35 protein-coding genes and 1 pseudogene (1 of these 36 cut by a window edge) are annotated in these 57,671 nt (G+C 60.6%); 16 read left to right on the top strand and 20 right to left on the bottom strand.

What is annotated here, in order from left to right; translation table 11 throughout:
• Window positions 1-50 precede the first annotated feature (50 nt).
• Window positions 51-1,994 (bottom strand): OmpA family protein, encoded by a 1,944-nt coding sequence (locus Q5H93_RS10415; protein ID WP_305006613.1) that lies wholly within the window; start codon window positions 1,992-1,994, stop codon window positions 51-53.
• A gap of 304 nt (window positions 1,995-2,298) precedes the next feature.
• On the opposite strand from Q5H93_RS10415, the gene Q5H93_RS10410 reads away from it, so the two are divergent.
• Together Q5H93_RS10410 and Q5H93_RS10405 are read left to right on the top strand one after the other, a co-directional pair.
• The gene (locus tag Q5H93_RS10410) at window positions 2,299-5,991 is read left to right on the top strand and encodes an alpha-amylase domain-containing protein (RefSeq protein WP_305006466.1); all 3,693 of its coding nucleotides are present in this window, start codon (window positions 2,299-2,301) and stop codon (window positions 5,989-5,991) included.
• Between the two features lie 329 nt (window positions 5,992-6,320).
• Complete coding sequence (locus Q5H93_RS10405; protein WP_305006465.1) at window positions 6,321-8,507, top strand: hypothetical protein; 2,187 nt, start codon at window positions 6,321-6,323, stop codon at window positions 8,505-8,507.
• Window positions 8,508-8,576: 69 nt separating this feature from the next.
• Here the strand turns inward: Q5H93_RS10405 and Q5H93_RS10400 are convergent, their stop codons facing one another.
• The 8 genes from Q5H93_RS10400 to Q5H93_RS10365 form a co-directional block, all read right to left on the bottom strand.
• A complete protein-coding gene (locus Q5H93_RS10400) occupies window positions 8,577-9,269 on the bottom strand; it encodes a hypothetical protein (RefSeq protein WP_305006464.1) in 693 nt (230 codons plus the stop codon).
• 337 nt (window positions 9,270-9,606) lie between these two features.
• Complete coding sequence (locus tag Q5H93_RS10395; RefSeq protein WP_305006463.1) at window positions 9,607-10,227, bottom strand: hypothetical protein; 621 nt, start codon at window positions 10,225-10,227, stop codon at window positions 9,607-9,609.
• Window positions 10,224-11,357 (bottom strand): AAA family ATPase, encoded by a 1,134-nt coding sequence (locus Q5H93_RS10390; RefSeq protein WP_305006462.1) that lies wholly within the window; start codon window positions 11,355-11,357, stop codon window positions 10,224-10,226. The genes Q5H93_RS10395 and Q5H93_RS10390 overlap by 4 nt, the downstream gene beginning before the upstream one ends.
• 147 nt (window positions 11,358-11,504) lie before the next feature.
• On the bottom strand, window positions 11,505-14,483 hold the full coding sequence (locus Q5H93_RS10385; protein ID WP_305006461.1) for a DEAD/DEAH box helicase: 2,979 nt from the start codon (window positions 14,481-14,483) through the stop codon (window positions 11,505-11,507).
• 104 nt (window positions 14,484-14,587) lie between these two features.
• Window positions 14,588-15,817, bottom strand: a complete 1,230-nt coding sequence (locus Q5H93_RS10380; protein WP_305006460.1) for an FtsX-like permease family protein — start codon at window positions 15,815-15,817, stop codon at window positions 14,588-14,590.
• Between the two features lie 40 nt (window positions 15,818-15,857).
• Window positions 15,858-16,412, bottom strand: a complete 555-nt coding sequence (locus tag Q5H93_RS10375) for a hypothetical protein (RefSeq protein WP_305006459.1) — start codon at window positions 16,410-16,412, stop codon at window positions 15,858-15,860.
• A 55-nt stretch (window positions 16,413-16,467) separates the two neighbouring features.
• Window positions 16,468-17,277, bottom strand: a complete 810-nt coding sequence (locus Q5H93_RS10370) for a class I SAM-dependent methyltransferase (protein ID WP_305006458.1) — start codon at window positions 17,275-17,277, stop codon at window positions 16,468-16,470.
• 140 nt (window positions 17,278-17,417) lie between these two features.
• Window positions 17,418-17,840: a ribosome-binding factor A gene (locus Q5H93_RS10365; RefSeq protein WP_305006457.1), complete on the bottom strand. Its 423-nt coding sequence runs from the start codon at window positions 17,838-17,840 to the stop codon at window positions 17,418-17,420.
• Window positions 17,841-17,912: 72 nt separating this feature from the next.
• Here Q5H93_RS10365 and Q5H93_RS10360 point away from each other — a divergent pair, with 72 nt between their 5' ends.
• Window positions 17,913-18,365 carry a hypothetical protein gene (locus tag Q5H93_RS10360; RefSeq protein WP_305006456.1) on the top strand — a complete coding sequence of 151 codons (453 nt, stop codon included), beginning with the start codon at window positions 17,913-17,915 and terminating at the stop codon, window positions 18,363-18,365.
• A gap of 72 nt (window positions 18,366-18,437) precedes the next feature.
• Window positions 18,438-19,859, top strand: a complete 1,422-nt coding sequence (locus Q5H93_RS10355) for a hypothetical protein (RefSeq protein WP_305006455.1) — start codon at window positions 18,438-18,440, stop codon at window positions 19,857-19,859.
• 5 nt (window positions 19,860-19,864) lie between these two features.
• Here Q5H93_RS10355 and Q5H93_RS10350 read toward each other — a convergent pair whose 3' ends face one another.
• Window positions 19,865-20,458 carry a PH domain-containing protein gene (locus tag Q5H93_RS10350; protein ID WP_305006454.1) on the bottom strand — a complete coding sequence of 198 codons (594 nt, stop codon included), beginning with the start codon at window positions 20,456-20,458 and terminating at the stop codon, window positions 19,865-19,867.
• Window positions 20,459-20,678: 220 nt separating this feature from the next.
• Here Q5H93_RS10350 and Q5H93_RS10345 point away from each other — a divergent pair, with 220 nt between their 5' ends.
• Window positions 20,679-25,160, top strand: a complete 4,482-nt coding sequence (locus Q5H93_RS10345) for a DUF7948 domain-containing protein (protein ID WP_305006453.1) — start codon at window positions 20,679-20,681, stop codon at window positions 25,158-25,160.
• Between the two features lie 26 nt (window positions 25,161-25,186).
• On the opposite strand, the gene Q5H93_RS10340 is transcribed toward Q5H93_RS10345, so the two are convergent.
• The 4 genes and pseudogenes from Q5H93_RS10340 to Q5H93_RS10330 form a co-directional block, all read right to left on the bottom strand.
• Window positions 25,187-25,615 carry a lipocalin-like domain-containing protein gene (locus Q5H93_RS10340; RefSeq protein WP_305006452.1) on the bottom strand — a complete coding sequence of 143 codons (429 nt, stop codon included), beginning with the start codon at window positions 25,613-25,615 and terminating at the stop codon, window positions 25,187-25,189.
• 8 nt (window positions 25,616-25,623) lie between these two features.
• Window positions 25,624-30,927: a DUF6443 domain-containing protein gene (locus Q5H93_RS10335; RefSeq protein ID WP_305006451.1), complete on the bottom strand. Its 5,304-nt coding sequence runs from the start codon at window positions 30,925-30,927 to the stop codon at window positions 25,624-25,626.
• Between the two features lie 15 nt (window positions 30,928-30,942).
• Window positions 30,943-31,320 (bottom strand): annotated as a pseudogene (locus tag Q5H93_RS24190) (hypothetical protein); the annotation flags it as partial.
• Between the two features lie 407 nt (window positions 31,321-31,727).
• On the bottom strand, window positions 31,728-35,486 hold the full coding sequence (locus tag Q5H93_RS10330; protein ID WP_305006450.1) for an RHS repeat domain-containing protein: 3,759 nt from the start codon (window positions 35,484-35,486) through the stop codon (window positions 31,728-31,730).
• Window positions 35,487-35,884: 398 nt separating this feature from the next.
• Here Q5H93_RS10330 and rimP point away from each other — a divergent pair, with 398 nt between their 5' ends.
• From rimP to infB, 3 genes are all read left to right on the top strand, one after another.
• A complete protein-coding gene (rimP, locus tag Q5H93_RS10325; protein ID WP_305006449.1) occupies window positions 35,885-36,358 on the top strand; it encodes a ribosome maturation factor RimP in 474 nt (157 codons plus the stop codon).
• A gap of 141 nt (window positions 36,359-36,499) precedes the next feature.
• Window positions 36,500-37,867, top strand: coding sequence for a transcription termination factor NusA (gene nusA, locus Q5H93_RS10320; RefSeq protein ID WP_305006448.1), 1,368 nt, complete (start codon window positions 36,500-36,502; stop codon window positions 37,865-37,867).
• Window positions 37,868-37,992: 125 nt separating this feature from the next.
• On the top strand, window positions 37,993-41,106 hold the full coding sequence (gene infB, locus Q5H93_RS10315; protein ID WP_305006447.1) for a translation initiation factor IF-2: 3,114 nt from the start codon (window positions 37,993-37,995) through the stop codon (window positions 41,104-41,106).
• A 276-nt stretch (window positions 41,107-41,382) separates the two neighbouring features.
• Here the strand turns inward: infB and Q5H93_RS10310 are convergent, their stop codons facing one another.
• Window positions 41,383-41,817, bottom strand: a complete 435-nt coding sequence (locus tag Q5H93_RS10310; RefSeq protein WP_305006446.1) for a hypothetical protein — start codon at window positions 41,815-41,817, stop codon at window positions 41,383-41,385.
• A 248-nt stretch (window positions 41,818-42,065) separates the two neighbouring features.
• Entirely contained in the window at window positions 42,066-42,497 is a 432-nt protein-coding gene (gene mscL / locus Q5H93_RS10305) for a large conductance mechanosensitive channel protein MscL (protein WP_305006445.1), read from the bottom strand.
• Between the two features lie 236 nt (window positions 42,498-42,733).
• Between mscL and Q5H93_RS10300 the strand changes: the two genes are divergently transcribed.
• From Q5H93_RS10300 to Q5H93_RS10285, 4 genes are all read left to right on the top strand, one after another.
• Window positions 42,734-43,525 carry an enoyl-CoA hydratase/isomerase family protein gene (locus Q5H93_RS10300; RefSeq protein ID WP_305006444.1) on the top strand — a complete coding sequence of 264 codons (792 nt, stop codon included), beginning with the start codon at window positions 42,734-42,736 and terminating at the stop codon, window positions 43,523-43,525.
• Window positions 43,526-43,645: 120 nt separating this feature from the next.
• Window positions 43,646-45,136, top strand: coding sequence for a lipopolysaccharide biosynthesis protein (locus tag Q5H93_RS10295; RefSeq protein ID WP_305006443.1), 1,491 nt, complete (start codon window positions 43,646-43,648; stop codon window positions 45,134-45,136).
• Between the two features lie 89 nt (window positions 45,137-45,225).
• Window positions 45,226-45,657, top strand: a complete 432-nt coding sequence (locus Q5H93_RS10290; RefSeq protein WP_305006442.1) for a hypothetical protein — start codon at window positions 45,226-45,228, stop codon at window positions 45,655-45,657.
• Window positions 45,658-46,264: 607 nt separating this feature from the next.
• Window positions 46,265-46,564 carry a hypothetical protein gene (locus tag Q5H93_RS10285; RefSeq protein WP_305006441.1) on the top strand — a complete coding sequence of 100 codons (300 nt, stop codon included), beginning with the start codon at window positions 46,265-46,267 and terminating at the stop codon, window positions 46,562-46,564.
• An 84-nt stretch (window positions 46,565-46,648) separates the two neighbouring features.
• Here the strand turns inward: Q5H93_RS10285 and Q5H93_RS10280 are convergent, their stop codons facing one another.
• Both Q5H93_RS10280 and Q5H93_RS10275 read right to left on the bottom strand, forming a co-directional pair.
• The gene (locus Q5H93_RS10280; RefSeq protein WP_305006440.1) at window positions 46,649-47,686 is read right to left on the bottom strand and encodes a hypothetical protein; all 1,038 of its coding nucleotides are present in this window, start codon (window positions 47,684-47,686) and stop codon (window positions 46,649-46,651) included.
• Between the two features lie 134 nt (window positions 47,687-47,820).
• Window positions 47,821-48,819 (bottom strand): hypothetical protein, encoded by a 999-nt coding sequence (locus tag Q5H93_RS10275; RefSeq protein WP_305006439.1) that lies wholly within the window; start codon window positions 48,817-48,819, stop codon window positions 47,821-47,823.
• Between the two features lie 153 nt (window positions 48,820-48,972).
• Between Q5H93_RS10275 and Q5H93_RS10270 the strand changes: the two genes are divergently transcribed.
• Window positions 48,973-50,199, top strand: coding sequence for an alpha/beta hydrolase family protein (locus Q5H93_RS10270; RefSeq protein ID WP_305006438.1), 1,227 nt, complete (start codon window positions 48,973-48,975; stop codon window positions 50,197-50,199).
• Between the two features lie 57 nt (window positions 50,200-50,256).
• Here the strand turns inward: Q5H93_RS10270 and Q5H93_RS10265 are convergent, their stop codons facing one another.
• Together Q5H93_RS10265 and Q5H93_RS10260 are read right to left on the bottom strand one after the other, a co-directional pair.
• A complete protein-coding gene (locus Q5H93_RS10265; protein WP_305006437.1) occupies window positions 50,257-51,072 on the bottom strand; it encodes a class I SAM-dependent methyltransferase in 816 nt (271 codons plus the stop codon).
• A gap of 151 nt (window positions 51,073-51,223) precedes the next feature.
• Window positions 51,224-54,808 (bottom strand): S8 family serine peptidase, encoded by a 3,585-nt coding sequence (locus Q5H93_RS10260; protein WP_305006436.1) that lies wholly within the window; start codon window positions 54,806-54,808, stop codon window positions 51,224-51,226.
• 160 nt (window positions 54,809-54,968) lie between these two features.
• On the opposite strand from Q5H93_RS10260, the gene Q5H93_RS10255 reads away from it, so the two are divergent.
• The 3 genes from Q5H93_RS10255 to crtD form a co-directional block, all read left to right on the top strand.
• Complete coding sequence (locus Q5H93_RS10255) at window positions 54,969-55,409, top strand: SRPBCC family protein (RefSeq protein ID WP_305006435.1); 441 nt, start codon at window positions 54,969-54,971, stop codon at window positions 55,407-55,409.
• A 112-nt stretch (window positions 55,410-55,521) separates the two neighbouring features.
• Complete coding sequence (locus Q5H93_RS10250) at window positions 55,522-56,721, top strand: class I SAM-dependent rRNA methyltransferase (RefSeq protein WP_305006434.1); 1,200 nt, start codon at window positions 55,522-55,524, stop codon at window positions 56,719-56,721.
• 8 nt (window positions 56,722-56,729) lie between these two features.
• Window positions 56,730-57,671: the 5' portion of a 1-hydroxycarotenoid 3,4-desaturase CrtD gene (crtD, locus tag Q5H93_RS10245; protein WP_305006433.1), read on the top strand. 555 nt of this gene lie beyond the right edge of the window; the window shows 942 of its 1,497 coding nt (coding positions 1-942); it begins with the start codon at window positions 56,730-56,732; the stop codon falls past the right edge of the window.

The following is a 57,671-nucleotide window of genomic DNA, read 5'->3' as shown; positions in this document are numbered from 1 at the left end:
CTTTCGCTGCGCTCAGGATGACGTTCTCATTTAGTTCTGCCTAAACCCCCTCACCGCAGCCCCGTCACCCGAAACTCCACCCGTCGATTAATCTTCCGCGTTTCCTCGCGCTCGTTGCTGGCGGCGGGCTGGCTGCCGCCCAGGCCGAGGCCGCCGATGCGGGCGGCTTCGATGCCGCGCTCCACGAGGTAGGTTTTCACGGCGGCCACGCGCTCCTCGCTCAAGCGCACGTTTTTCTCGGGTGGGCCCACGTTGTCGGTGTGGCCGCGCAGCTCGATGGTGAGGCGCGGGTTGTCGCGCAGCAGGGCGGCCAGCTGGTCGAGGGCCGGAAAGGAAGACGGCAGCAGCACCGCCTGCCCCTGGGCAAACTGCACGTTATCGAGCTGCTGCGTAGCGCCCACGGCGAAGGGGTGCAGCAGGATGTCGCGCACCACCGGGCCGGGCTGGGCCGTCCAGGAGCTGTCGGCGGTGAGGTAGCCCGAAAGCTGAGCGCGTAGCACGCCGGCGCGGCCCACCGGCGCGGTGTACACGAAGGTGCCTTGGGGCGAGATATGCACCAGCCGCTCGTCGCCGGCGGGCCCAAGGTGCAGCTGGGCGTAAGGCAAGGGCTGCCGGGTGCGGGCATCGAGCACCCGGCCGCGCCAGGTGGCCGTGGGGGGCAGCGGCGGTAGCGGCACCGGCTTGGGCGGCACCCGGAAGAGGTTGCAGCCGGCCAAATCGGTGTAGGTGCCGCGCCGCACGAGGCGGGCCTGGTGCTGGGCCAAATCAACGGTGTAGAGCGACCGGGGCCCGGCCAGGTAGAGGCGGCGCCGGCCCTGCGGGTCGTTCTGCATCAGCAGGTCGGAGTAGCCGCCGCGGCGCGGCAGGCCGGTGATGACCAGCTGGTCGGGCGCCGGCCGCTTGGTTTTGAGGTCGATTTTAAACAGGCTGCCGTTGGTGCTGTACACCGAGTAGAGCGTGTGGGCATCATCAATGCAGAAGTTGCCGTGCGAGCCCGCCCCTTCGTAGGAAACGTAGGGGTAGAACGGCGCCCGGCTCAGCGGGTCGGTGGTCCAGAGCAGGGTCACGGAGTTGTCCGACGGGTTGATACGCACCAGCTTGTGGGCGTCGGAGGTCATGAAGTACAGCAGGCCCTGGTCGTCGGTGGCGCCCGAAATCCAGCTCACGTCGGGGCCCTGGGCGGGCAGCTTCCAGCCGGTATAGCGGCCCTCGTGCCGGGCCGGGTCGTAGCGGAACACGTACTCTGGCGTGTCGGTTGGTGCTTTCGTCACCGAATACAGGCAGTTATCAAACCCCTTGGCCAGCGCATAGCTCTGAAAAGGCAGCACCTGCCGGTGGATTTTGGGCTTGCGGGTGAGGTCGTTGGCGTTGAACTCGTGGATGCTGCGGCAGTCGTCGACCACCTGCCCATTGAGCACGCGGGTGGCCGCAATACCATACATCTTGTCGTCGCAGAGCTGGTCGGCGTAGCGGCGGCTGGGGAAAGCGGCGGGGTTGTTCGTAAAGCCGAACGACTCGATGAGTTGCCGGCCCTCGGCCAGATGGCGGGCGTCCTGGCCGGGCGCGGCGCGGTATTCGAGGCCGAACTCGTAGCCGCTGCGCCAGAAGCGGCGGCCCAGCACATGGGTGCGGCCGGTGCCGGTGGCATAAGTATAATCGTAGAGCTGCTCGTCGTAGGCGCCGTAGTCGCGCTGGCTGAGGCGCAGCACCACCAGGCCCGGCAGCCGCTGCAGGCGCAGCCAGAGGCTGTCGAGGCCGCCGGGGGCGGTGAGGCGGCGGTCCTGCCGGCCCTCGGGCAGGGGCCGCACCGTGAGGATGGCCTGCGCCGGAAACGGCGGTCCGCCGGGCGCAAAAACCGCCTCGGCAGTGCCCACGTGGCGGTAGAGCATCCAGGTGGCGGGGTAGCGCAGCTGGGCGCGGTTCAGGGCATCGACGTAGGGCACGGTGGCCGTTTCGGCCTGGGCCCGCAACAGCCGCGGCGCCCCCAGCAGCACGAGCAAACACAGGAGTGGTAACAGAAACCGACTGGCAAACGCATTGAGCACAGCTTCAAAGGTACGGCTGAATAGGGGCGCGGCAGTAGCGCGAACTTTGTAGTTCGCGTCCCCGCGCCGATTCAACGATTCAAACGGCGCGGGGACGCGAACTACAAAGTTCGCGCTACTGTAGTCTTGAAAATATACCATATCGCCCTGCCTCGCCTCAGTCCTCACAACCCCTTTTTGCAATAACCCAAAGCCAATTACAGCCGCTTTTCGTATCTTCGTCCGCTATTCCTACTCCCCATTTTATTCTAAAATGAGAAAACGCTACTCTATCCTGACACTATTGGCGGCCGCGCTGCTGGGCGGCCGGCCCGCCGAGGCCCAGACGACCTCTAAGAAAGTCGTGTTGCAGGCCTTTTGGTGGGATTATTATAACGATACCTACCGCTTCAAGTGGGCGGATTACCTGACCGAGCTGGCGCCGCGCCTCAAGAGCCTGGGCATCGACGCGGTGTGGATTCCGCCGACGCCCAAGAACAAGAACGCCACCAACGACGTGGGCTACTCGCCCTTCGACCACTACGACCTCGGCGACAAGTACCAGAAGGGCGAAACCCGCACCCGCTTCGGCTCGAAGGACGAGTTTCTGCGCATGGTGGCCGTGCTGCACGCTAATGGCATTGAAGTTATTCAGGACGTGGTGCTGAACCATGCCGACGGTGCCGGGGCCAGCAACGGCGAGGGCGGGCAGGACCCCGACTCGTACTCGATGCAAAGCAACTCGGGCTATAAAACTTTCCGCTACCCGAGCTTCAGCCGGCCGCTGCCGCAGAACGGCGCCGAAAGCGCCGCCGAGTACCTGAGCCGCAACGGGCGCTGGCCGAAAAACTACGCCAACTTTCACCCCCACTTCGGGCACAACACGATGAGCGGGCCGATGCCCGACCCGCTGTTCGGCCCCGACTTCTGCTACGGCGACGATGGCGGCGGCGACGGCTACGGCGGGCTGAGCGGGGCCATCGCCAGCCAGTTTCCCAACGCCTTCAACCCCACCCAAAGCGCGGGCTACTCGCGCAACCAGGCCCGCAACTGGATTGTGTGGATGAAAAAGCAAACCGGCGTGGATGGCTTCCGCTGGGATGCGGTGAAGCACTTCAGCTACGCCGTGCAGCAGGATTTGAGCTTCAACCTGAAATACAACGCGGGCTGGGCCAACGGCGGCGAAACCATGTTTAACGTGGGCGAATACGTGGGCGGCAAAAGCGACCTGGACAACTACACCACCAGCACCGCCAGCCAAAACAACGGCAGCGATTTCCTCATCGGCACCTTCGACTTCGGGCTGCGCGAGGGGATTTACGGCATGGTGACCGGCGGCGGCTTCTTCGATATGGGCAGCCTGCCGGCGCGGCAGCAGAACCAGCGCGTGGCGTACTACTCAAACTCGAATACCTACGTGCACCGCACGGTGCCCTTCGTGAACAACCACGACACCTTCCGGCCGCAGAAGGATGCCAGCGGCAACTACACCGGCTGGAACTCCGGCGACGAGCTGGCCCCGCACATCGACCCGTTCAGCCCGCGCCTTGCAGCGGCCTACGCCGTGGCAATGGCCGTGGATGGCTCCCCGCAGATTTTCTTCGAGGACTTGTTTAACATCGGGGGCACCGGCAAGCGCTATGCCCACGAGGCCACCAGCACCAGCGACCTGCCGGTGCGGACGCCGCTGGCCAACCTCATCTGGTGCCACCAGAACCTGGACTTTAAGAGCGGGGCCTACCGGGTGCGCTGGCAGGCCCAGGACCTGCTGGTGATTGAGCGCAGCGCCCGGGCGCTGATTGGAGTAAGCGACCACGGCGGCAATGACAATGACTATTCGGTGGGCTGGCAGAACGAGTGGGTGCAAACGGATTTTCCGGCTGGCACTGTGCTCAAAGACTATTCCGGGGCCAATGGCAATGCCACCCGCACCGTCGACAACAACCAGTACGTGCAAATCAGCACGCCGCCCTGCAACAGCGTGCACGGGCTGCGCGGCTACTCGGTGTGGGCGCCGGTGGGGCAGGACAACGACCAGTACCAGCCGCCGCGCGCGGCCCTCACCACCCAGGAGTGGGAAATGGCCGACGACCTCGGCGACCTCAACTGCAACAGCCTGGGCCAGGGCGGCGCCCTGCCCTCGAACTCGACCAACTCGCGGCTGGTGGGCAAAATCTACGTGCAGGCCGGGCAGCCGGTGCGCTACGATTTGTTTCCCGGCAACTCGCCGAATTATAACAGCCTGACCATTGGCTTGTATGACTTGCGCGGCAACCTGCTGAGCAGCGCCAGCGGCTCGACTTCGGCCAGCGGTACCTACACGCCGGCCTTCACCGGCTGGTATGCCTTGAAGGTGCGCAATACCTACGCCACCGACCCCGGTCAGCGCTGCTTCGTGAAGGTGCGCTACACGGCCCCGGCTACCGTGAACACCCGTCTGGCCAGCGTGCCCCGCAACGAGGCCGCCATCTGGACCGGCAACAACAACAGCACCGACCCCGGCGACTGCCGCAACTGGGAAAACGGCGTGGAGCCCGCCGCCAGCGTGGATGCGCTGGTGCCCGCCGGTACCAGCCTCACGCCCGCCCTGGGCCTCGGCAACCTGAACGTGCGCAACCTCACCATCGAAAGCGGCGCGACGCTGACGCTGGCCGCCGGTACCGTGCTGCGCGTGCACGGCAACCTGACCGTGGCCGGCACCCTGGCCGGCGACGGCCGGGTGGAGCTGGACGGCAGCATCGAGCAGACGCTGAGCTCGGGCAGCATCTCGGCGCCGCTGGCGCTGACCAACCTGACCATCAACAACGCCGACAATGCCCGCCTGCTGAGCCCGCTGAACGTGAGCAGCACGCTGGCCTTCAGCAACGGCCTGCTGGTGCTCGACAACTACAACTTGAGCCTGGGAGCCGGCGCCACCATCAGCGGGGCCGATGCCAGCCACTACGTGGTGACGCCCGATGTGGCGGCCAGCGGCGGCTTCGTGTTGCGGCCGGTGCCCACGGGCGGCGCCACGGTGGCCTTCCCGGTGGGCACGATGGCCTCCTACACGCCGCTGACGCTGGCCAACAGCGGCACGAGCACCACGTTCCGGGTGCGCACGTTCAGCGGGCAGTTTACGAACGGCACGAGCGGGGCGCCTTATGCCCGCACCGCCGAGTTTGTGAACCGCACCTGGGAGGTGACGCCCGACCTGGCCAGCGGCCCGGTGGTGACGATGACGCTGCAGTTCGGCGCGGCCGACCAGAACGCGGGCTTCGACCGCAGCAAGGCGCACTTCTACCGCAACGAGGGCGGCGCGGGCAGCAGCTGGAGCGACATCGGGGCAGCCAGCCTGAGCGGCAGCGGGCCCTACGTGGCTTCGCACGCCGACATTGCAGTATTCTCGAAATTTGCCCTCGGCAACGCGGTGACGCCGCTGCCGGTGGCGCTTACCGAGTTCAAGGCCCAGCGCAGCAGTGCCAGCAGTGTGCGCCTAAGCTGGGCCACGGCGCAGGAGAAAAACAACGCCGGATTTGAGGTGGAAAAATCGGCCGACGGCCGGGCCTTCGAGCCGCTGACGACGGTGGCGGCGCGCGGCGGCAGCCAGCCGACCACGTACGAGTACCTCGATACCAAAGCCGCAGCGGCGGCTTACTACCGCCTGCGCCTGCGCGACCGGGATGGCCGCAGCCAACTGAGCCCGGTGGCTTTTGTGGCGGCGGCGGGCGCGCCCTACGCGCTGGTGCCCAACCCCAGCCACGGCGAGACGCTGCAGCTGCTGGGCGGCCCCGTGGCCGATGCCGCGCAGCCCCTGCGCATCAGCCTGACGTCGGTGCTCGGGCGGGTGGTGCTGGCTTCGGCGGCCTCGCGCGAGGCGGTGGCGGCGCAGCTGAGCGCGGCGCTGGCCCAGGCCGCGCCGGGCGTGTACGTGCTGACGGTTACCGGGGCCGATGGCGGGAGCCAGCGGCTGCGGGTGGTGCGGGAGTAGCACCTGGTAGCGCGGACGTTAGTAGTCCGTGCGTGTGAACGACTACCAGATTCACGGGCTACGGAGTCCGCGCTACCGGCGAAAGGCCCGTTTCCTGATAGGGAGACGGGCCTTTTTGCGTGCGGGTGGGGCGCCCGGGAAGCGGGGCGTAAAGGCCTGAAAAATAATTGGCCCTGTCGCATTTTTATGCGACAAATCATGCCATTTCGGCCCTCGACCTTTGTGCCCGTGCTGCTGTGCCGGGCGGCGGGCTGTGGGCCCGTCCGGTGATGAAAGTAGCTGCCTTCCTTCTGCGTTACCCTTTCTCACTTTTTAAAGTACCTACGAACATGGTAGAAACTACCAACACCCAACTGGAGGCGGCGCCCGCTTCCTTCGCCCCGAACGGCATCACGTCGGTGGCGGCTTCCTTTATTACCTGGGGGGCCGGCAAGCTGCTGGCCGGCGCGGGCGGCAAGTTTTTCAGCGAAGCCCTCATTGCCTTTGGCATTGGCAGCGAGGTGGAGGTGAACAAGCGGCTCGACGCCATCATCGAAGACCTGGCGCTCGTGAAAAAGTCGCTGGACACGGCCAACAAGAACCTGATTGAAATCTCGAAGCAGCTCAAAATGCTGGCCGAGATGCAGAAGTACTTCGCTAAGGACGCGCAGCTGATGGTGGCCTGGAGCAGCATTGTGTCGGCCCACGGGGTGGCGTATTCGGCGGCGGAGCTGGGGCAGGAGGCGCCGGCCGAGGTCGAGGCCGAGGCCAGCAACGGCATCTCGCCAAACATGATGCGCCTGATGACCCAGACCAAGGGCATGGTGTTTACCGAAGACCAGGCCAAGCGGTTTGCGCACTCGGTGGACCACGACTGGCGCGTGAAGCAGGCCATGGAAACGATGCGGACGCTGATGACGGAATCGACGCCCACGTCGGAGAGCATTCTGCAGCTGTGGACCAACCAGCTGCTGCTGCGCATTGAAAACCACAGCGTGACCGTGCCGGAGGCTTACAGCCTGCTGGAGGCCTGGTTTGCCGACGGCCTGAACCGCCTCTACACCGGGGCGGCCGTGCTGAGCGCTGCCCTGGCGGGCAAGGTGGACAACCCCCGCGATGCGGCCGAGCGCAACACGGTGCTGACCCGCGAGGTGAAGAAGTGGGAAACCGAGTTTAAAGAGGACTTCGTGCTGGGCTACGTGCGGGAGTTTCAGCGCTGCGTGGATGTGCTGCTTTTCACCCCCACCTTTACCGTGGCGTGGGCGCCGGTAAGCGTCGGGGCGTCGTCTGCCTACGATGGGCTGCCGGCCCACATCGAGCCGGTTATCCTGCAAGCCGATTTGTTTTGCGCGGCCGTGGAGCTGCGCTTTGGGGTGGATGAGCGCAACGCGCAGGGCGAGCCCGACGAGGCTAAGGCGCTGGCCCGGCTGAAGCAGCTGCTGGCGGGCATCTACGGCCGGGCGCTGGTGCGCACGAGCCAGCTGGAGGGCCGCAAGGCGCCGGCCTTTGCGCCGGGCAGCTACGCGCCGCGCCCCGGCCGGGTAACGGAAACGGCGGTGCTGCGGCCGCGGGCTATCGACCTGACGGCGGCCCGCGACAACTTCCCGCAGCTGCAGGACAAGATGAGCAGCCAGCTGGTGCTGGCCAGTTACTTCTGGCCCTGGGAGCAGCCCGGGCCGGCCCTGCACAAGCCCTTCGACGCGAACTACCGCTACGGGGTGCAGCCGCAGCAGGTCGACCTGTTTCAGGACGGCCAGCCGCTGACGGTGGCGGTGCTGGTGGCGCCGCAGGTGGCGCAGCGGGCCTCGCCCGACCAGGGCCCGGCCGTGGGCATGCACGCCTACGAGTGGACGGGCATTACGAAGGAAAACCACATTGTGGCGCAGGCGGTGAAGTGGGGCACGACGCCCTACGTGCTGCAGGACCGCGTGCGCGACGGCCACTACCTGGACCTGCACCTGGTGGAAAACCACAACCGCCAGCTGGCGGCGGCGCACGACCGCATCCGGGTGTTTACGGCCAACCTGTTTGAGTACCGGGGCGAGCCGGCGCTGCTGGCGCTGCGCAGCAAGGTGCACCTGCAGCTGGAGGCCAACGAGACGGTGACCTACGGCTACATCGACCCCAAAATCTGGTCGTCGCCGATAGTGAAGGTGTATGCCCGCAAGGTGCGCAGCGGCGACAACCAGGTGCTGATTGATACCGAGCACGCGGAAAACGGCAAATACTACCTCTACCAGAAGCTGCGGGCCAAGTGGGACCCGGAAACCCGGTCGAAGTCGCGAAACGAGGTGGCGGTGACCCTGGAGGGCTACAAGTCCTTCATGGTGCAGCCGGGCGACAAGTGGGAACTGGTGGTGGAGTGCCACTTTCACCACGGCGTGCCGCGGCGTAGCGACCCCGGCCAGCCCGACGAAAACGTTATCCGCCTGACGCTGGGCGACACCCTGCTGCACTGGGTGGAACCCAAGTTCGGCGAAACGGTGGCGGGCGAGAACTTCCACTTCGAGGCGCTGCCGCTGACGGCGGTGGAGTAGCCCCAAGGGCTTGCCGCCGCAACTGAAAAGCGCCCCGGCCAGCTGGCCGGGGCGCTTTTTTGGGAGGTTCTAGGCCTGGGGTTTCCCGTCGCCGGGGCCGGGGTTGGAGCCGGGGAGGTCGATGACTTCGCGGGCGGCGGTGACGCGGGTGTAGAAGTCGGGGTTGAGGCGCTTGTATTTGCGCAGGGCGCGCAGCAGGCGGTCTTCGAGTAGCTCGGCGATGAGGGCGAAGCGCTTGCCGGTGCTGAGGCTGGTGGCCTGGCCGGTGCCGGTTTGCTGGCGGCCGACGTTCTTTTTGCCGCTAAAGTCATCGATGGCGGTGCGGAACTCGGTGCGGCGGGCATCGGAGATGGCGAGCTTACCCATGGCGGTGGCGTGGGTGCCGACGAGGTCGTAGAGGTGCTCGCTGACGTCGACGAGGCGGGTGCCGCGCAGCTTGACGAGGTCGGCGGGGGAGTAGTCGGATTCGGCTTTGAGGGTGTTGTTATTGATTTTGCTGCCGAAGGAGAAGAGGTCGCCGGCGATTTCGCCGCCGACGTCGGCCAGGAATTGCTTGGCGTTGGTTTTGTCTTCGGTGGCGCCGCCTTTGCGGGGGCGCACGCCGGCCTTGCGCAAGGGCTTGAGAACGGTGAGGTGGTCGTGCAGGGTGGTGGCGATTTCCTGCATGCCGTCGTCGTCTTTGTACACGTCGGCTTCGTCCTGGAGGACGGTGTCGAGGTTTTCGTAGGCGGTGAGGCGGTTGGTTTGCTTGGCAGTAAGCATGGGGTTATGGGTTGATGGTGAGAGAATGTCGGGCCCGTTTGGCCCGGCACAATACTACAACACAATAACCAGTATTCCAAAAAAGCAGGACTTGGGTGCGGAGGTCGTGGCGTGGGTGCGAAAACCCGTGACCTGGATGCGGAATGCCGTGGCGTGGGTGCGGAAACCCGTGACTTGGGTGCGGAGTGCCGCGACTTGGGTACGGAAGCTCGTGGCGTGAGTGCGGAAACTCGGGGCTTGGGTGCGGAAACTCGTGGCGTGGCAGCGGAGGCCGGGGCGTGCGTGCGGAAACCCGGGACTTGGGGGAAATGAGTGGGGGCGTGGGTGCGGAGGGTTTTTACGCGACCAAGTGCTTCGCCAAATAAGCCTCTACCTGTTGGTGAAAATCCTGGAAGCTGACGGACACTCCTGCCAGCCATTCAATATCCAGGTCTGCTGCCAAGGCAGTTACCAAGTCGTCTTTGGATTGATTGGTGGGGGTGCGTGGGTGTTCCTCGTACAACTCCCTTTTCACGGCATCGTTGAGAATGCCTTCCAGGTCGCGGGTGTCTTTTGAAGGGCGGCCATCGGCGCGCCGCTGTAGTGCCAGCAGCCAGTGTTCGATGCACTGCATCGGCAAAATAAAAACGGTGCGCGCCCACCAATTTGGCCGGTCGATGCCCGCAACTTTATCGATGAAAACCTGATGCCGCTCCGCTCGAATAGTGGGGGTATTGGAATCAAGGTCGCGCCCAACGAACAGGCAGTCGAGTTCGCATTCCTGGCCGAAGCCGCGTAGCCAAGCTTCGCGGAATCCTTTGTCAACGCCCTTATTATTGACGCCTTGATACTTTTGGCTAAACCACGGGTGGGCGTCGAACAGCACCGGATGCAACGTCTCCATCTTCCGCAGATACTCGGTTAGAAATCGTCCTTGCCCTTTGTCTTCGCCAAAAAAACCGTAGGTAATGATACTCATAGCGGCACCCCTCCCAGAAAGCCGGATACCCAGTATTCGCCCAGCGAGCTGGTGTAGTCGGTGGGCGGCAGGCCTTGGGCCGCGTATTCCTCGTTAGTCTTTTTGATTAGGTCGCCCGCGTTGTGAATCATCGTCTCGCCCGTTTCCGGATTGCGGTCGAATACGGAAACGCACTCCGGGATGTCCTTGAAGTGGTCGACCACATAGGGGCTATGCGAGGTGAGGATGATTTGAATGTCGCGCAGGCGCGCCAGCTCAAAAATGAAGTCCATCACCTCCTTGATGCGGCGGGGGTGGATGCCTTTCTCGGGCTCCTCCAGCAGCAGCAGCTTCGGCGGGTCGGGTTGGTGGACGATGCAAAGCAGGGCGAGGAAGTAGAGGACGCCTTCAGATACTTCTTCGGCCCAGTAGCCGACGTCGTTTTTGTCGAAGAATTTCAGTTTGAGTTTACCGGGCTCTTTGGGGTCAGCAGGTATAGAAACACCAGTAAGAGAACCAACACAACGAGCAAAATCATCCTCAAGCTGTTTAAAGAGCTTCTTGTAGTTTTGGCTTAAGTTATAGATGAAATTTACAATGTTGCTCGCATTGGCAACTATAGTTTCTTGATAAGCTAATCCAACACTCAGAACATAATCCGATGGTTCTGGTCTATAAATCAATGTGCCCCTCATATAATCAATGAGTTTCCAAATTTCTGTGGGAACCTGAAGAGGTTCTTCGTAGTAGTCGGGAGGTATGTCGTAGTAGCCAGTAAAATGATGTTCTGTCTGTATATTGGGTAGCACAGAGAACTCGCTAGTATATATCCAACGGTCATTTGTTACATCGACATCATGACCAATAATTAGACTTACAACCTTTCCGTCCAAATTATCTGCCCCAGCCACGAATTGTATTGGTACACCCCAATCACTAGTTGCAATTTGCCTAGAGCGGAACTTAAAGAAGTTTTCTGAATCCAGTCTGTTTGTAGGATAGTTTCCTAGACTGTAAGCAAACAAGGCGGCCCCCTTCAAAAAATTCGTTTTCCCCGAGTTATTAGGCCCGATAAAGAGGTTGACTTGCCCGAGCTTCACGGCGGCGTCGCGGATGCTGCGGAAATTCTGGATGCGGAGGGACGTGAGCATGGGGCGAAGGTAGGAAAGGGCAAAACAAAAGAACTGTCATGCTGAGCGCAACGAAGCATCCGTTCACGTTCGAACGAAATCGTTGAGGCGCGAGAGGATGCTTCGCTGCGCTCAGCATGACAGGAGGGGTGCCACACAGGCCAGAACCTACCCCAGCAGCTCTTCAATATCGGCCCGGGTCAGCGACTTAATCACGGCCTCGTCGGTGGCAATCAATTCGCTCACCAGGGCCAGCTTGCGGCGCTGCAAAGCCAGGATTTTCTCCTCCACGGTGCCCTGGGTGATGAACTTATAGACGAACACCGGCCGCTGCTGCCCGATGCGGTGGGCGCGGTCGATGGCCTGGGCCTCCACGGCGGGGTTCCACCAGGGGTCGAGGATGAAGACGTAGTCGGCGGCGGTGAGGTTGAGGCCCACGCCACCGGCCTTGAGGCTGATGAGGAAGATTTGCAACTCCTCGGTTTCCTGGAAGCGGTTGACCTCGGCCTGGCGGTCGCGGGTGTTGCCGTCGAGGTAGGCGTAGGGGAGCTGGCGCTCGTCCAGCGCGTTGCGCACCAGCAGCAGGTGCTGCACGAATTGCGAGAAGACGAGGACTTTGTGACCCTCGGCCACTACGCCGCGCAGCATCCGCAGCACCTCGCGCAGCTTGCCCGATTCGTGGGCGTACTCCGGGTCGGCGAGGTGGGGGTGATTTGCTATCTGGCGCAGGCGGGTGAGGCCCTGCAGCAGCAGAAACTGCGTGCTGGCCGAGCCGTGCTCGTCGAGGTTCGAGAGGATTTTGTTGCGGTAGAAGCTCTTGGTTTCCTCGTAGGCGTGGGCCTGCTCCTCGGTCATGGGGCAGAAGCTGAGGTGCTCGGTTTTCTCCGGCAATTCTTTCGCCACCTGCGCCTTGTGCCGCCGCAGGATGAAGGGCTTGATGAGCGCGTGCAGGCGGCGGGTGCGGTCCTCGTTCTGGTCTTTCTCGATGGGCTTGAGGAATTCCTTGCGGAAAAACGCCTGCGTGCCCAGCAAGCCGGGGTTGATGAACGACATCTGCGACCAGAGGTCCATCGTGCTGTTCTCGACCGGCGTGCCCGTCAGAATCAGGCGGTGCTTCGAGCGCAGCTGCCGCACGGCCTGCGAGGTGGTGCTGGAGGGGTTTTTGATGGCCTGCGACTCGTCCAGAATCACGTAATCAAACTTATAGGAGGCCAGCAGCTCGGTATCGAGCCGCACGATGCCGTAGCTGGTCAGCACCACGTCGTAGTCGGCAAACTGGGCGGCGTTTTTGTCGCGGTAGGTGCCGGTGTAGGCCAGAATGCGCAGGTTGGGGGTGAACTTTTGGGCCTCACCCAGCCAGTTGTACACCAGCGAGGTGGGCAGCACCAGCAGCGAGGCCGCGCCGTTGGTGGCGCCGCTTTCGTGGCGCTGCTGCAGCATGCTCAGCGTCATCACGGTTTTGCCCAGGCCCATGTCATCGGCCAGGCAGCCGCCGAAATGGTATTGCTGCACGAAGCGCAGCCAGTTGTAGCCGGCCTTCTGGTAGGGCCGCAGCTCGCCCCGGAAGCCGGCCGGCAGCGGGTGGTCTTCCACCTCGGCGAAGTCGCGCAGCTTTTCAAGCTTGCGGCCCATCGTCACGGTGGCCAGCTCGGAGCTTTGCAGGTCGGCCACCAGGGCCAGGTGGTGGCGGCGCAGGTTGATTTCGCCGTCGGTTTCCTCGGCGAAGGCGAAGAGCTCGAGGTAGTCGGTAAACCACTCCTCGGGAATGAGTGCCACCTGTCCGTTGGGCAGCTTAAACTCGCGGCGGCGCTGCAGAATGTGGCTGCGCAGGCGAATAAACGGGATTTCAAACTCCCCAAAATGCACCGTGCCGCGCACGTCGAACCAGTCGCCGGCCTCCTGAATGCCCACGCGGGCATACATCGGGCCGATGAAGTAGCTTTTGCCCGACGAGGCGCCCGGCTCCACGGTGTAGCCGGCTTCGGCGAGGGTGCGGGTGTGGTCGTGCAGCCAGGTCAGGGCGTCGGCTTTGGGCAGGGTGGCGTGGCCGTTGCTCACGCTCAGGCCCAGCGCCTGCAGCTCATCGAGCGTGGCCTGCTCCTGCGCGGGGCTGCGCAGCAGGCGGTGAAACACGTAGCTGTCAGCTGTTTTTTCCAGGTGAACGCTCACCGGCTTGTCGGTGCTGAGGGCCATCAGGTGCGGGCCATAGCGGAAGTTGAGGTCGAAGTACATCAGCTCGTCCTCGGGCCGGGTGGGTAGGGGCGCGGCGGGCTTGGGCTGCGGGATGCGGCCCCGGCGCGGCGGCCCTAGCGGGCGGGCTGGCGCCTCGGGCGCGGGCGCAGCCGGCGGCACGTCGGTGTAGGTGAGCAGCGGCCGGGCCACGTAGCGCTCCGAGCGGATGTCGAAGCCCCGGGCGTGGACGTCGAACGACTCCATGAGCGGGGCCACGAACTTCTGGAAGTAGCTGTCTTCCACCTGCCGCGGCACCACGATAAACTTCTTTTTCAGGAAGGGCAGCAGCTTGCGCCCATCCACCTCGGTGCGGAAGGTGTAAAGCAAATTACCCAGCAGCAGCCAGGCCGGCTGCAGGCACACCAGCACCGCATCCTTGTACTGAAAATCCAGCTTCTGCCCCTGGTACTGAATGGTGGGGAAGTAGTGCGTCCCCTCCTCGTTGCGCCGGAAGTGAAAGAGAATCGACGCCTTAGCCGGCGCCAGCCCGATTTCGCGCCAGGTGGGCTCGCCATCGCGCCCCATGATGAACACCAGCTTGTCGGTGAGCTTGTTGAGCAGTGCGCCCATGCGCTCCTGCACGTAGCGGCTCATGGCTTCCTGCAGGGGTTTGTCGCCTTTTTCGGGGTGGTAAATCTTTAGGAAAAACTCGGCCGTCGTGATTTTGCGCGGCCAGAATTCCTTGATTACCGCGTCCTGCTGCATCTGGTCGCAGAGCTCAATCAGCTCGAAGTCGGTGGCGTCCAGCCCATCAGCAAATTCGTGGGCATTTTTGCTCGATACCGTCTGATGTTGCAGCGTGAGCTGGCCGCTGGGACTGCGCTGCACCACGTAGGCAGCGAAGAGGTAGCCCAGGAACTCGTGTTCGAAGAGCGAATAAACGATTTGAAAAGGCTCAGCGGTAGAAACTTTCATATCCGGGCATGCGGGGAGGAATACGCAAGTTAAGCCCGGACAGCGAAATGGGAAATGAAGAAAGCGCGGAAATGGTTAAAAATAAATTAAAAAGAAGGCCCGCGTTACAGGTTCTCCCGCACTTCCAGCGTGCTGGCGTTCATGGCCGGCCGGATGCTCACGGCCAGGGTGATGATGATAATGGCCACGCAGGTAAAGACGATGTCGGAAAGCTGCATCTTCACCGGGTACGAATCAACTACGCTGGTCGCCATGCCCATGCTCACCAGCCCGAATTGCTGCTGGAAAAAGCAGATAGTGACGCCGAATACCAGCCCGAAGGCGGCCCCCACGAACGCCACAATGGCCCCCACCAGCAAAAACGTGCGCCGAATAGCTTTCTGGCTGGCCCCTAGGGCCTGCAGCACCGCAATGTCCTTCTTCTTGTCGATGACGAGCATCGACAGCGAGAAGAAAATATTGAGCGAGGCGATGAGCAGAATGAAAGCAAAGGTGATGAAAACGAACAGTTTCTCCACCTTGATGGCCTTGAGCAGGCTCACGTGCTGCTCGTCGGAGTCGAGCACCGTGAAATCGGGGCCGAGGATTTTGCGCAACTCATTCTTTACGCCCTCAATCTGAAAGCTTTCGCTCACTTTCACGTAGAGTGCGGTGCGACGGTCGCCGTAGCCGAGCAGGCGCTGGGCGAAACTGAGGGGCACGAAGATGTAGCTGTCGTCCATGTGCTGCTCGATGAGAAACACGTCGCCGGCAAACAGCTCCTGCTCGTTGAACGCCTGGTCGGGATTCATGCTGAGGGTTTTGCGGCCGGCGTGGCGGGGGTACAGCATCTTCAGCGGCGCCAGGCGGTTGTTGAGCGTGATGCTGAGCTCGTGCTGCACGCCGGCGCCCACAATGGCAAAGTCGAGGCCGTCGCGGCGCAGGCGGTGGTCCTTCTCGCGCAGGCTGGAGTCGATACCGCTCTGGCCAAAGTAATTATCCGACAGGCCACGCATTTTCACCACCATCTGGCGGTCGTGGTATTGTAGCAGCGCATTGTCTTCGATGACCTCCGTGAGCAGCCCCACACCGGGCGCGGCGCGCAGCCGCGTCAGCAGCACGGTATCGACGGGAAAGGCCTTGCCCTTGCGGGCCGAAATCACCAGGTTCGGGTCCGATTTGCCGTAGAGCGTGCGCACCAGGTCTTCCAGCCCATTGAACACCGATAGCACGATGATGAGCGCAGCCGTGCCCACCGCCACCCCAATCATCGAAATGTTGGAGATGATGGAAATGATGTTGCGCTTGTTCTTGGAACGAAAGTAGCGCCGGGCAATGAGGAGAGGGACGTTCACCGAGGAATTTTAAGCGTGTACGAGTCGGTGAAAAGCGAAGTTAAGCTGCGTTCTTGAAGCCATTCATAAAATCTTCGAGCCGGCGCAGCCGTTCTTCGTGCTGAGTCAGCACTACATCGCGAAGGTCTTTGATATCCCGGCGTATTTCGCGGACATCGCCCTTGAGCTCCCGCAGCTCTTCCAGGAAAATGATGTTGAAATCATCCTGGCGTTGGTTGAATCCTTCCTGACGTTGGTTGAATTCTTCCTGACGTTGGTTAAAATTTTCCTGGCGTCGATTGAAACGCTGTTGCTCAGTATAGATGAGTTCCAGCTGATTGATAATGCGCTGTTGCACTTCGCCGAATACTTCAATTACCCGCTCATTCTGGGCGATACGCTCCCGGTTTTGAGCAATGACCAGGTCATGTTTGGCAAGACCTTGCTCATTCTGCGCGATTCGTTCCTGGTTTTGCGCGATAATCAGCTTGGTATCGGCGGATTGGTTGGTTAGTTTGCTTACGCTAGCCGTAAGCAACTCAAGCTGTTGTTGCTGCTGGTCCTGGCGGCTGATGAGGAGCTCGGCCAGGCGGGTAAATTCTAAAGCGTCGGACATAAAACAGAAGTTTGTTTCGAATTCGGTTTAAATATACGACAAAATTGCGTCAGTGTTACTTCCAGGCTTTCACAATCAGCCCTGTGCCCGAAGTATGCGTGGTGCGGGCATCGAGCCAGTTGAGGAGCAGGCAGAAGGGGAACGTAACCAGGTAGTAAAACGGCAGCAAAATGAAAAATAGCCGCGACTTGCCCAGCATCAGGATGGGGTATTTCATGCTCAGGCGCCAGGAAATCTGGCCGGGTTCGCCGTAGCTGTAGCGGGCCTCAATGCGCTCGAAGCCAGCGGTGCGTAGCTTCTGCTGGATTTCGTGGATGTTATAGCCGTCGCGCACGTGCTCCTCGATGAAGGATGTTTCGCCGTCGTCGTGCACATCGGAGCCGCCTTGGTCTGAAGGAGTGGAAATGAGCAGCATACCGCCGTCTTTGAGCGAAGCATGGATGTTGCGGAACACCTCCACGTCTTCCAGAATGTGCTCCATCACGTCCACCGACAGGGCGAGGTCGAAGGCGTTGGGCTCCTGGTAGAGCACGAGGTCCTGCACAGCAAACTGCACGTTGGTGCGGCCGATTTGGCGGAAAAACTGATTAGAATCAGCTACTTGCTCGTCCTTCACGTCCACGGCCAGGATATTCCATTTCTGGCTCAGGCCGCTCAGCCAGTAGCTGTACTGGCCGTAGCCGGAGCCGGCATCGAGAATGGTCATCGGCTCCTGGGTGCGGCCTTTGGCCCACTGGCGCAGCTCGCGGTGCACGTGCCAGGTACGCAGTAGCAAGAGGTCGAGCAGGTTATAGAAGAGTCGGCGTAGCAAGGGGGTGCGGTTGAAAACCTCGCCGAGCGTCTTTTTAATCGGGTCGTAGTACAAAGGGAATAAGCTAAGAAGTGGGCAAAGACCCGCTGGTAAAGGCAATTGGTATTGGGGTTGGGTTTTAGGTGTTGGGTATCCGGTTTTTGGAAAAGTTTGCTAATCCCTAATACCCAGCATGTAAAAACCAATACCGCCCCCTATTCGCCTTTCGAGTTAAAGAGCTTGGGTAGTTTAGGCTTTTCCGTCTCATCCACCTCCTTCGACTCGGCCGGAATGTGCAGCGTGCTCAGCACCTGGTCCATGTGAGCGGCATAGGCGGCGCTATCGTCGTGGAAGAAAATGAGCTCGGGCACCACGCGGGCCGTCTTGCGGATGCGCTTGGCCAGAGCGTGGCGGATTTCCTTCACGTTGTCCTGCACGGCGGCTAGGCGGGCGTCGGCGTCGGTGCTCAGCAGCAGGCTCAGGTACACGCGGGCCTGGCCCAGGTCGGGCGTCACGCGCACGGTGCTGATGCCGGGAGCCAAACCACCGTTAAAAAGGTGCGGCAGGTCGCGTTGAAGCACGGCTGCCAGCTCCTGTTGGAGCAGGCTGGCCATTTTCTGTTGTCGTTTGCTTTCCATATGACTTGCAAAGGTACGGGCTAGGCCGTTGCGGTTTGCGTCCTAACTTGGCCCTGCGTTTATAAAGTATCGATGGCCATTCCCCGAAACCGTTTTGCTTATGCTTGGAAACCGTTGCCAACAAGCCTAACTGGTGCCCTGCTGGTGGGGCTACTCAGCGCCTGTGGACCAAGCCCTACCGCCCGCTTCTCGAATCCGGAGCAAGCTGAAACTATTCGGATTCAGTATGAATTCAATCTCCTAAAAGGCATCGGCAGCGACGCGCCAGGCTCATTTTCGGCCTACGACGAGTCCGGCTTTTGGGGAAGATTGAGTGCAACTGAAATTGGCTGGTGCCGCCCCAGCACCCGGGCAAATTGGGTAACCGACAGCTTGCGGTTTGTACCCCATTGGTATCATAACGAGCTGACCGTGGACGTGTACGAGGCTCCTGACCTGACGCAGAAGCTGGGCAGTCTGCACATCGCCGCACGGGATTCGGCAGTTAAGCAACGGCTGAACTGCGAGGACTTTCGCAGCTACTAGGCACGGCTGGGGTGAGCCACTTGGCAGTTCCGGTGAATCTTTGCAGTCGGAACTCCGCCATCATTTCGCTCCTTGCTCCGCTTCTTCAAAAGCTCCTTGCCGGCCCAGCTGCTGGCCCTGCTGCTGCTGGTGCTGGCCCTGCGCCTGCCGCTGCTGTGGCTGGGCCTGCCCCTCACGGCCGCCGAGTTGCGGGCCCTGCTCGTGGGCGAGCGGCTGCATGCCGGCGCCATGCCCTACCGCGACCTCTACGACGGCACGGCGCCGCTGGCGGCGGCCTTTTTCGCTGGCCTGGAGGCAGTGGCAAGTCGGCCGGTGTGGCTGTATAGAATGCTGGCTTTGACATTGTTAATAGCTCAGGCGCTACGGCTCAATGCGGTGTTCAACCGCTACGACGTGCACCCCGAGCGCGGCTACATTGGGGCGCTTACCTACCTGCTGCTGGGAAGCGTCAGCACCGATTTGGATACGCTGTCGGCGCTGCTGCTGGGGCACACGTTTATCGTGTTTTCGCTGAGTGCTTTGCTTTCGACCTCGCGGGAGGGCTACGACAACCGGCGGCTGTTTCGGGCGGGGTTTCTGGTGGGGCTGGGGGCGCTGTGCTACCTGCCGCTGGGGCTGTTTATTGCCGTGGCCTTGTTTGCCATTATCGTGTTTGCGGCCAATGCGTTTCGCAGCTTTCTGCTGTTTCTGTGCGGGGTGGCGTTTCCGTACGCGCTGGTAGCTACGTACTTTTTCTACAACGAGGCGCTGCCGGGCTTCGTGCGCTTTCACTTCGAGGCCGGTCTGGCTGATATGGAGGTAGATGCCCTGCCGGGCGCCCTGCAGCTGGGGCTGCTGGCGCTGCCGGCGCTGGTGCTGGTGCTGGCCTTGCTGCGGTCGGCCACGGTGCCGCTGGGGCTGGTGTTCCAAACCAAATTCCGGCAGCTGATGCTGGTGTGGCTGCTGGTGGCCATTGTGGCCGGGGCGGTGGGGCAGGGGGCAGCCGCCGGCGCCCAGGTGCTGATATTGCCGCCGCTGGCGTACTTCGGCCTCTTTCTGTGGCAGAAAGCCCGGCTACGCTGGCTGCCCGAACTGTTCTTGCTGTTTGTGCTGGCGGGCACCGTCACGCTGCGCTACCGGGCCCAGGTGCCGGGCCTCGAAACCCTGCTGCATCTGCCGGCCGAAAGCCGCTTCGGCATGCAACCCGACCCGGCGCTGGCGCAGTTGCGCGGCCACCACATTCTGGTGCTGGGCAATGATAACCGGCCGTATATCAGTAATAAACTTGCCACGCCCTACCTCGATTGGGAACTGGCGCAGGACGACTTTGGCCACCTCGGCGAGTACGCGGCCGTGGTGCGCATTGCCCGGCAGGTGGCCGCTGACCCGCCCGCTTACCTCGTGGACCAGGAGGGTCTGTTGTCGCGTTTGCAGCGCCGCGCCCCGAGCGTGTTTGGTGCCTATGAGCCGACGGTTATCCCTAAGGTTTACAAGCGGAAACTGAATCCGCAATAGCGGTTTTACACCCAGCACCACGCCACGGCCCGCCGCTCAGTAGGCGCCGAGCGCAGAAACGTGGTCAGCGGCTCCAAATCACCGAGCAGGGAAGTGAGCGTGAGGATGCGGCCATCGGCCAGATGCAGGCGCAGATAGTCGTAATTAACCCAGAACGTACGCCGGGCCCGGCAACTCACGCGTTCTACTTTCAGGATGTCGCGGTAGTTGAAAAACTGCCGTTGGCCTTGCTCGTAAATTTCAAACTGGTTGGCCTCAGGCTGAAAAATCACTTCGGTGCCGTTGTTCAGTAGCCAGTAGCGGACGTGCAATACAAATGCGGGCAAGCTCAAGGTCAGCGTCAGGCCGAAGAAAACAGCGGCCAGTACCCACTCGAAGCCCTGGGCCGAGCGGCCATTGAGCAACATCGCCGATACGGCGCTCAGGCTGGCATCCAGCGCCAGCAAGGGCCAGAAAGCCAGCCTTAGTTGCCGCCCTGCGCTGAGCCGCAATAGTTTAACCCGTACCCCGAATAAGCCCGTCAGCCAGCGCGTGATGCCCAGCGCCACGAGCAGCAATAGGGCTACTTCGAGCAGCGGGCGGAGCAGAGCGTTTTTCATGGAGCCCGCAAAGTAAGCGGCCGGCTGACGGAAACGCTTCGCAATGGGCCAACCGGAGGCTCTTTGGCGGGGCAAATAAGGGCATTGGCCGGGAGCAGAAAGCAACCCGGCGGCCTCGGATTGCGAATTGGCAGAAAGGCGCTTACCTTCATCGCGTCCGGGGTTCGTGCGCGGCCACCGGGCTGGAACTTAGCAGGGCTGCGGCCCGTCTGCATTGTTTATGAAACACTGGTTTACTCATCTCCTGTTTTGTTGTGGATTGCTGGCTAGCCAGCCGGTGGCAGCGCAGCAAGCGCCGCAGGTCGTGGCGCCGCCCGCCATTCCGCGCAGTCTGGAATTTATTCCCAATCAGGGCCAGCACGATGCACGGGCGCGCTACGCGGCCGAGGTGCCGGGCGGGCGGCTGTTTCTGGAGCAACAAGGCTTTTCGTATGCACTGTTGGCGGGGCTGCCGGGGCATCATGGCGAGGCTGGTACCGCGCCGGTTGGGCCCTTGCGCGGCCACGCTGTGCGTGTGCATTTTGAAGATGCCAACGCCGCCGCCAAGCTCAGCAGCGCGGAGCCGACGGGCGCGCAACGCAGCTACTTCCGGGGCAACGACCCGAAGCGCTGGGCGCGGCGCGTGCCGGGCTTTCGGCAGGTGCAGTACCAGGAGCTGTGGCCGGGTATCGACCTGAAATTCTATGAAAATACTGACCAGCAGCTGGAATACGACTTCGACCTGGCCCCGCATGCTGACCCCGCCCGCGTGGTGTTGCGCTACGAAGGCGCCGAGGCGCTGACCGTGGATGGCGAAGGCCGCCTGCGCATCGCCACCTCAGTCGGCACCATCACCGAATTGATGCCGCGAGCCTGGCAAACTGATGCCGCCGGCCGCCGTCAGGCCGTGGCCTGCCGCTACGCCCTGAAGGGCCGGCAAGTGCGTTTCCGGCTGGGGAGATACGACCACAACCGGCCGCTGACCATTGACCCAACGGTTATTTTCTCTTCGTTTACTAACTCAACGGCTGACAATTGGGGCTTCACGGCCACTTACGACCAGCAGGGCAACCTCTACTCGGGCGGCATTGTCTTCGGAGCGGGCTTTCCCACGTCGGTGGGCGCTTTCAGCACGGCTTTCAATGGTACCATCGACCAGGGTTTTGCGCTGGACTGCGACATTGCGCTCGTTAAATATAACCCGAACGTGACCGGGCCGGCAGCCCGCGTGTGGGCTACCTACCTGGGTGGCAATAGCAGCGAGTTTCCGCATAGCATCGTCACCAATGCCCAGGGCGACCTGGTGATGCTGGGTACCACTTCCTCGTCGGATTTTCCGACCACCACCGGCGCCTACGACCGCAGCTTCAACGGCGGCCCGACGGTGTCGCCGTACAGCTTCCCGCCGTTCTTTGTATTCGGCCCGCCTTATGACTTGCCCAACGGCTCCGACCTTGTAGTTACGCGCCTCAGCGCGGCCGGCGACTCGCTGGTAGGCAGTACCTTTTTGGGCGGTACGGACAACGACGGCCTGCTCGATGCCTCCGACCCATCGCCGCGCCTATGCCACAACTACGGCGACTATTTCCGGGGCGACGTGCTGCTCGACCGCAGCGGTAACGTGTACGTGGCCTCCACTACCAACTCCAACGACTTCCCGACGGCCAACGGCTTCGGCAGCAGTTACCGCGGCGGGCGTACCGACGCGGTGGTAGCCAGCCTGTCGCCCACGCTCAACAGCCTGCGCTGGAGCAGCCTGCTGGGCGGCGCCGGCGCCGATGCTGCCTACTCGGTGCAGCTCGACCGCAGCGGCGGCGTGTACGTGGCCGGCGGCACCACCAGCGCCGATTTTCCGGCCACCGGCGCGGCCTACCAGCGCACGGCGGGCGGCGATGTGGACGGCTTTGTAGCTCACATTTCGGCTAATGGGCAGGCCTTACAGCAAGCTACTTACCTCGGCACGGCTGCCTACGACCAGGCGTATTTCCTGCAGCTCGACACGCAGGGCGAAGTGTATCTGCTGGGCCAGACGCTGGGCACGGTGCCCATCAGCGCCGGGCGCTACGGTGTGGCCGGCAGCCGCCAATACGTGCAGAAGCTCAGTGCCCGGCTCGATTCACTGCGCTTCAGTACGGTGGTGGGCAGCGGGCGGCCGACCATTGATTTTTCGCCCACCGCTTTTCTGGTCGATGAGTGCAACCGAGTATATATCAGTGGCTGGGGTGGAGGCGAAAACCGTAATGCCCGCTTCGGCTTCACCAATGGCCACGTGGCGGGCCTGCCCATCTCGACCAATGCCGTGCAGGCCACTACTGACAGCGCCGACTTCTACCTGGCCCAGTACGGCCCCGAAATGAGCCGCCTGCAGTACGCCACCTTTCTCGGCAACAACGACGGCGAGGGCGACCACGTGGACGGCGGCACCTGCCGCTTCGACCCGCGCGGCTTTGTGTACCACGCCGTGTGCTCCTGCGGCACGCAGGGTGCGGGCTTCCCCATTCCGCCCGGGGCCAATACCTATTCTGCCACCAAAGGCTACCCGAACTGCAATCTGGCCGCCTTCAAGATGAATTTCGAAACCGAGTTCATCCTCACCGGCACCGACACGCTGATATGCGCCACCGCGCCACCACGCCTACTCGCCGGCACGCCCACCGGCGGCACCTGGAGCGGCCCCGGCGTGAGCGGCAACCTCACGACGGGCTTTTTCTTCACGCCCAGCCCCGCCCTCATCGGCGTACAAACGCTTACGTATTCCATCACCGGCGCCAGCATCTGCGGCAATTCGGCGCCGTTGCGGCTACGCGTGGTGGCCCCGCCCACGGCCAGCTTCGCGGCGCTGCCTGCGGGCCCCATCTGCCTGGGCCGCGTGCCGGCTGACAGCGTAGCCCTGAGCGGCAGCCCGGCCGGCGGCGTGTTCAGCGGGCCAGGCGTGGTGCGTAATCAGTTCTTTCCCAGCCTGGCCGGGGCGGGCCTGCATACGCTCAGCTACACCTACACCAGCACCAATCTGGTTTGTTCGGCCACGTCCACTCGTAGCATCACCGTCGCGGACAGCATCTTCGTGCGTCTGCCCGCTGATACCACGGTGTGCCTCACCGGCCCCAATGTGCTACTCCGGGCCCAGCCGTCGGGTGGCACCTGGGCGGGGCCGGGCGTGAGCGGTAGCGTGGGCACGGGCTTCACGTTTGCGCCCGCCGCCCTCACCGGTCCCCAAACGCTGACCTACACCGCGCCCGGCGCCGGGCCCTGCGGTGGCGTGGCCACGCGGCGTATCACGGTGGCACCGCCGCCTACGCTCATCATTGCCGCCCCGCCGCTGGGCACCACCTACTGCCCCAGCGCCGCCCCGGTTGCGCTGGCAGCCACGCCGGCTGGCGGCACCTTCAGCGGCCCTGGCGTCAGCAATGGCGTTTTCGACCCAGCCGTAGCTGGCCCAGGTCAGCACGTTATCAGCTACAATTACGCCGCTACCGCCACCACCTGCCCGGCCACCGCCACGCTCACCCTCACGGTGCTGCCCGCCATCACCGTAACTCTGCGCACCGATACGACCATCTGCGTGGCCAGCCAGCCGCTGCCGCTCGTCGCCACCCCCGGCGGCGGCACCTGGACGGGCCCCGGCGTGAGTGGCAGCACCGCCACGGGCTTTTTCTTCTCGCCTGCCACCGTGCCACTGGGCCCGCAAACCCTGGCCTACGCCGCGCCGGGCGCCAACAGCTGCGGTGGCACCGCCACCAAGCGCGTGACGGTAGTGCCGGTGCCCACGGCCAGCATTGCCGCTCTGTCCGCCACCTGCGCCAGCAGCGCCGCCCTGCCACTAAGTGCTAGCCCAGCCGGCGGTATCTTCAGCGGCTCCGGTGTGCTGGGCAATACGTTTGCCCCAAACCTAGCCGGGCCGGGCCAGCACGTCATCACCTACACCTACCTCGCACCCGGCCTTGACTGCCCGGCCCAGGCCAGCACCATAGTGAGCGTCGCGGCTCCCACCGTCGTGCAAGTGCCCGCCGATACTATCATCTGCGGCGGCCAAAACTTGCGGCTGCCGTTGCGCGCCACACCCGCCGGCGGCACCTGGACGGGCCCCGGCGTGAGCTTTTCGCCCCCCACCGGCTACATGCTCGACCTGCCCGCCACCGCCACCGGCATCACCGCACTGACCTACACCTACGCCGCCGGTATCTGCACCACTGTCGCCAGCCGCCGCGTGGAAGTCGTGCCCCTACCGTTGCTCTCGGCCACCTGGGAACCTGGCAACTCCTGCCCCGACAACCGCACGGCCCCGCTCCGGCTGCTCTTCAAAGCCAGCAGCACCGCCCCCAGCGGCACCGTTGCCTGGGACTTCGGCGACGGCAGCCAGGGCGCTGGCCTAACTACCGAGCACACCTACACCCAAGCCGGCACCTACCAGCCCCGCGCCACTCTCGCCTACGGCTCTGTCAACTGCCAGGTGCAGCAAAACCTGCCGCCCATCGAAGTGAAAGCCCAACTGGTGCCCAACGTCATCACCCCCAACGGCGACGGCGACAACGACACCTTTAAGCCGGTGTTTGCCTGCGCGCCGCACCTGCGCATCTACTCACGCTGGGGCCGGCTGGTGTACGAAAGCGCCAACTATGCCAATGACTGGGGTGCTGAAGGGCTGTCGGCTGGGCTTTACTACTACCGGTTGGAGGTGCCGGGGAACGCGGCGGTGAATGGGTGGTTGGAGGTGGTGAGGTAGGATTAAAGGAATGTGTAAGATCTCAGCTATTTCATGCGGCCAAGCCGACTTGGCCCTCCATCTTGGCTGGTCATTACTAAACTGTCCTTGGTTAACTTGATGATTCTATCGGTCACCACTAAGCCATTACCGTAGTTGATAGAGATTTTATCACCGTTAATGGTAAATGTAATACTTTTATTATTTGAGTCACTTCCGGAGTCAAGAAAAATGACTCGGTTGCCCTTAATAGTGAAGAGCGCATTTTCGTCAGGACCAGTTGTCCATATGCCTTGGATGAGACTGAACTGTCGACTGTTGTGGCTGAGGGTTGTTGCCCTTTTAGATGCTGGGGATTGAGGTTTTACTTTGGAAGTAGAATTTCCAGGTTTGTATGAATGTTGAGCTAGTGCATTATTGCACCAGTAGATTGAAGCTAGCGCAAGCATGAATGCAGAAGTGATTGAGGCTTTCATATGGAATGTTAAGGCTTGATTTCTACGTGAAAAGCAGGGTCTTTGTGGGAGGTATAAGGAGAGAAAACTTTGCTAATTCCTACGTTAGTAGATAGAGCCCGACTGAAGGCTCGACCATTAGTACCGATGGTCAATGCAGAAATATCGATAACATTAAGTACTGAGGGATTAAATCCATGGTGCGAAACCACGGTTGGGCCAATTTGGGTAATTCGCGCAGCCATTTTATCAATAATCTGCTCACGGTCCAAGCCTGCAGCTTTCGCTTTTTCATACGCCTTAATTACCTTGTCACCCGCAGCAGCGTACAGTCTGTATCCGTCCTTTACGCCACCAGGTTTGGCAGCATTGGTATACATAGCGGCTGCCTCCTGAGTTGGATTGCGATAAGTGCTAGTGACGTCAGCTTTTTTTACATCGGCTTGTCTCATCGACGAAGCTACCACTTCTGCGCTGTGATTCGATACATTGGCTATGTTGGTTGCAGAGCCATTTAAGGTACTAGATTTATCAGTCACATGGCCAGAATTCGATTCAGTATTAACAACACTGATGCTACGAGTCGTGCGAGTAGTAGTAGTCTCTTGAGCAGGCCGGGAAGTATTACACGGAGCCGTTGATGCTGATTCACCCGGACCTGGCCGAGTTTCGCTGTCATTAGGTCTGCGCCCATTCGCATCTGCAAAGCGCACAGCATTATCGAAGCCAAAGATATAAGGCGACATCCGTTCCTGTCCGTTTTCAACCTCCGGGTCCACGACAGGCATCAAGTTCAACTGCGCATCATACATACGCCAGTCGAGACTGGTCCAACTCAGCCCTAAATCCTGCTGCAGTTCTTTGCCGTTCCACTGGTATTGGTTCAACTGCTTAAGCCCCGGTGAACTTGTGCCCAAGCCAGCTAGCGTCAAACCCATCGGGTCGTACTCGGTTTCCTGCACCTGTAGCCCCTGCCCATGCTTCACGATGACATCATCAAAATAGACGTCCACGTTGCTTTCGTTGCCTACGTATACGGTTACATACCCGTCTTGTGTTATTATGGTGCTCATGGTCAGGCGCTCATAGCCGCTGGCGGCAGCCGAGGTCAACTGCTGGGTTTGGCTGGCGACCAGGTTAGAGTCGCGGTCAAATACCAACAGTCGGGCGTAACCCAGGGGCGTACCATTGCCCAGAGACATGAGAGCGGGCAGGCCGGCGCTTACGCCAATACTAAGCAAGGGGAAAGGTCGCGCACGGGCACCCCTATCATTGGAAGTGGGCGCGGCAGGCTGCTGCTGGAGCAGGCCAAGTACGAAGGACGTCAGCGAAAAAGCAAAGCTATTGTGCTGCACGGATTGGGGATAATAGCCCCGCGCCACGAAGCTCACGGTATCGCCCTTCTGCACAGCCAGCTGGCGCAGCACGCCTATAGGCTGCGGAGCAGAGCCGTCCGCGTTGAGTTTGGCCACGTACTGGCCGGTGCGGGCTAAGCTGCCGACGTAGGCTGCCACGGGTGGGCTGACGCTGAGCGAATCGAATTGCTGGCGCTCGCGGGCTGCGATGTAAGCGTCGCCCTGCTCCATAGTGGCTACGGTAATGGTGGACCGGCCGGTACGGTAGGCTAGGCGCAGATTACCCAGATGGTCCTTGAGGGTGTACTCACGCTGGTAGCGCACCTGCCCGTTGGGGAAACGGCCCAAGCGCAGCATCCGGCCCTCGGGGTGCGGGAAGAAGCGCAAAGTGTCCTGCTCGTACTGGTAGACGCCGAGGTAATCGGTGCGCTGCACGGAGTGGCCGGTCTGGTAGACGAGCTTGGCTACTTTCTGGCCGTTGGCGGCGTAGCGGAATACCACACTATCGGCCCCTGTGCCGAAGTGGATACGAGTGGGCAGGTGCAGGTGATTGTATGTGATTCGACTAATACCCTTGTTTTTGTCCTGAACGAGGCTGCCATCGGCGTCGTAGAAGTATTCCTGATTCTGGCGCACGCCCTGCTCCTGAAAGTCGCCGGCCAGGGAAGTGGGGGCGCCATTGTAACCAGTGGGCCGGGTCAATTCGTTGGTCGTAACCAAGTCGGTGACGGCGCGCAGGCGGTTGCCATCGTAGGTGTAGCTGAGGTGGTCCACTGGGCCAAACTGTTTGGATGTAAGGCGCGTGGCATCGGCCAGCAGGCCGCGGCGGCGCAGAGTGCGCACGTTGCCATTGTCGTCGTAGCTAACGAAGGAGAGACGGTAATTATTGACTTCGGCGTTCCAGGGAGCGGGCGCGTCGGGGCGGGCCACGAAACCAACGGTATTGATTGGCGCGGCCCGGGCCACGTAGTCGCCCTGCAGCAGGCGGTTGGCGAAGTCGTAGGCGTAGCCATAGGCCCGCTCTACGCCGTCGGCCCGGCTGCGCCACTTCTGGCCCGTCAGGTTACCGTTGTACTGAGCGTAGCCGTTGGTGAAGCCTTGGTCGTAGCACAGCTCCAGCCCAAATAAATCTTCCGCTTCCGACAGCGTCGCATCGTTGAGATGTGTGAGCCAGCCGCGAATATTGTATTTGTAATCAATATTTTGCAGAAGGCTGCCTTGCCCCAGGGTTTTGCGTGTAAGCTGACTCAACTCGTTGTAGTGCATACTAGCCACGGGCGTGGGCTGAGCTTCGCCGTCGGCCTGTTGCTCTATACTGCTGAGGCGGCCGGCGTGGTCATAGCTACGGTTTTCAAGCACCCGCACGCCGGTAGCTGGCAGGTTGGGGCCGTGATGAATGCTATAGGATTGAAGTACCCGGCCCGCGAAATCGAGCCGGTTGGTAACCACATCCTGTTCGCCGCGGGCGTTGGTGCTTTGCACCTGAATGGGACGGCTGCGCTCGTCGTAGAACGTGGTGGTCGTCAGCCAGGCGCCGGGGGCGGTGGCGGGCAGGCCCAGCACCCGCACCTTGGTGCGCGTCAACTGACCCATGGCGCGGCTATCGGCTACGGGGCTGGGCGTCAGCGGACCGGCAGCGGTAGCATCTATTGAAGCGTCATCGCGGCCGTAGTCTTCGTTATTGAAGTTATAGTCGTCATAGCAGGTGATAGTCAGCACCTGTCCTTGGTCGAAGCCTTGCTGGCCCAGACGTGGGTAGGCGTGGTCTAGGGTGTAGCCATAGGGAAAACTGCCGCCCAGGTTTTCACGCCGGTCCTCCCATTGTTGGTTCAGGTTGCCAGTCGTAGGGTCGGGGGTAGTAGTCGGGCGCTGAGACAAATTGGCTTGTTCAGCCTGGGTTTGCAGCTCTTCCTGCGTAGCGTAGTCGGTGCGTTTCACTAGGCCGGTAAGCACAGTTCTGCCCAAAGCATCATACTTGGTGAAGGCCCACTCATTGCGGATGCGCTGGCCGGCATCCTGGCTGAGCACAGGCTGGTCGAGCAGATTGTAGACAAGCCAAGTTTCGCCTTCATTACCAGGTACTTGCTTGGCAGCCACGCGGCCCCGGTCATCGTAGCGGTAGCGGAACAGCAGCCGCTCAGCCGTAGCCGTCACTTGCCACTGGTGAGCTTGCATGTCCTTGACCGCCTTAGGGGGCAATACGATGCGCAGGCGCCCCAACGCATCGTACACATAGTAAGTGCGCAACCAGCGGGTAAAGCTTTGGAGTTGTACATTCTTAATGGTATTAATTTCAACCTGCCGCATCACTAGCTGGCCCTGTTCATCCTTCCACTCGATGGTGCGATGCTGGTTTTCATCCCAGGTTATGACGCCCCAGGCGGTGCCAGGAGTGTAGTAGCCCTGCGCATTTAGCCCATTGCCAGTAGGGGCGGGCACCAGCCATTGCACTGAATCTAAGGCCGTGTTAGGGCGCTCTTCACGAACGATTACCCGTCCCGTGGTCATGCTCCAAGCTTCGCCGGGGGCGGCCTGCGCGACCGTGCGGCCCAGAGGCGAGGGCTCCGGCAAGTTCTCGCTGTAAGGCACGCCGGTACGGGCTATATCAGCCCAGGCCATGTCCGGCCCGTCCGGGGCATTGCGGTAAAAATAATACTGTTCGTACAGCGCATTGGGCCGATACCGGTCTGGCGTAGCGGCACTCACATAGGGCAAGTACTGACGCAATTCGCGGCCCAGCGAATCGTAGGCGTAGGGCTGCACCACATCACGCCCCAATGGGCTATAGGCGTGTTGCACGGTTTGCACCTTGCGGCCCAGCCCGTCGAGATAGGTAGTGCTTACCTGTACGTCGGTTGCAGAGGCCTGGCTTACCTGCGCTGGGTCGGTTTGGGCGGTTTGTGGCACAAAGCTGCGCACGTAATTCACCGAGTCGGCGGAGTTGCTGCGCCAGGCAGGGGCAGCCACCTCGGCTAGGGGCGAGGGCCAACGGTCCACTGGCCGGTTTTCGGGCAGTGGGGTATAGGGTACCATGTCGGCATATACCCAAGCTGTAAAGAGCGTAGTTCCTCGTAACCAATCGTCGTTCACGGCTAAGCGATAATATCCCTCGCAGCCGTCATCAGCCTTCAAATAAAGGTCGGGTTGCGTTTGCAGCGGCAGCGGGTACCATTCTCCTCCAAGCTGGCGCTCCCAGTGGTAATGCACCTGCCGGCCACTCATGTCCCGGTGCAGATGTAATAGCGCACCGTGAACAAAAGATACTGTATCCGCTCGACGTGGCCGCTGCGAATCATATAAATAGCTCGTAAACGGATACGATTCGCCGGGTTCGAGGCTACCATGACCATCCAGGTGGATGGTGAGCGCCGCAAAGTCCAGCTCATTGTCGCGTACATCTAGCAAGGCTGCCGCTGGCTGCACTCCTAGTGGCCAGGGCTGCGCACCAGTAAGGCGGTTATGCGCAAAAAGCAGTTGCGTAGCTGCCGTGGTGTGCATAAATGCCGGAATGTCGCCGGTAAACTGATTGTTCGACAAATCCAGCAGCGTTAGTGCGGGCAGGTCGCCTATCCCAATATTCAGGTCGCCGCGCAGACGGTTAGTAGCCAAATTGAGGATATTAAGGCCCACTGCGTAGCGCAACGAATCCGGCAGCGTACCACTCAACTGGTTTTGACTCAGGTCCAGCACGCGCAGAGCAGTCAATCGTCCCAGCCCGCCTGGTAAGGAGCCACTAAAGCGGTTCCCGGCAGCCATCCATGCTTCTAGTCTGGCAGCGTAGCCTGCGTAGGGCAGCGAACCCGTCAGGCGGTTGCGCATCAGATTGAGCTGCGTTAGCGTTGGTACCTGCAGCCAGGAGGCGGGTAGCGGGCCATCAAACTGATTGTCGGACAGATTAATAATAACCAAGGGCGAACTCACCGTATCGGGCGGCAGATGGCCCAGCAGTTGGTTGTCAACTAAGCGCAGTTGTTGCAAATGTCCCCCTTTACTCCAGCCCGGTGGCAGTCCACCGGTTAGTTGGTTGTGCGAAAGGTCAAGGTATGTCAGAAAACGAAGCTGGCTCCAATCCTGCCACAGGTACCCGTTCAACCTATTGCCAACTGCGGTAATGTATTCCAGGCTATCCGGCAAAGCATCGGCTGGCGGCAACTCTCCCAAAATATCTGCATTGTTCGCTTCCAAGCGCCGTAATCGGGCCCAACTACTCAAGTGCTGCAACAAGTTGCCATCACCATGTGTGCCTGTTAAGGTCAGTACTTGCAACTGGGGCCAATAGGAAGAACCTGGATGGAGGATAAATCTAATATCGGTGCTATCAAGACTTAACACTTCTAGTTGCGTCCAATAAATAGCTGAATTGGGCAGCATTCCGCATAAATTATTGCCCGACAAGCGTAGTTCGCGCAGAGATGCCAGCTCTCCCAGCGCTTCGGGTAGCTTGCCTGCCAAGTGGTTATGGCGTAGGTCCAGCCCCGTGATATCGCCGTTGGTCACGGTCACCCCATACCAAGTAGCAAAGTTCTTGTCGCCGGTGGAGCTGTTAGGCCCGTAGCCCAGCCACGATCGGTCCTGATTGCGAGTATTATGCCAGTAAGGCCCATTAGTATCATAAAACAGGCGCATTAGGACTTCCAGCTCTACATTGTCATCCACCACGTTGAAAGGTGTTTGCGCCTGAGCCGGCGTTAGCATAACCAGCCATAACGCAACCCACAGGCCGAACCATGCCCGACCTGAAAAAACGGAGTAAAAAGAAGTGTTCATCGAATGAATGGTTAGGGGCGGGCGTAATGGTATTCCTGTTGAGCCTGGATGCGATTCTGCTCGTCGCGCACGCGCAGCAGGCGGCCCAGAGCATCGTATTCGTAGGTGGCAGTGCGGCCAGCGGGGTCGGTTTGCGAAGTCATGCCCACCACCGGGTCGTAGGTATAGCTGGTCATGTGCGCCCCCACCGGATATAGCCTTACCTCATCAATAAGCATCGGCGGTTCGTTGCTCCACACGCTTATGGCGAAGCTGGCATCGGCCTGGCAGGCAATGCGCCAGCGGAACTGGTGCCAGCCACCAGGAGCAGTGGCTATTTCCTCCGGGGCCGGGGTACTGATGCGAGAGCCCGGTACACTCGGCGGTTGCGCCGATTGAGCCCACAGCACAAGCTCATAGTTGCCCGCTGGCAGCGAGTCGCGGCTTACGCTGCCGCCTCCCAGGCGGTATGCCCAGTTCCCGGTGCGCCCGCCCGGCACTCGGCACCGGCCCGGCCCCGTCGCTGGGTCATACACGAAGCTGCCCATACCACCGTCCTCAAAGCTGGTATAAGCTACCTGCTTGTAAGCAGCCCCCTTCACCTCGGCCACCAGATGCGTTTCGTTGTAGCCCCAGAGGTAGCTGCTGGGCGTAGCGGCCGTCACTTGTTGCTCCAGGGGGTTGCCTGCCGCATTGTAGCGTGGAAAGGCCACGCGCTCGATATATCGAGCATCTTGCAGTAATTCATTGTTTTGAATATGAGACGATAAAAATTGCCTGGCTGGAATTGGTGCCGTTGTAGCCAGCGCCAGAATTCGATGCGGACGCCCTTGCACAAAATGCGTTAGGTCGCCACCCACCACGCTGGAGTCGGCTCCCAGGCGTTGCCAAGCTTGGTGCTCAATAGGCACGCTAATCATGTGTTTTGTTGCCAAATAATTGACACCCAAGGCTGGTCCAATGAGTGATTGGCCAGTTATGTTGTATTGACCGCAGTAAAGCGTTTTGGTAATCAATTGGCGGCCGTCACTCAAGTACCGGGCAGTGCGCACAGGCTGCGTGGTGCGGCCCGGCGCTTTGGGCAAATAGTGATGCACCGTGCGGCTGGGTAGCCCCAGTGTAGCCGAGCCGCCAGTGCCGGATATCCGCTCGGTAGAGGCAGTTAGCTGGGGCCAATAGGCTGCGTAATCGTGTGGAGTCAGCCAGAAAAAAGCATCAACTATAAAACGTTGAGAAATACCGTCAGTGCCTATCAGCGAGCCGATAGCGTCATAGTGCTGATAGAGCCGAAACCCGGGAGTGGTGCTAGTTGGTACCACCTGATAGGTGTTTTGAGTTTCTTTAACCGCACTACCTTGTTGGTTGAGTTCCTCGACCTTCGTTACCAAGCTACGGGCATTAGCCGGTTGTTTGGCATTGTAATACTGGTAAACTACTGTACCAGCCTGTCGCCCCTTGCTTTCTATTTCTACCCTTTCATATCCAACATGATAGCCGGACTCTAGCCAGTTTTCCTTGCCAACATCGGAAGCCCCTACAATCAGGTCGCCACAGGCATTTTGGTAAGAATATTCCGGAAAGAAAAACAACTGGCCGCTCGACCGGTCTGGCTGTCCTGCAGGGCAGTAGCGGTAAATTTTGGTGTTGGCCTCACCAGCAGCTGTTTGGTCTGTCGTCTGCCGTAGCCGTATGCCACCGACTTGCGAAGTGATAACAGAGGTCGACGGGTTACCTGAGCTTGACGGCGGATTTGGGTCGGGTAATTTAAATATGCTAGTCGTCATCGAAGCCCAGAAGAGAGCTGAACTACTGGCACTAACCTCCGCAACTACCAGATAATTACCAGGTGGGTATGTTTGATTAGTGTAGCTGCCACCAGTTGGGGTCATAACTGTATGGCATTGATTTCCTACAGTGTAATTGACAGCGCATATTTGCGTGGTCGCCCTATACGTTGCGGATAGAGAATCATATTCGGCGCGCCACAGTGAGGTGCGGATATTGCCTCGAGCAACGGTTTGCGAACCGCCATTATATCTGCATGCTTCCCCATCCCAGCGCAAATCACACAAATAGAAGCCATGAGGCGCTTCAATCACTTCTGCCTGGACATTGGATAGCAATGTAGTTCCGTCTGGAGACCCGCCGTGCTCTGCTCGGTAGCGTAGGGCTGTGGCATTCATGGTAACGCTCCCGCCAGTTACCTGTGCCGTAACAGGTAGGCATTGCATCGTAAATGGTTCACCAAATAGGGAGGCAAGTGTTGGGGCAGTACGAGCTTTAGTGATAGTATTAGGCTCGTAATCAAACGTGGTGCGGCCCCCGGTTGGATATTGCACCTGCCGCAGGGCTCCTATCTGCGACATCTGCCCTTGTGCCGCCCGGCTGTTGCCCGAATAAGTGTTGGTAGCGGCGCCGTAAAGAGCCAGCAGATATGGTGGGATGCTCGGCAACAGCCCGGTATTCTGAATGCTGCCGTTGTAATACCCCCAATGGTCCTTCGCGAAGCTGTCGCGGGAAGGCATTGCTCCACCGTCTCCGTAGTATTGAAATCGGTAGGATGGCTTGCCAATTTCCTGCACAGCGTCGAGTCGGAATCGGCGAGCCTTGCGATTGCTGCTCGTGCCATTAAAGTAACTCTGAGTGAGCACGAAATCCGATTTTGCCACTAGCGAAGCTGGCTCCCGGTACACGATGCGAGTAAGCCGTCGCACGGTTCGGTCACCATTGACGGCTACATCCCGCCGCGCCGTATCACTAATGAATTCAACCTCAATCGTTGGAGTAAGAATGGCCGTCAAATACGGCGATGTAGTAGTCGTAACAGTAACTGGCCAGCTACCCACTCCCACATCTGGCACCGATAAATAGCTTGGCTGACGGCTATCACAAGGCGAATTGAGCCTGTTTCTGAGCAGCACTTGCTTCACAACACTGTTAACTGGTACTGCAGGACCACTGGGCTGCATGCCATAGACCAAGGTGATGCGGTCCGAATTGTCCGCTGAAACGATTTCCGATAAGTACCAGGCTGTTGCCACTTGGCCGTAGGACGTTCCTAAATCATCTGATGGACTGGTTATTTCAGCTACATTATAAACATATTGTGTGCCGTCACCTGTTCTGATGACCCATCCTCCGGCAGAAGCGCGGGTAACCGTCACATCGGCATGCGGGCTGCAGGTAAGTCTCCCTAAGGAATCAACCAGCAGTTTGCCAGAATAAAAAGGGGTAGAAATGGTATAAGAGTCTGGCTCTGTATCCAACTCATTTCGCAAAACACGCTGACACAGTGCTTTAAGTGGAAGGTCTGGAGCGACTGCTTGCTGGTTTCCAGTTACGTGCACCGTCAACGACCCAATAGGCTTATTGCGAAGCAAGCGTAGCTGTTGCCAGCCACCACTGGTATATCCTTTATTTTGCTGCTCGTCCGGCAGCCCTTGCACGCTCCGGGTAATTACCCCTCCACAGCTCAGCGTCCAGCCCAGCCCCACCCAGGAAGGCAATTCACTGACCTGAAGGCCGGTATAATGATAATTGAGTGAAAGCGGCAGGGTAAGCTGCCGGCCTTTGGCAGCAGGCAGGGGCACATTCAACTGCACAGCACCCGAATTGAGGTCAGGTGTTACATTGCCAAATACCCCGATTTGCGTCGCTTCCGGCGATGGAGGTACCATCCGACGGTCGAATCGAGACAAAGCTGAATTACTAGTCTGTCCGAAAGCGGAAATCGTAGTGAAAAATAGCAGCAATAGACTGCCAAAGCGGAAATTAGTGTAAAAATGGTTCATGACATTTCGCTTTTGGCGACTTTATTGAAAACAATAAGTGTGTGATTTGACTTAATTTTTACCAAACGTATAATTTATGCTTCACAAAAGCAAGTTTCACAAAATATTTTTTTCACAAAAAGGTAAAATCAGCCTCTTGGTCGGACATAAATGGTGTTTTATGAGCTGGATTTGATTCCTCGGAAAAGGTGCTAGTCATTGCGCGACCAAGGAAGACGGACTTTCTGAAAGAAGTCAGTGCTCGCGTGTTGGAGTCAAGTAATGCGTTAATTTATAGATGACTAGCGCAGTCCTTGCTTTCCCCAGTTCAATGTTGTATCTTTGCAGGAGAAATTGATTTCATTCCAGAAAAGAGGGGACGAGCAGTCCCCTCTTTTTTTGCACTGCCCGCTAAAAACATGGCCAAATTTGACCGCACCCTGCTGCTGGAAATGCTGCACGACGCCATCGGCGAAATAGCCGTGTTTGTGCTGGACCTGACCGTGTCCGACTCGGTGATGCCCAAAATCACCGTCATCCTCGACGGCCCCGACGGCTTGGGTATCAACGAGTGCGCTACCATCAGCCGTCGCCTCAACCGCCGCATCGAGGAGCACTACGGCGAAGACGCTACCTACTCGCTGGAGGTGACTTCGCCCGGCGCCGACCAGCCCCTCACCGACCCACGCCAGTACCCGCGCCACATCGGCCGCTCGCTGGCCCTCAAGCTACAGAACGGCACCGAGAAAACCGGCACCCTGCTCAATGCCACGCCCGAGGGCGTCGAAATCGAGGAAGTCATCAAAGTAAAAACCAAGAAAACCACCCTGCCCGCCGCTTTTTATTCCTTCGGGGACTTAAAGGAGGCGAAGGTTGTTATATCCTTTAAGTAGCCTTTTGTCATGCTGACGAACCGCAAGGTCGGCGTCAGCCAAGGAAGCATCTTATCATGGGCTGCTTTCGTCAGAATTTCTTAACCCAAGCGGCGCTAATGCGAACAGCTACATCGCTCCGCTCAGTATGACAGTACGTTTATGAACAGCCACGAACTAATCGAATCCTTCGGGGAGTTTGCCCGGAGCAAGAACATCGACCGGCCCACGATGATGAGCATCTTGGACGACGTGTTTCGGACGATGATTCGCAAGAAGTACGACGAGGATTCCAACTTCGACGTCATCATCAACCCCGACAACGGCGACCTTGAAATCTGGCGCAATCGCGAGATTGTGGACGATAACTCGGAGGATATCTGGGACTTCGACAAAATTCCGCTGAGCGAGGCCCAGAAAATCGAGCCCGACTTCGAGATTGGCGAAACCCTGCCCGAATCGGTGAAGCTGGAGGACTTCGGCCGCCGCGCCGTGCTCATGGCTCGCCAGACGCTCATTCAGCGCGTGAAAGACCTCGAGCGCGACAACCTGTACCAGAAGTATAAGGACCAGGTGGGCGAAATCGTGACCGGCGAAGTGTACCAGGTGTGGAGCCGCGAGGCCCTCATCATGGACAAGGACGACAACGAGCTGGTGATGCCGAAAGGCGAGCAGATTCCGAAGGACCGTTTCCGCAAAGGCGACACCGTGCGCGCTGTAGTTCACCGGGTTGAGGTAATCAATGGCACGCCGAAGATTATCCTTTCGCGCGCCGCTCCGGCATTTTTGGAGCGTTTGTTTGAGCTGGAGGTGCCCGAGATTTACGACGGCCTCATCACCATCAAAAATGTGGTGCGCGAGCCCGGCGAACGCGCCAAAGTAGCCGTAGAAAGCTACGACGAGCGCATCGACCCCGTGGGTGCCTGCGTGGGCATGAAGGGCAGCCGCATCCACCCGGTGGTGCGTGAGCTTGAAAACGAGAACATTGACATTATCAACTACACCGACAACCTGGAGCTGTACATTGCCCGTGCCCTGAGCCCGGCCAAGGTCGGCTCGATGAAAATCAACCAGGAGAGTGGCCGGGTATCGGTGTTCATGAAGCCCGACCAGGTGAGCCTGGCCATCGGCCGCGGCGGTGCCAACATCAAGCTGGCCAGCCGGTTGGTGGGCATGGAAATCGACGTGTTCCGCGAAGCCATCGACTACGAGGAAGATATCGCCCTGGAAGAATTCTCGGACGAAATCGAGGCCTGGGTTATTGCCGAGCTTAAGAAAATCGGTCTCGACACCGGCCGCGCTGTGCTGGCCGTGAAGAAGGACGACATCGTGCGCCGGACGGAGCTCGAAGAAGAAATGGTGGACGACGTGTACCGCGTTATTCGTCAGGAATTTGCCGACGACGAGGATATCGACGAGAATGCGCTGGAAACGGCGAAAAACAACGTGGCAGCCAGCAAGGCGGCTGCCAAAGATGAGGCTACCACCGAGGAAGCGGGCGCAGGCTCAGCCGCTGAAGTGGCACAATGACGGCCGGGCGGCCGCCAGAGCAAGGGTAATAAATCGTGCCAGCCGGTGCGATTTATGCCCGGCTGGCAAGATTTAATGTAATACCTTTGCACTTAGAAGCGTATCGTTACGCGAGCAACTAAAGAATGGCGGAAGCAACCCCGAAACGGCTACAACAGGCGGCCAAAGACCTGGGAATTGGGATGGATACGGCCGTGGCGGCCTTGTCCAAGAAAGGAATACAAGTTGAAAACAAGCCCACTACCAAACTCACGGGTGAGCAGGTAACCTTGTTGGAGAAAGAATTCGTGGCCTCGGCGCAAGACCGTCAGGAGGCTCAAAAAATCATTCAGGCCAAGCGCCAGAGTGAGTTGGATGCGGCTCCCAAGCCCGCCCCAACCCCCACTCCGGTAGCAAAACCTGCGCCCGCGCCGACCCCGGTAGCAGCCCCCGTGGCGCCGCCGGTGGCTCCGGTAGCGCCCCCGGCCCCCGTGGCAGTGGCCCCGGCCACTCCTGCGCCAACGGCTCCGGCCCCGGTAGTGGAGCCCACTACTACGGCAGCGCCTGGCCTGAAAGTGCTGGGTAAAATCGAATTAGACAGCAAAGGCCGTGTGATTCCCCCGCGCCCGGCTACTCCGGTAGCCCCGGCCACGCCAACTCTGGCACCGCAAGCCGAGAAGCCCGTTGAAAAACCGGCTACTCCGGCGCCGCAAGCTGCTCCCGCTCCGGTAGCAGCCCCGGTGGCGGCCGAAAAGCCCGTTGAGAAACCGGCGGCTCCGGTAGCAGCTCCGGCTACGCCGGCCGCTCCGCAGCCAACGGCCGCTCCAGTAGCGCCGACGGCTCCGGTTACTCCTCTTGCGGCTCCCGTTGCGCCGGTAGCTACTGCTGCTACGCCAGCGACCCCAGCGGCCCCTGCTGCAGAAGGGGCGGCACCGGAAGATACCAGCACCATCGTGGCAAAGGCTGACCAATTGAAAGGCCTGACTGTGTTGGGTAAGATTGAGTTGCCGACTAACGACCGTCGCGGTCCAGGTGGCCGTGGGCCGCGTCCGGTGGCTTCGTCCGATGTGAGCAAGCGAGGCTTGCCTGCCGGCGCACCTGGGCAGAAGAAGCGGGCGCGTCTACCTGGTCCTGCTGGAGCGGGTACGCCCGGTCAGGGCGGTACTGGTACTGGCTACCAGGGCAACCGGCCAAATAACGGACCGGGTGGTGGTGGTGGCTACCAAGGCAACCGGCCCGGTGGCCCAGGCCAGGGCGGTAACCGCCCCGGTGGGCCCGGTGGGAACAATCGGCCCGGCCAGGGCGGTAACCAGAACCGTCCGGCCCAGCCGGCGCTCACCCCCGAACAGGCTGAAAAGCAGATTCAGGAGCAAATCCGGCAGACGCTGGCCAAGCTTGGGGGCAATACCAAGGGTGGGGCACAAGCCAACCGCGCCAAGTATCGCCGCGACAAGCGCAGCATGCGCGAGGAGGACCGCGAGGCTCTGCGCGCGCAGAACGAGCTGGACGCCAAAACCCTTAAGCTCACCGAATTCATATCGGCCAATGATTTGGCTTCGTTGATGGACGTGAACGTGAACGAGGTGATTAAGGTGTGCCTGGGTATGGGGATGTTCGTGTCCATCAACCAGCGCCTTGATGCGGAGGCCATTACGGTGATTGCCGACGAGTTCGGCTTCGACGTGGAGTTCCTGAGCGCCGAGGAAGAGGAGATTGACGTGGATGCCGGTGACAGCGAAGAAGACCTGAAGCCGCGTGCCCCCATCGTAACCATCATGGGCCACGTCGACCACGGTAAAACTTCGTTGCTTGACTACATTCGGAATGCCAACGTGGCCAAGGGTGAAGCCGGCGGTATCACGCAGCACATTGGCGCCTACGAGGTGAAAACCAAGAATGGTGCTCCAATTACTTTCCTTGATACGCCTGGCCACGAAGCCTTTACAGCTATGCGTGCCCGCGGCGCCAAGGTAACGGACATTGCCATCATCGTGGTGGCGGCCGACGACTCGGTAATGCCGCAGACGAAGGAAGCCATCAACCACGCACAGGCCGCCGGGGTGCCGATTATCATCGCTCTCAACAAGATTGACAAGCCTGCCGCTAACCCCGAGAAAATCCGCGAGGAGCTTTCCCAGATTAATATTCTGGTGGAAGAATGGGGTGGTAAGTACCAAAGCCAGGAGGTTTCGGCCAAGTCGGGCCTTGGTATTGAGGAGCTGCTGGAAAAAGTGCTACTCGAAGCCGAGCTGCTGGAACTGAAAGCTAATCCCGACCGCGGTGCCATTGGTACTGTTATCGAGGCGTCGCTGGATAAGGGCCGCGGCTACGTGACCACTGTGCTGGTGCAAACTGGTACCCTGCAAGTGGGCGACGTAGTGTTGGCTGGCCCGCACTACGGCCGCGTGAAAGCCATGACCGACCATCGCATGAAGAAGATGAAGTCGGCTGGTCCCGCCACGCCGGTGCAGGTGCTGGGCCTGACCGGTGCCCCGCAGGCCGGCGACCGTATTCAGGTGATGGAGACGGAGCGCGAGGCTCGCGAGCTGGCTACGCAGCGCTTACAGCTGGCCCGTGAGCAGAGCATCCGGACCAAGAAGCATATCACCCTGGACGAGATTGGTCGTCGTCTGGCCATCGGCTCGTTCAAAGAGCTCAATATCCTGGTGAAGGGCGACGTGGACGGCTCGGTAGAAGCACTTTCTGACTCGCTGCTCAAGCTGAGCACGCCGGAAGTGAAGGTGAACATCCTTTCGAAAGGGGTGGGGGCCATTTCCGAAAGCGACGTACTGCTGGCCTCGGCTTCCGACGCAATTATCATCGGCTTCCAGGTGCGGCCCTCGCAGAGTGCCCGCAAGCTGGCCGAGCAGGAGCAGATTGACGTGCGCCTTTACAGCATCATTTACAACGCCATCAACGAAGTAAAAGACGCGATGGAGGGTATGCTGGCCCCGACGGTGCAGGAAGTGGTGGTAGCCAACGCCGAAGTGCGGATGGTGTTCAACATCACCAAAGTAGGCACCATTGCCGGCTGTATGATGACGGAAGGCACGTTGACCCGCAAAACCAAGGTGCGGGTGGTGCGCGACGGTATCGTGCAGTACACCGGCGACATTCAGGACCTCAAGCGCTTCAAAGACGATGTGTCGGAGGTGCGCCAGGGTTACGAATGCGGTATTTCCATCAAAGGCTTCAACGACCTGCAAGAGGGCGACAACATTGAGGGCTTTGAAGAGAAAGAAATCAAGCGTACGCTCTAGAATTGCTGATTTTAGACCACAATCGCTGATTGTGATTTGATAAAAAAAGCCCCGTCTGATTTGTCAGATGGGGCTTTTTATTAGAATGTCCGAGGCGTACTGCTGAGGTTATTGGCATTCCGCAAAGCAAGGTCACCTTCGAGGCTAGCCAGTATCACAGCGTGGGGTGAGTCGTATCTGTCTCTATACCAATGCTGGCAGCGCTGCTACCTGCACGCATAAAAAAACACCTTTCCTAGCCAAGCCGGGAAAGGTGCCGTTTATTAAAGCTGCTGCTTAGAAAAACAGGAACTTCTTCTTGTGCTTCTTGTCAATCAACCGCTGGCCTTTGGGGTTAGCGCTTCCCATCATGTGGAGCGTGATGCCGCGCTTCTCGCGGCCGGCGCGGGTGCGGCTCTGGTACTTGCGCACCATAAAGCCCCCGCTGCCGGTATCGTATTGCTGCTTAGCCCCGCTGACACCAAGAGTGGTGTTGCCGGTGCGGGCCGCCAGAAGTTGCAGTTGCTGGTCCTGCTTCTGCTCCTCGGGCGTCATGGCAGCGCGGCGCAGCTCGTCGGCGGTAGCGCGGGCATTGGGGCGCTTGGCGGGAGTTTCGGCGCGGGCCGTGGGCTCATCAGCAGGAAAATCGGGGGCGGCACTCTGGGCATAGGCGCTGGTAGCGCAAAAACCAAGGCCGGCGGTCAACAGCACGGCAACGAAACGTTTTTTCATGAATGGCAGCAGGCGTTGGAGATTTGGCGGCCTAACGAGCAAAGTGACGCTGAGGTTCAAAAAATAGTTGTCTTTTGGGCACAACTCGCTTTAGGTCGCCCCTAAGTTCGCAACTAATTTTCATTCGGACAATTACCCTAGCTAAATAAAACGAAAGCTTTAGGTAAAAATCATAAAAAAAGCCGCCGGCGTCATACGCTGGCGGCTTTTTTTGAAGTAGCACGGACTACAAAATCCGCGCTACTTCCTTACGCCCGGCCTGTGCGCAGGGCGTCGCGGATTTCCATCAGCAGTTCTTGCTCCTTGGTGATAACCGGGGCCGCCGGGGCAGCGGGTGACGGCGCCGGTTTCTTGAAGCGGTTGGCCAGCTTCACTACCCAGAAAATGACGAAGGCAATGATGAGGAAGTAGATGACGGCGTTGATGAAGTTGCCGTAGGCAATGGCGGCTGAGCCGGCCGTTTTGGCCTCCTCAAGCGTTTCGTAGTGCTTACCGTCGAGGGTGACGAACAGGTTTTTGAAGTCGATGCCCTTGGTGAACACGCCCAGCACCGGCATGATAATGTCGTCGGTCAGCGACTTGACGATGCCGCTGAAGGCCGCGCCGATGATGACACCGACGGCCAAGTCAACGACGTTGCCTTTGGAGATGAACTCCTTAAATTCAGAAACAAAACCCATGAGTGAAAGAAGTTAGTTGAAGAGGTGTGAAAGCGAAGCTACGCTATTTAGCTGATTAAATTCAGTGTTGGTCAATAGTGCTGCAAAGTTCTGCCAGTTACGGCCGTGTTGCGGGTCGCTTTCGACCAAAGCAGGCCGATTGGCGCCCAGCCCGCCCCTACTACAGACGAAGCCCGGCCGCGCCGCCCGGGCCGTATCTTTGGCAGGCTCAACTCCACCGTTTACCAGTTCTGCGCATGGCCACTTCGTTCGACAACCTGCTCTACGACCTCGATGCCGAGTCTGGCATCCTCACCATCACCCTCAACCGCCCCAGCAAGCTCAACGCGCTGAACGGGGCCACGATTGAGGACATCCACGACGCTTTTCAGCAGGGTTTTGACGACCCGCAGGTGCGTGGCATTCTGCTTACGGGCAGCGGCGAAAAGGCCTTCGTGGCCGGCGCCGACATTGCTGAGCTGGCCGCGCTCACCTCAGTGCAGGCCCAGCGCGCCGCCGAGCGCGGGCAGGACGTGTTCTGCAAAATTGAGCAGAGCACCAAGCCCGTCATCGCCGCCATCAACGGTTTTGCCTTGGGCGGCGGCTGCGAGCTGGCCATGGCCTGCCACATGCGCGTGGCATCGGACACTGCCCGATTCGGCCAGCCCGAGGTGAATCTGGGCTTGCCGCCCGGCTATGGCGGCACCCAGCGCCTACCCCAACTCATCGGCAAGGGTAAGGCTATTGAGTTGCTGCTCACCACTGATATGATAAAGGCCGACGAGGCTCTGCGCCTAGGCCTTGTAAACCACGTGGTGCCGCAGGCCGAACTGCTGGCCTTCTGCCGCCAGCTGCTGGGCAAAATCCTGGGTAAGGCGCCGCTGGCCGTGGGCCTAGTGCTGGAGTGCGTAAACGCGCACTACTCCAAGACGCAGAACGGCTTTGAGGCCGAAGCGCATGCCTTTGGACAAGCCTTTGCCACGGAGGATTTTAAGGAGGGTACGCAGGCGTTTCTGGAGAAGCGTCCGGCGGTATTTAAGGGTAATTAAAAATTGCGAATTAAAAATTAAAAATTTAACCGGGTAATGGCGGATTGGATTAACGGCGAATTGGTAGTGATGGCGCCCACCCATTTTTTTAATTTTTAATTCATAATTTTTAATTCAAAAATGAGCGTTCTGAAAAAGCTGGCCGGGCAAACGGCCGTGTACGGCGTCAGCAGCATTGTGGGCCGGGTGCTCACCTACCTGCTGGTGCCGGTGTACACGGCTTACTTCGCGGCCGCTGAGTATGGCATTGTAACCGGGCTGTATGCCTACGTGTCGTTTCTAAATGTGGTGTTTACCTACGGCATGGAAACTACATTCTTCCGTTTTGCCAACCGTCCGGGCGCCGACCGCCGCGAGCTGTACGACCGGGTGTTGAGCTTGCTGCTGGTTAGTACAGTGGTGCTGACCGTGCTATTGGCGCTGCTGGCCCGCCCGCTGCTCAGCCTGCTTGAAATCCCGCCCGGCCACGAGCAGTATGCTATCTGGATAGCGCTCATTCTGGGTTTGGATACGCTGACGGCCATTCCCTTCGCCCGGCTGCGGCTGGAGAATAAGGCCCGCAGGTTTGCCGGCATCAAGCTGGCTGGCATCGTGCTGAATGTGGGGTTGAATCTGTTTTTTATCGTGTTCTGCCCGTGTCTGTTGAAAGCAGGTATTGCCCGGCCGCTCGTGGAGGCTATTTATAATCCTGGCCTGGGCGTAGGCTACGTGTTTCTGGCTAACCTCTTTGCCAGCGCGGCCACGCTGCTGCTGCTGGGCCGCGAGCTGCTGGACTTCCGCTTCCGGTTTAATTTAGGCTGGCTGCGGCCGCTGCTGGCCTATGCCTTCCCGCTGATGCTGATGGGCCTGGCGGGCATGGTGAACGAAACGCTGGACCGAATCCTGCTGCCGAAGTGGCTGCCCGAGGGCTTTTATCCCGGCAAGAGCAGCCTCACAGCTGTGGGTATTTATGGGGCCTGCTACAAGCTGAGTATCTTTATGTCGCTGGTTATTCAGGCTTTCCGCTACGCGGCCGAGCCGTTCTTCTTCGCCCAAAGCACCGAAAAGAACTCGCCCGCCACGTTTGCCATGATTCTGAAGTGGTTTACGATTTGCTGCGCCATCATTTTTGTAGGTATCAGCCTGAATGCAGAAGATTTTGGCGCCGTGTTTCTGCGGCGGCCGGAGTATCGGGAGGGGCTGGCCGTGGTGCCGGTGCTACTGCTGGCCAATCTGTTTCTGGGCGTGTATTACAACCTGTCGGTGTGGTTTAAGCTGACCGACAAGACGTACTACGGCACCTACATCGGCGCGGGCGGCGCGGTGCTCACCATTGTGCTCAACTTCGTGCTCATCCCGGTGCTGGGCTACATGGGCAGCGCCCTGGCCACGCTGGCCTGCTATTTTCTGATGGCCGTGCTGTGCTGGCGCCTGGGCGAGCGGCATTTCCCGGTGCCGTATCCGATGGCGCGCCTAGGGCTGTGGCTGCTGCTGGCGGCGGTGCTGGTGGCTGTCGGCTGGCAAGTGAAGGTATCCGATTGGTGGCTGCGCCACGCCTGGCATATGGGGCTGACGGTGTTGTTCTTGGTCGCACTGTACGTGGTGGAACGGCCGCAACGAGCCGTGCGTTAGCACCCGCCTCAATGGTTCTGCTGAGCCGACTCTCGGCTTGCTTAGTTCCACATGACCGCGCGAAACATTAATTTTGCAGCACTTCTACCATGTCATTCCTCTCCAAAATTCCGTTTCTCAACCGCGTGTCTGAGTTGCTCGACCCGTTGCCGGAAGCCGACCGTGCGCAGGCGGCCGAGGTGGTACGCAGCGTGATGCAGGATTTGCCTGAGTTGCTGTCGGCCACCGTTATCGATATCGAAACGGGCCGCATTCTGGCGGAGTACGTGGCCGAAAAAACCGGCAATACCGCCCTCGCCGCCGCCGCCCATGCCGAAATGGTAAAGCAGAAGCGCCAAGCTATGACGGCCCTGCAACTCGGCCCGGAGGAGCAATTGGAGGATATTCTTGTCACGCAGCACCAGCAGCTCCACCTGATGCGCGTGCTGCACAACGGCCAGTGGCTGTTGTCGTTGGCGGCTAACATGCAGGATACCAACTTGGGTATCGTCCGCACGGTGCTGCACACCCACGCGACCTGAATATTGCCCTCGCTACACAGGTGTTATGCTCTCTTGTGGGCTAATCAGCTAAAATTAGTATCTGAAAATAAGTTATTTAAAAAAAGTATTTGGACGTTTTGCAGAAATGAATTCTGATAAATCTGCTTTAGTCCCTTCCGTTCGTGTATGATTGGACACGGCTTCTGCCCACCTCATGCTATTATCGGGTAGAAGAGTCAGTGCCCGGGTCTCCACTCGAACAGTTCAAATCCCTTCTTTTACAGCGAGAGCCATAGTTGAGCGTTGCCAGTTTGCGACCTTGGCGTGAATAGTTCGTTTACAACGTTTGCACGCATTACGACATAGCTTTCAGAATAACGATGTTACTGTCGTCGGCGCTCCCGGTACGTTGCCCACTCGTGACCACGGATGAAACCATTCGGTGCATGGCTTCGCAATCTGCTGCTGCTTCTGGTTTGCCCCACTGCTATTTTCGAAGCTGTGTAACGCTTTGTTGAACAATTATCAAGGCCAGAGTGATGCATTTCCGTTAACGCAATGAAAGGGGACTCGCACCAGTCCTGAACCGATTTCGACTGGCGGGCGGGGGCTGCCTTAATCATCATTATTACTCCAGTTTATGAAAATGCCACATTTACAACTGACCCGGCTAGTAACGCTCGTTGGTATGGTAGGGCTAACGGTATGCACGGCCCCGGCCGTGCAGGCGCAAGGCCAAAACCTCTATGACTGGGGCTGGCTGAACCGCCTCGGCCCGAGTGAGCTCTTCACTGGGACGGTGGTATTTCCGCCCAACGCTACTTACACCCTGCACGAGCACGTAGCGGTCGATGCGGCCGGCAACGTAGTGATAGCCGGCTCCTACGGCCTCGAAGTGACTCAGGGCGAGGTTCGAAGCTTCCGGCTGCTGGTGGTGGAGCCGTAGATGAGAGAAATACAGGTCGATAATAAAAAAGGCAGGCTCCACCATTGCGGTGGAGCCTGCCTTTTTTGCAGGAAACAGACGCGCCTACTGATACTGAATGTAGAGCGGCTTGGGCGTCAGCTGCGTCAGCACCTCGGTGGGCGTCATGATGTGGTGCGGCTTGGGGCGGGCGTCGTACTCGTAGAAGAGCTTGAAGCCGGTGTACTGCACGGGCTCGGTCTGGATGTAGTCGTGGTACGAGTCCTTCTTGAGCGTGGGCTCGCCGTGGCCATCCATGTGCATCACAATCTGCACGCGCGGGTCGAGCTTGATTTTCTTGTAGTTGGTAATCATTTTCCGCGTGAAGCGGTGCACCGTCAGCACCTTGGGCGGCAGGTGGTTTTCGCTCACGATGCGGGCCAAGAAGTTGACGGTGAAGTTCACGTCCTTGGCGTCGAGGGTGCCGATTTTCTGGTTGGGGCGCACGCCGGGCATCGTCGAGAGCGAAAACTCGGGGTCGATGCCGAGGTGGATATCGGGCTGCTTGAGGTAGGGCTCCAGCTTGGGTAGCTCGGCTTCGAGGGTGCTGTGGCCAGGCTGCACGTCCAGAAACAGGATGCACTTGTGCTCACGCGCCCAGGAAATTACCTCCTCGATGGTGGCTTTGGAGTTCATCAGGCGCCACTTGCCGTCTTTGCCGGCCGTGCCTTGGGCGGTGATGGTCACGTTGTGCAGCGCCGCCTGCACCGGGATGCTGGGGTCGGCGGCCTGCCACTCCTTGAGCACGCCTTCAAACTTGCGGAACATCTGCTCCTTAGGCTCGCGGCCCAGAATGCCCATACCCTTCGAGCGGATGTTGCCATAGAATGCAATGATGCGGTGGCCCGGCAGAATGGCGCCCGGCAGCTGCCCGTTGACTTTGGCAATGGAATCGGCCTTGAGCGAATCGCGGCGCAGGGCTTCCATTTTCAGCTTGATGGTATCGACGGGGGCCGGGGTAGCCGGGCCGCCAGTAGCCGTGCTATCGGCCGTCGATTTTTCCGAATCGGTGCCGGAGCGCGAGCCGCAGCCGGGCAACAGGGTAAGCGAAAGGGACAGGCCAAGGCTCAGCAGGCCGGCGTTGAGTAAAAAAGAGTGCCGCACAGGAAATTACGGGTGAGAAAAAGATATCCGAAAGTTACGGCTTTTCTGCTTAGGGTAGGAGGAAATAGGCTTAGAAAGCGGAAAAATAGCACGTCATGCTGAACGCAGTGCCGCATGACGTGCTATCAAGTATTTTACTGATACTGAATGTACAGCGGCCGCGGCCGCAGCTTCAGCACTTCGGCGGGCGTCATCATGCGCGAGCCGGGCTTATTGTCGTTTTTGTAAAACAGCTTAAAACCAGCATACTGCACCGGCTGCTGCTGTACAAACTTGCGGTACGAGCTGCGCTTGATGCTGGGCGTGCCCCAACCGTCCATGTCTATCACAAGCTGCACCCGCGGCTCCAGCTTGATGGCTTTGTAGCTAGTAATCATGTCTTCGCGGAAGCGGTGCACCACCAGCATCTTGGGCGGCAGGCGGTAGCGGCTCACCAGCGTGGCCAGAAAGTGCCGGGCATAGTTCACATCCTGGGCGCTGAACTCGCCGACTTCGGTGCCCGGCCGGCGCCGGTTTTTCATCGAAAACTCGGGGTCGATGCCCAGGTGCACGAAGGGCAGGCGCAGGTATTTTTCGAGCTTGGGCAGCTCTTCCTCCAGCGTACTTAATCCCACCTGCACATCCAGAAAAACGGGGTAGTCTTTGGCCTGCCCCCAGCTGATAACCTGCTGGATGGCGCTGTCGGGCAGTGGCAGGCGGTACTTCCGGTCGGCCCCCGCGTCGCGCTGGGCGATGACGGCGATGAGGTGCAAAGCCGGTCGCACGGGCAACGAATCGGCCCGCTGCCACTCGGCGGCCTGCCAGCTCAAGCGTTCCAGCATGTCGTCTTTCGGATACTGACCCAGAATGCCCATGCGCTGGTGCAGTGGGTTGCCATAAAAGGCCACAATGCGGTGGCCCGGCAGCAAGGCACCCGGCAATGACTGGCCCAGCCGGGCCAGGCTGTCGGCCGCCAGCGAGTCGTAGCGCAACGCTGGTCGGGGCGGGTGGCCCGCCGCCGGCTGCTCCATCCCGGGAGTGCCGGTGGAGCTTGGTTTGGGCTCGCAGCCACTGAGGCTCAGCAAGGTGCCCAATGTGGCAACAACAAGCCCGGGCAGCAGGCGGAAAACGGTAAATCGGGCAGCAACCAACACGAAGCAACGGATAAGTAAGCCGGCAAATTAGCGCTATTTGCCCGGCAGTAGCGAATAAGGCAACATTGCGGGCATACGCAGTTGCGGTGGGAACGTCGCTGGCTCGGAATAATGTTCTGGCAGCCTATTCCTCGTTCCCTTATCCAACATTCTGTGCTGCATTTACTTGTTCGCCGCTTCGCGGTACTGCCCAAACTGATGGCCCTGCTGGGCCTATCTACCTCACTGCTGGCCGCGCCCGGCTGCAAAGACAATGCTCCCACCCCCGAAACCAGCAGCCCGGCCGCGCCGGAGCAGGTGCTGGTGGGCGGCCAGCTGCTGGGCGAATACACGCCGGCCCAGCTGGCGCAGCGGGTGCCCGAGATTCCGCTGGTGGGCGCGCTGGCCCGCTATTCCATCAAAGTCTATCGGCTGACGTACACCACGCGCAACGTGGACGGCACGGCCATCACGGCCTCTGGGGCGCTGCTGCTGCCGGTCACGACGGCGGCGCTGCCAGTAATCAGCTACCAACACGGCACTATCCCGCCGGCCAGCGAGGGCTCAGCGCCGTCTTATTATAAATCCAGCAGCGAGTTATGGTCAGCCGTGTCGGTGCTGGCGGCCACGGGATACGCCGTGTCGGCGCCCGATTATATCGGCTATGGCGCTTCCAAAAACCTGCCGCACCCCTACGAGCACGGCGCCACGCTGGCCTCGGCCTCGGCCGATATGCTGCGGGCCGCCCGCGAATTCTGCCAGCAGCAGAAGGTGCCGCTCAGCCAGAAGAACTTCCTGCTGGGCTATTCCGAAGGCGGCTACGCCACCATGGCGCTGCACAAGCTGCTGGAAGAAAAATATGCCGCCCAACTGCCCGTGACGGCCAGCGCCCCCGGCGCCGGCGCCTACCACAAAACGGCCTTCGCTAGCTACATCCTCACTGCCACTAAGCCGCTCAACTTCCTGAGCAGCTACGTGTGGGTGCTCGATACCTACAACAAGGTGTATGGCCTGAACCGGCCGTATTCGTACTATTTCCAGGAGCCCTACGCCACGCGCCTTACGGCCAACCCGCGCGGCCCGGTACCCACGCTGGCCGGCGAGCTATTCGCGCCCGGCTTCAAGCAGGCGGTGCTGAATAAATCGGATGCGCCGTTGCTGGCGGCTTTTCAGGCTAATGATGTGTACGACTGGAAGCCCAAAGCCCCGCTGGCCCTGTTCCACGGCACGGCCGATGACTACGTACCCTTTTTCAACTCGCAGGATGCCTATGATGCCATGCGTGCCCGCGGCGCCACGCAGGTGCAGCTGAAACCCATTCAGGGCGGCGACCATTTTACCTCCATCGGCTCCTATACGCTGCAGGCGTTTGCGTTTGTCTCGCAGTATAATGCCAATTAACAATTAATAATGAGCAATTGACAATTGGTTTGCCGGATAATTGTTAATTGCTCATTATTAATTGTTAATTGACTTCACCGTTACTTCAAACCACGTTTCCGGGTCGGCCAGCTGGTTGGGTTCCTGCTTAGGCAGCGGGTGCGGCGAATACAGCGCGCACAGCGTGTTTTCTACCTGCACCAGCTGGCCCGTAGCTGTGGCTGGCAAGCCGTCGAGAATGCCGGCCAGCACTTCCCAGCGTGGTTCGCCGGGCTGGCGGCTGGCGTCGTGCCATACTACCACCGTGGCAGGACCAACGAGGTGTTCGAACACGCGGCGCGTGTCGGTGCAGACGGCTTCGTAGCGGTGGTCGCCGTCGATGAAAATAACGTCGAACGGTGGGGGCAGGGCGGCGAAATCGTAAGTCGCGGAGTTGCCGTGCAGATGCGTCACGTTGGGCAGCGGGCGCGAGAAAAAGCCGTGCAGCTCAATGTAGCGCTCCGAGAGGCCCAGCGCCCGCAGTTCTTCGGCCGAGAGGTTAAGAGTAAGGACTTCGGCGGCTACGGCGGCCACGTTGGCGGCGCTTTCGCCGCGCCAGGTGCCGATTTCAAAGTAGCGGCTCTGGGGCACGCGGCGGGCCAAGGCGCGCAGTAGCAGCAGGTCGGTGGGCAGCGAGCCGCCTTCGCGGAAGGCGAAGGGGCGCACGGTGGTGTCGGCGGGCGTCAGGAAGTGCGCCAGCGGCGTGAGGGGCAGGCCTGTGGCACTCACGCGGCTAGCGTGGGCCAGCGCCCGCTCGCGCCAGGCAGCTACGTCGCCAGCCACCACGTGCGTGAGCAGCGAGGGGGTGCGCACCAGACTGCGAAAAGCCTGCCAGACAACGGATAAACGAGACATGCGGAAAAAGCCGCCGGAAAAACGCGGACTGCAAAGATGCGCCCGCAAAAACGAACCAACGAATGGGTGGAAGCAAAAAGCCGTTCCTCTGAAGCGCGCTAAGTCGGCTTCAGGGGAACGGCTTTTTGCTGGCAAGTGTTTGCCAGTCTGCTTATTTTACTACGCGCAGCTGCGTCGTGCCGCTGGCGCCGGTCAGGCGCAGCACGTACACACCCGCGGCCAGCGCCTCGGTGTGCAGCTCGGCCGTTTGCGGGCCGGAGCGAAGCGTGAGCGACTGGCGCAGTACCTCGCGGCCCAAGGCATCGAGCAGCGCTAGCGTGGCCGGGCCAGCTACGGTAGGCTGCAAAGTGGCCTGCAGGCGCGGGCCGAAGGGCACTGGCGAGGCCGCCAGCAGCGGGCGCAGCAGCGTACCGTTGGCGGTGGCCGTGATGACACGCTCGGCTACGGCTACATTGCTCAAATAAAGATTGTTACCAAAGTCGTTGATGTTGGTGAAGCGCAGCATCACCGATTGCGCCGCTGCTGCCGTGCGAAACGAAGTCAAATCCACCGTTTCGGTGCGCCATTGGGAGGCCAGGGTAGGAGCGAAGCGGGCACCCGTGCCCGTTGCCGACGCCAGGGCGCTGCCGCTTTTCAGGTAGCCGGTGGGCTGGAAGGTGAGGCCGCAGTCGGTGGAAATGTCAACCCGCAGGCCGTCCGAATTATTGGCGGTAAATAGCCGGTAGGCTACTGCGAAGCGCAGCTCGGGATTGGTGCTGCCGCCCAGGTCGAGCGGTGGGGTGATGAGGTAGTCCTCGGCGCCGCGCAACTGGTCGTCGTAGTCGTTGCACATGGGCAGGCGGCGACGTACGCCATCGGGGCCCATCACGGTGGCCGGGCTGAGCTGCCAGGTGTAGTTCGAGCTGGGGTTTTCGATACGCCAGCCTACCGGTGGGAAAGCTGCGGGGTTGGTGAAGTTCTCGGTGTACGCCAGGGCCGAGCCGTGGCTCACGACGATAAAATTGACCTGGCTGGTATTGCCCGTGCCCAGGCTGTTGGTAGCAGTCAAACTCACGGTATATTGGCCAATGTTGGCAAACTGCACCTGCGGGTGCTGCGAGGTGGCCGAAGTGCCGCCCATAAAGCTGACGCCCGCGCTGGGTGTAATCGTCCAGCGCCAGCTGGTGGGGGCGCCCTGGCTGCTGTCGGCCAGCAGTACGGTACCCGTCGGGCAGATAATCCGGTTGGTAGCCGCAATCACCGCTACGGGTATCATGGCGCAGTTGCGCAGCGCGGCACTCTGGAAAACGGCCCGCGTACGGCGGGTGCGCAGCCCGTTGGCCCCACGGCCGCACACGGCAAACCAGTTGCCTTCGCCCGCCGTCAGGCCGGTCAGCACGGCTGTGGTCGTTGTTACGGTCGTTACCGAGTCCATGTACATGGCACCCAGGCGGTACACCGTATAGCTGGTCGAGCCCGACGAGCCCGTCCACGACAGCTGAGCTTCGGTATCGCAGCGGTAAACGGTCTGCAGATTCGTGGGCAGGCTGGCCGCCGTGAAGGTTTCAGCCGACTGCGAAGTAGCCGCGCCCTGCGTCACGCGCACGCGCATCCGGCCCGAGCGCAAGCCGCTGGGTACTAGCCAGTCGTAGGTGCGGGCCGTGCCCGGTACGCTGGCAACAATGGGCAGCCAGGTAATTCCATTATCCTCCGAAAAATCCAGCGCGAACGGCTGGCTGCTGTCGGCCGCATCCCAGCGCAGGGCTTCGATTTCGCCCGGTACGAAGCCCTCGCCGCCAATGGGATAGGTTACTTCCACGCCGTTGCTGATAACCGAATACGTCAGCCAGAAGCCCTGGCGGCCCATCGGCACGGCCCGGCCCGTCACGGTGAAATTATAGCGCCCGGTGCCGGTGCGCGGGTTGGCAATGGTAATCTGCTCCACGTTGTTGATGGAGTCGCGGCCCAGTACCGCGTTGGCGTTGAGCTGCGCTGGGGTAGGACGGTGGTCCAGAATCCAGGGTCGGATAATACTGGTAGGGTCCATGCTGTCGAAGCCGGTCAGGTCGAGGTTATTCACCAGGGCGGGGCGCGCATTCACGGCCGCTTCCGGGTCGGCCCAGTGCAGCAGCACGCGTAGCTGCCGGGAGCCCGCCGGCACCGAGATGCTGAAGTTGCGGCTTTCACCCTGCGCCAGCGTATCCCGGAAATACGTGCGGCCTTCCAGCACCCGCACGGCCCGTAGCGCATTGGTGCGCCCGTAGCCGAAGCGGAAGTCAGGACCGGGGTTGCCGAGGTCTTCGGCGGTGTTCAGCAGGGCGGCCTTGAGCAGGGCGGCCGGCATCTCTGCGCCGCTATTAAGGGCGCGGTAAGCGCCTACCAGCTGGGCCGATACGCCGGCCACGCCGGGGCAGGCCATGCTGGTGCCGGTAAAAACGTCGTAGTCGTTCGGGTCGACGGTCGATTGCACGTCGGTGCCCACGGCGCAGATGTCGGGCTTGAGGCGGCCGTCGTTGGCGGGGCCGCGGCTGCTGCTGCTTTCCAGCGCATCGCGGTAGTTCACGTTGCCGATAGTCAGCACGTTCTTACCCATTTTATGGCCGCCGGTGATATTGCCCCAGCCGGCACCCGCGCCGTAGTTGAAGTTGCTGGTGCCCGAGTTGCCGGCCGAAAAGACGTGCATCAGGTAGGGCAGCTGCCGCATCTGCTGGTCCACGTTGCGGGTGTTGGCGGTGTAGCCGGCGTTGTTGCCGTCGCCGTAGCTGCTGTTGGTCACGCGCACCATGCGGCTGGCATCGGCGTAGTTAGCCGGTGCCTGCTGCCAGTTGCGGGGGTAGGTTTGGTAAAAGTTGAAGGCGCCCACGGCCTGGCCCCGCACCCGCGGGTCGAGGTTGCCGGCACCCATGATGATGCCCGCCACGTGGTCGCCGTGGTTGCCGGTACTGTTGCCAGACGTGCTCACGTCCACGCGCCCTTGAAAATCAATGTGCGGCCCGATGCTGCCGTCGTCGCCGTGGCCCACGGTCACGCCCCGGCCATCGTAGTGGCGGCCTGCGCCGTAGTCGGTGGCCAGTACGTTGGCCCGGTGGTCGGTGCGGCCGCGGTGATTTTCGGGTACGCCGGGGGCGGGGGCAGCCTCCACGGTGCTCACCCAGGGCAGCCCAGCCAGGCGCTCCACCGCATTTTCGGCCGCCACCACGCGCAGCTGGTGCGCAAATTCATCCTGGTCTACCACTCGAAACTCGGTGCCCGCCAGTGCGGCCGTGGCCTGGGCCGCCGTCAGGGCGGGGTAGTAGTTGAGCATCAATTCCAACGTATTGCCGCTGCGCCGGGCGTGGGCCGGGATTTCTCCCGCCGCCAGCGGCCCGGCCAGCTTCCAGTGCCCCGCCACCGGCAGCACGCTGCGCAGCCCCAGCTGCGCCAGCGCCTCGTGCCGCAGGGTCACTGGCAGGCTCGCCGTGTACGCATTGACGGGCAGGTAGTCATACAGCACTACGCCGAGCTTGCGCAGGGCTGCGTGTTGCACTGAGGTGGGCAGCTTCGCAAACTGCAGCAGCCGGAACACCCGGCCCTGCCAGGCATCGGCTGGGGTGGTAGCAGGCTGCCGCAGCCATTCGGCCGCGTTGGCGGGCGGCAGCACGTCGCCCACGGCCAAACGCAGCGTATATGGCGCAGCTGGTGCAATGGGTTGAGCCACAAGATGCAGGCCGGGTAAGCCCAGCGCTGCCGCCAGACCCAAACGGTACAGGTTTTTCATTAAATGCACTAGAAAATGAAACGGAGCTAAAAGGTACGGCTTTTTGACGATGTTTTCCAGGGGAGCAGCGCCCGACCGGTACTTCGCGTATTCCTGCCACCTGCTCGTTGGTCCAGCCAGTACAGCCGGGGTAATTAAAATATCCGCTCCTTTCATCAGCATGAAGCTCTTTCTGCATACCACCGTGGCCCAGCCGCCCACCCGCGTCATGGCCGGCTTCACCCGTGAGCTGTTTCTGGCCCTGGCCCCACCCTTCCCCCGCATGCAGCTGCGCCGCTACGACGGCTCCCGGCGCGGCGACCTGGTTGAAATCGAGCTTGATACGCTGGTAAAAAAAATACCCTGGACCTCCCTCATCACCGACGATGGCGTGCTGCCCGACGGCACGCACTACTTTGTGGATGAGGGCCGGGTGCTGCCGCCGCCGCTGCGCTTCTGGCGCCACCGTCACCTGCTGCGGCCCGCTCCCGGCGGCGGTACCGTCATCGTGGAGGATTTGGAATACCGCACCCGTTTCGGCTGGCTCGATGCGCTGCTGCGGCCGGCCATGTGGGCCATGCTGGCCTGGCGCAAGCCCATTTACCGGCGCTGGTTTCAGTAGCGCGGAATTTCATTCCGCGCTGGGTTGTCACGGCATTATCCGGTTTCTTCCCCAACCTTACTCCCGGCGCGGAATGAAATTCCGCGCCACATCCCCGACCTTTGCCTTACTTATGAGCCAAGCCGCCACCATCGTCCTCAAAAACGGAAAAGACCACTCCCTGCGCCGCCGCCACCCCTGGGTGTTTTCGGGCGCCATTGCCCGCGCCAAGGGCGAGCTGGCCGAAGGCGACGCCGTGCGGGTGGAAGCCATTGATGGTGAGCTCCTGGGCGTAGGCCACTACTCCGGCGGCGGCTCCATTGCCGTGCGCATGCTTGATTTTGGCTCCGAAGCCACCTTGCCCACTCCCGAATTCTGGGAAAAGCGCCTGCGCGACGCCTACCAGCTGCGCCAGCGCCTGGGCCTCATCGGCACCGCCGATACCGACGTGTACCGCCTCGTGCACGCCGAGGGCGACGGCCTGCCCGGCCTCATCATCGACGTGTACGGCGACACCGCCGTGGTGCAGGCCCACAGCCTGGGCATGTACCACGCCCGCCCCGAAATTGCAGCGGCTCTGCGCGTTGTATTCGGTGAGAAGCTGCGTGCGGTGTACGACAAGAGCGCCGAAACCATCCCTGGCAACGCCGTTGGCGAAGCCAAAAATGGTTACCTCTTTGGCGAAAGCTCCGGCCACGAGCACCTCGTGCGCGAAAACGGCCACCAGTTTGCCATCGACTGGGAAACGGGCCAGAAAACCGGCTTTTTCATCGACCAACGCGACAACCGCGCCCTGCTGGCCCGCTACTCACCCGGCCGCCGCGTGCTTAACACATTCTGCTACACCGGCGGCTTCTCCATCTACGCCCTGCACGCCGGGGCCGAGCTGGTGCATTCCGTCGATAGCAGCAAGAAAGCCATTGCCCTCACCGAGCGCAATGCCGAGCTGAGCGGCGACGCCGACCGCCACGCCGCTTACGCCGACGACGTACTGGGCTTCCTCAAAAACCATTCGGCCCAGTACGACCTGCTGGTGCTCGACCCGCCCGCTTTTGCCAAGCACATGGGCGCCCGTCACGCTGCCCTCATGGGCTACAAGCGCCTCAATGCTGCTGGCATTCAGCACCTGGCGCCGGGCGGGCTGCTCTTCACCTTTAGCTGTTCGCAGGTAGTGAGCCCCGAGTTATTTGAAGGCGCCGTGCTGGCTGCCGCTATCGAGGCTGGGCGTCCGGCCCGCATCCTGCACCGCCTCACCCAGCCCGCCGACCACCCGGTGAGCTTGTTTCACCCGGAAGGGGCGTATCTGAAGGGGCTGGTGCTGGCGGTGGAGTAAATCAAGGCATGAAAGGTCGTACGCGTACTCCCGCCCCCAAACAACCCGTCGCCATCATCGGCGCGGGCATCGCGGGCATCGCCACGGCGGTGCGGCTGGCGGTGGCGGGCCACGCCGTCACGGTATTCGAGGCGGGGCCGTCGTTTGGGGGCAAGATGCACCAGTTCAGCTTGCCCGGCGGCTACCGCTTCGACGCCGGGCCGTCGCTGTTCACGCTGCCGCAGCTGGTGGACGACCTGTTTCGCCTGGCCCAACGCAATCCGGCCGACTACTTCCGCTACGAGCGGCTCGACCCCATCACGCACTATTTTTTTGCCGATGGCACCCGCCTCACCGCCTGGGCCGAGGAGGGAAAATTTGCCGCCGAAATAGAAGCGAAGCTCGGCGTGCCGGCGGCGGCCGTACATAAGTTTCTGGCCCGCAGCGCCCGCGCTTACGAAGGCACGGCGGGCACCTTCCTGCAAAAGTCGCTGCACAAGGCCAGCACCTACTTCAGCCGCGAAACGCTACGGGCCCTGGCCGCGCTGCCTGCGCTGGGTTTGCTGGGCACCATGCACCAGCGCCACACCAGCGCGTTCAGTGACCCGCGCCTGGTGCAATTATTTGACCGCTACGCCACCTACAATGGCTCCGACCCCTATCAGGCGCCGGCTACGCTCTCGCTCATTCCGCACTTGGAGCACGGCATCGGCGCGTTTTATCCCGAGGGCGGCATCTACAGTATTGCCGCCAGCCTGGTGCGGCTGGCCGAGGAGTTTGGGGTGAAGTTCCGCTACAACGAGCCGGTGCAGGAAATCCTGACGGCTGGCAAACTGGTAACGGGCCTGCGCACCGCGCTGGATGTGTACGACTTCGGCCTCGTGGTGAGCAACATGGATGTGGTGCCTACCTACCGTCAGCTACTACCCACCCAGCCCGCGCCGGAGCGCACGCTGGCCCAGCCGCGTTCC

The sequence above is a fragment of the Hymenobacter aranciens genome, assembly GCF_030580865.1.
Classification (GTDB): Bacteria; Bacteroidota; Bacteroidia; order Cytophagales; family Hymenobacteraceae; genus Hymenobacter; species Hymenobacter aranciens.
This window is presented reverse-complemented; position numbering and strand designations above follow the sequence as displayed.

Bases quoted from the DNA above. Each gene is read 5' to 3' on its own strand.
- Q5H93_RS10265 (WP_305006437.1), bottom strand. From the start codon at position 51,072: ATGTCTCGTTTATCCGTTGTCTGGCAGGCTTTTCGCAGTCTGGTGCGC.
- Q5H93_RS10285 (WP_305006441.1), top strand. From the start codon at position 46,265: ATGCCACATTTACAACTGACCCGGCTAGTAACGCTCGTTGGTATGGTA.
- nusA (WP_305006448.1), top strand. From the start codon at position 36,500: ATGAACAGCCACGAACTAATCGAATCCTTCGGGGAGTTTGCCCGGAGC.
- Q5H93_RS10260 (WP_305006436.1), bottom strand. From the start codon at position 54,808: ATGAAAAACCTGTACCGTTTGGGTCTGGCGGCAGCGCTGGGCTTACCC.
- rimP (WP_305006449.1), top strand. From the start codon at position 35,885: ATGGCCAAATTTGACCGCACCCTGCTGCTGGAAATGCTGCACGACGCC.
- Q5H93_RS10390 (WP_305006462.1), bottom strand. From the start codon at position 11,357: ATGCTCACGTCCCTCCGCATCCAGAATTTCCGCAGCATCCGCGACGCC.
- Q5H93_RS10410 (WP_305006466.1), top strand. From the start codon at position 2,299: ATGAGAAAACGCTACTCTATCCTGACACTATTGGCGGCCGCGCTGCTG.
- Q5H93_RS10340 (WP_305006452.1), bottom strand. From the start codon at position 25,615: ATGAAAGCCTCAATCACTTCTGCATTCATGCTTGCGCTAGCTTCAATC.
- Q5H93_RS10310 (WP_305006446.1), bottom strand. From the start codon at position 41,817: ATGAAAAAACGTTTCGTTGCCGTGCTGTTGACCGCCGGCCTTGGTTTT.
- Q5H93_RS10300 (WP_305006444.1), top strand. From the start codon at position 42,734: ATGGCCACTTCGTTCGACAACCTGCTCTACGACCTCGATGCCGAGTCT.
- Q5H93_RS10395 (WP_305006463.1), bottom strand. From the start codon at position 10,227: ATGAGTATCATTACCTACGGTTTTTTTGGCGAAGACAAAGGGCAAGGA.
- Q5H93_RS10400 (WP_305006464.1), bottom strand. From the start codon at position 9,269: ATGCTTACTGCCAAGCAAACCAACCGCCTCACCGCCTACGAAAACCTC.
- Q5H93_RS10345 (WP_305006453.1), top strand. From the start codon at position 20,679: ATGAAACACTGGTTTACTCATCTCCTGTTTTGTTGTGGATTGCTGGCT.
- infB (WP_305006447.1), top strand. From the start codon at position 37,993: ATGGCGGAAGCAACCCCGAAACGGCTACAACAGGCGGCCAAAGACCTG.
- Q5H93_RS10290 (WP_305006442.1), top strand. From the start codon at position 45,226: ATGTCATTCCTCTCCAAAATTCCGTTTCTCAACCGCGTGTCTGAGTTG.
- Q5H93_RS10375 (WP_305006459.1), bottom strand. From the start codon at position 16,412: ATGTCCGACGCTTTAGAATTTACCCGCCTGGCCGAGCTCCTCATCAGC.
- Q5H93_RS10405 (WP_305006465.1), top strand. From the start codon at position 6,321: ATGGTAGAAACTACCAACACCCAACTGGAGGCGGCGCCCGCTTCCTTC.
- Q5H93_RS10250 (WP_305006434.1), top strand. From the start codon at position 55,522: ATGAGCCAAGCCGCCACCATCGTCCTCAAAAACGGAAAAGACCACTCC.
- Q5H93_RS10330 (WP_305006450.1), bottom strand. From the start codon at position 35,486: ATGAACCATTTTTACACTAATTTCCGCTTTGGCAGTCTATTGCTGCTA.
- Q5H93_RS10365 (WP_305006457.1), bottom strand. From the start codon at position 17,840: ATGGAAAGCAAACGACAACAGAAAATGGCCAGCCTGCTCCAACAGGAG.
- Q5H93_RS10350 (WP_305006454.1), bottom strand. From the start codon at position 20,458: ATGAAAAACGCTCTGCTCCGCCCGCTGCTCGAAGTAGCCCTATTGCTG.
- Q5H93_RS10385 (WP_305006461.1), bottom strand. From the start codon at position 14,483: ATGAAAGTTTCTACCGCTGAGCCTTTTCAAATCGTTTATTCGCTCTTC.
- mscL (WP_305006445.1), bottom strand. From the start codon at position 42,497: ATGGGTTTTGTTTCTGAATTTAAGGAGTTCATCTCCAAAGGCAACGTC.
- Q5H93_RS10255 (WP_305006435.1), top strand. From the start codon at position 54,969: ATGAAGCTCTTTCTGCATACCACCGTGGCCCAGCCGCCCACCCGCGTC.
- Q5H93_RS10360 (WP_305006456.1), top strand. From the start codon at position 17,913: ATGGCCATTCCCCGAAACCGTTTTGCTTATGCTTGGAAACCGTTGCCA.
- Q5H93_RS10295 (WP_305006443.1), top strand. From the start codon at position 43,646: ATGAGCGTTCTGAAAAAGCTGGCCGGGCAAACGGCCGTGTACGGCGTC.